Annotated in this window: 47 protein-coding genes and 1 rRNA gene (1 of these 48 only partly in view); 28 read left to right on the forward strand and 20 right to left on the reverse strand. The window is 72.4% G+C overall.

Going from position 1 to position 57,324, the window contains the following annotated elements:
• Nucleotides 1-143: 143 nt before the first annotated feature.
• The 9 genes from rrf to ACFYZS_RS15335 all read left to right on the forward strand — a co-directional run bounded on the left by rrf (nt 144) and on the right by ACFYZS_RS15335 (nt 7,088).
• A 5S ribosomal RNA gene (gene rrf, locus ACFYZS_RS15295) occupies nt 144-260 on the forward strand.
• Nucleotides 261-369: 109 nt separating this feature from the next.
• A complete protein-coding gene (locus ACFYZS_RS15300; protein ID WP_389011696.1) occupies nt 370-1,023 on the forward strand; it encodes an HAD family hydrolase in 654 nt (217 codons plus the stop codon).
• A 43-nt stretch (nt 1,024-1,066) separates the two neighbouring features.
• Nucleotides 1,067-2,296: an MFS transporter gene (locus ACFYZS_RS15305; RefSeq protein WP_389011699.1), complete on the forward strand. Its 1,230-nt coding sequence runs from the start codon at nt 1,067-1,069 to the stop codon at nt 2,294-2,296.
• Nucleotides 2,268-3,416 (forward strand): acetoin utilization protein AcuC, encoded by a 1,149-nt coding sequence (locus tag ACFYZS_RS15310; RefSeq protein ID WP_389012658.1) that lies wholly within the window; start codon nt 2,268-2,270, stop codon nt 3,414-3,416. Before ACFYZS_RS15305 ends, ACFYZS_RS15310 begins: the two co-directional genes overlap by 29 nt.
• A gap of 112 nt (nt 3,417-3,528) precedes the next feature.
• Nucleotides 3,529-4,359, forward strand: coding sequence for a phosphatase (locus ACFYZS_RS15315; RefSeq protein ID WP_389011702.1), 831 nt, complete (start codon nt 3,529-3,531; stop codon nt 4,357-4,359).
• A gap of 114 nt (nt 4,360-4,473) precedes the next feature.
• Complete coding sequence (locus ACFYZS_RS15320) at nt 4,474-4,683, forward strand: helix-turn-helix domain-containing protein (protein WP_158708561.1); 210 nt, start codon at nt 4,474-4,476, stop codon at nt 4,681-4,683.
• A 140-nt stretch (nt 4,684-4,823) separates the two neighbouring features.
• Nucleotides 4,824-4,922, forward strand: a complete 99-nt coding sequence (locus ACFYZS_RS15325; protein WP_003948845.1) for a 30S ribosomal protein bS22 — start codon at nt 4,824-4,826, stop codon at nt 4,920-4,922.
• Nucleotides 4,923-5,016: 94 nt separating this feature from the next.
• Nucleotides 5,017-6,096, forward strand: coding sequence for an NAD-dependent epimerase/dehydratase family protein (locus ACFYZS_RS15330; RefSeq protein ID WP_389011705.1), 1,080 nt, complete (start codon nt 5,017-5,019; stop codon nt 6,094-6,096).
• The gene (locus ACFYZS_RS15335; protein ID WP_389011708.1) at nt 6,096-7,088 is read left to right on the forward strand and encodes a lysophospholipid acyltransferase family protein; all 993 of its coding nucleotides are present in this window, start codon (nt 6,096-6,098) and stop codon (nt 7,086-7,088) included. Before ACFYZS_RS15330 ends, ACFYZS_RS15335 begins: the two co-directional genes overlap by 1 nt.
• Before the next feature lie 84 nt (nt 7,089-7,172).
• Here ACFYZS_RS15335 and ACFYZS_RS15340 read toward each other — a convergent pair whose 3' ends face one another.
• From ACFYZS_RS15340 to ACFYZS_RS15350, 3 genes are all read right to left on the reverse strand, one after another.
• Entirely contained in the window at nt 7,173-8,369 is a 1,197-nt protein-coding gene (locus ACFYZS_RS15340) for a DUF5667 domain-containing protein (protein ID WP_389011710.1), read from the reverse strand.
• A gap of 289 nt (nt 8,370-8,658) precedes the next feature.
• Nucleotides 8,659-9,474, reverse strand: coding sequence for an ECF subfamily RNA polymerase sigma factor, BldN family (locus ACFYZS_RS15345; protein ID WP_053691854.1), 816 nt, complete (start codon nt 9,472-9,474; stop codon nt 8,659-8,661).
• A gap of 408 nt (nt 9,475-9,882) precedes the next feature.
• Nucleotides 9,883-10,869 (reverse strand): HAD family hydrolase, encoded by a 987-nt coding sequence (locus tag ACFYZS_RS15350; protein WP_389011713.1) that lies wholly within the window; start codon nt 10,867-10,869, stop codon nt 9,883-9,885.
• A gap of 107 nt (nt 10,870-10,976) precedes the next feature.
• On the opposite strand from ACFYZS_RS15350, the gene ACFYZS_RS15355 reads away from it, so the two are divergent.
• The 6 genes from ACFYZS_RS15355 to hemB all read left to right on the forward strand — a co-directional run bounded on the left by ACFYZS_RS15355 (nt 10,977) and on the right by hemB (nt 17,881).
• Entirely contained in the window at nt 10,977-11,255 is a 279-nt protein-coding gene (locus ACFYZS_RS15355) for a glutaredoxin family protein (RefSeq protein ID WP_389011716.1), read from the forward strand.
• A gap of 273 nt (nt 11,256-11,528) precedes the next feature.
• Complete coding sequence (locus ACFYZS_RS15360) at nt 11,529-12,389, forward strand: redox-sensing transcriptional repressor Rex (protein ID WP_389011718.1); 861 nt, start codon at nt 11,529-11,531, stop codon at nt 12,387-12,389.
• Nucleotides 12,386-14,068 carry a glutamyl-tRNA reductase gene (locus ACFYZS_RS15365; RefSeq protein WP_389011721.1) on the forward strand — a complete coding sequence of 561 codons (1,683 nt, stop codon included), beginning with the start codon at nt 12,386-12,388 and terminating at the stop codon, nt 14,066-14,068. The genes ACFYZS_RS15360 and ACFYZS_RS15365 overlap by 4 nt, the downstream gene beginning before the upstream one ends.
• Nucleotides 14,065-15,033, forward strand: coding sequence for a hydroxymethylbilane synthase (gene hemC, locus ACFYZS_RS15370; protein WP_389011724.1), 969 nt, complete (start codon nt 14,065-14,067; stop codon nt 15,031-15,033). Before ACFYZS_RS15365 ends, hemC begins: the two co-directional genes overlap by 4 nt.
• Nucleotides 15,030-16,697 (forward strand): uroporphyrinogen-III synthase, encoded by a 1,668-nt coding sequence (locus tag ACFYZS_RS15375; protein ID WP_389011727.1) that lies wholly within the window; start codon nt 15,030-15,032, stop codon nt 16,695-16,697. The genes hemC and ACFYZS_RS15375 overlap by 4 nt, the downstream gene beginning before the upstream one ends.
• 182 nt (nt 16,698-16,879) lie before the next feature.
• Nucleotides 16,880-17,881 carry a porphobilinogen synthase gene (hemB, locus tag ACFYZS_RS15380; protein ID WP_389011730.1) on the forward strand — a complete coding sequence of 334 codons (1,002 nt, stop codon included), beginning with the start codon at nt 16,880-16,882 and terminating at the stop codon, nt 17,879-17,881.
• 240 nt (nt 17,882-18,121) lie between these two features.
• Here the strand turns inward: hemB and ACFYZS_RS15385 are convergent, their stop codons facing one another.
• From ACFYZS_RS15385 to ACFYZS_RS15420, 8 genes are read right to left on the reverse strand one after another with little or no spacing between them, the layout of a single operon-like run.
• On the reverse strand, nt 18,122-18,436 hold the full coding sequence (locus ACFYZS_RS15385) for a hypothetical protein (RefSeq protein WP_389011733.1): 315 nt from the start codon (nt 18,434-18,436) through the stop codon (nt 18,122-18,124).
• Nucleotides 18,433-19,017, reverse strand: coding sequence for a serine O-acetyltransferase (locus ACFYZS_RS15390; protein ID WP_389011736.1), 585 nt, complete (start codon nt 19,015-19,017; stop codon nt 18,433-18,435). The genes ACFYZS_RS15385 and ACFYZS_RS15390 overlap by 4 nt, the downstream gene beginning before the upstream one ends.
• Nucleotides 19,014-20,012: an isopenicillin N synthase family dioxygenase gene (locus ACFYZS_RS15395; protein WP_389011739.1), complete on the reverse strand. Its 999-nt coding sequence runs from the start codon at nt 20,010-20,012 to the stop codon at nt 19,014-19,016. The genes ACFYZS_RS15390 and ACFYZS_RS15395 overlap by 4 nt, the downstream gene beginning before the upstream one ends.
• 33 nt (nt 20,013-20,045) lie before the next feature.
• Nucleotides 20,046-20,783: a class I SAM-dependent methyltransferase gene (locus ACFYZS_RS15400; RefSeq protein ID WP_389011741.1), complete on the reverse strand. Its 738-nt coding sequence runs from the start codon at nt 20,781-20,783 to the stop codon at nt 20,046-20,048.
• Nucleotides 20,767-21,888, reverse strand: a complete 1,122-nt coding sequence (locus ACFYZS_RS15405) for a pyridoxal-phosphate dependent enzyme (protein ID WP_389011744.1) — start codon at nt 21,886-21,888, stop codon at nt 20,767-20,769. Before ACFYZS_RS15405 ends, ACFYZS_RS15400 begins: the two co-directional genes overlap by 17 nt.
• Nucleotides 21,885-22,862: a formylglycine-generating enzyme family protein gene (locus tag ACFYZS_RS15410; RefSeq protein ID WP_389011747.1), complete on the reverse strand. Its 978-nt coding sequence runs from the start codon at nt 22,860-22,862 to the stop codon at nt 21,885-21,887. The genes ACFYZS_RS15405 and ACFYZS_RS15410 overlap by 4 nt, the downstream gene beginning before the upstream one ends.
• The gene (ribA, locus tag ACFYZS_RS15415; RefSeq protein WP_389011750.1) at nt 22,859-23,542 is read right to left on the reverse strand and encodes a GTP cyclohydrolase II RibA; all 684 of its coding nucleotides are present in this window, start codon (nt 23,540-23,542) and stop codon (nt 22,859-22,861) included. The genes ACFYZS_RS15410 and ribA overlap by 4 nt, the downstream gene beginning before the upstream one ends.
• Entirely contained in the window at nt 23,539-25,404 is a 1,866-nt protein-coding gene (locus ACFYZS_RS15420) for a WD40 repeat domain-containing protein (RefSeq protein WP_389011753.1), read from the reverse strand. Before ACFYZS_RS15420 ends, ribA begins: the two co-directional genes overlap by 4 nt.
• Nucleotides 25,405-25,742: 338 nt before the next feature.
• Here ACFYZS_RS15420 and ACFYZS_RS15425 point away from each other — a divergent pair, with 338 nt between their 5' ends.
• From ACFYZS_RS15425 to ACFYZS_RS15440, 4 genes are all read left to right on the forward strand, one after another.
• Nucleotides 25,743-29,186 carry an ATP-grasp domain-containing protein gene (locus ACFYZS_RS15425; protein WP_389011755.1) on the forward strand — a complete coding sequence of 1,148 codons (3,444 nt, stop codon included), beginning with the start codon at nt 25,743-25,745 and terminating at the stop codon, nt 29,184-29,186.
• A complete protein-coding gene (locus tag ACFYZS_RS15430) occupies nt 29,183-29,734 on the forward strand; it encodes an NADPH-dependent FMN reductase (RefSeq protein WP_389011758.1) in 552 nt (183 codons plus the stop codon). Before ACFYZS_RS15425 ends, ACFYZS_RS15430 begins: the two co-directional genes overlap by 4 nt.
• Before the next feature lie 148 nt (nt 29,735-29,882).
• Nucleotides 29,883-31,220, forward strand: a complete 1,338-nt coding sequence (locus ACFYZS_RS15435) for an acetyl-CoA carboxylase biotin carboxylase subunit family protein (protein ID WP_389011761.1) — start codon at nt 29,883-29,885, stop codon at nt 31,218-31,220.
• A 70-nt stretch (nt 31,221-31,290) separates the two neighbouring features.
• On the forward strand, nt 31,291-32,490 hold the full coding sequence (locus ACFYZS_RS15440) for an MFS transporter (protein ID WP_389011763.1): 1,200 nt from the start codon (nt 31,291-31,293) through the stop codon (nt 32,488-32,490).
• Nucleotides 32,491-32,568: 78 nt separating this feature from the next.
• On the opposite strand, the gene ACFYZS_RS15445 is transcribed toward ACFYZS_RS15440, so the two are convergent.
• Entirely contained in the window at nt 32,569-33,750 is a 1,182-nt protein-coding gene (locus ACFYZS_RS15445; protein ID WP_389011766.1) for an IS701 family transposase, read from the reverse strand.
• A 509-nt stretch (nt 33,751-34,259) separates the two neighbouring features.
• Between ACFYZS_RS15445 and ACFYZS_RS15450 the strand changes: the two genes are divergently transcribed.
• The gene (locus tag ACFYZS_RS15450) at nt 34,260-37,196 is read left to right on the forward strand and encodes a BTAD domain-containing putative transcriptional regulator (RefSeq protein WP_389011769.1); all 2,937 of its coding nucleotides are present in this window, start codon (nt 34,260-34,262) and stop codon (nt 37,194-37,196) included.
• Between the two features lie 85 nt (nt 37,197-37,281).
• Here the strand turns inward: ACFYZS_RS15450 and ACFYZS_RS15455 are convergent, their stop codons facing one another.
• The 8 genes from ACFYZS_RS15455 to ACFYZS_RS15490 form a co-directional block, all read right to left on the reverse strand.
• Nucleotides 37,282-37,473, reverse strand: a complete 192-nt coding sequence (locus ACFYZS_RS15455) for a hypothetical protein (RefSeq protein WP_389011772.1) — start codon at nt 37,471-37,473, stop codon at nt 37,282-37,284.
• Nucleotides 37,474-37,685: 212 nt separating this feature from the next.
• On the reverse strand, nt 37,686-39,299 hold the full coding sequence (locus tag ACFYZS_RS15460) for an FAD-dependent monooxygenase (RefSeq protein WP_389011775.1): 1,614 nt from the start codon (nt 39,297-39,299) through the stop codon (nt 37,686-37,688).
• A gap of 16 nt (nt 39,300-39,315) precedes the next feature.
• Nucleotides 39,316-40,140: an arylamine N-acetyltransferase gene (locus ACFYZS_RS15465; RefSeq protein WP_389011778.1), complete on the reverse strand. Its 825-nt coding sequence runs from the start codon at nt 40,138-40,140 to the stop codon at nt 39,316-39,318.
• A gap of 72 nt (nt 40,141-40,212) precedes the next feature.
• Nucleotides 40,213-41,235, reverse strand: coding sequence for a 3-oxoacyl-ACP synthase III family protein (locus ACFYZS_RS15470; RefSeq protein WP_389011781.1), 1,023 nt, complete (start codon nt 41,233-41,235; stop codon nt 40,213-40,215).
• A 132-nt stretch (nt 41,236-41,367) separates the two neighbouring features.
• Nucleotides 41,368-43,272 (reverse strand): anthranilate synthase family protein, encoded by a 1,905-nt coding sequence (locus tag ACFYZS_RS15475; protein WP_389011783.1) that lies wholly within the window; start codon nt 43,270-43,272, stop codon nt 41,368-41,370.
• Nucleotides 43,269-43,892, reverse strand: a complete 624-nt coding sequence (locus ACFYZS_RS15480; protein WP_389011786.1) for an isochorismatase family protein — start codon at nt 43,890-43,892, stop codon at nt 43,269-43,271. Before ACFYZS_RS15480 ends, ACFYZS_RS15475 begins: the two co-directional genes overlap by 4 nt.
• Nucleotides 43,893-43,990: 98 nt before the next feature.
• A complete protein-coding gene (locus ACFYZS_RS15485; protein WP_389011788.1) occupies nt 43,991-44,761 on the reverse strand; it encodes a 2,3-dihydro-2,3-dihydroxybenzoate dehydrogenase in 771 nt (256 codons plus the stop codon).
• 19 nt (nt 44,762-44,780) lie between these two features.
• On the reverse strand, nt 44,781-45,953 hold the full coding sequence (locus ACFYZS_RS15490) for a 3-deoxy-7-phosphoheptulonate synthase (protein WP_389011791.1): 1,173 nt from the start codon (nt 45,951-45,953) through the stop codon (nt 44,781-44,783).
• A gap of 225 nt (nt 45,954-46,178) precedes the next feature.
• Here ACFYZS_RS15490 and ACFYZS_RS15495 point away from each other — a divergent pair, with 225 nt between their 5' ends.
• The 8 genes from ACFYZS_RS15495 to ACFYZS_RS15530 form a co-directional block, all read left to right on the forward strand.
• On the forward strand, nt 46,179-47,159 hold the full coding sequence (locus ACFYZS_RS15495) for an NADPH:quinone reductase (protein WP_389011794.1): 981 nt from the start codon (nt 46,179-46,181) through the stop codon (nt 47,157-47,159).
• A 164-nt stretch (nt 47,160-47,323) separates the two neighbouring features.
• On the forward strand, nt 47,324-47,866 hold the full coding sequence (locus ACFYZS_RS15500) for an SRPBCC family protein (RefSeq protein WP_030869773.1): 543 nt from the start codon (nt 47,324-47,326) through the stop codon (nt 47,864-47,866).
• Nucleotides 47,867-47,963: 97 nt separating this feature from the next.
• Nucleotides 47,964-49,580, forward strand: a complete 1,617-nt coding sequence (locus tag ACFYZS_RS15505; RefSeq protein ID WP_389011797.1) for a class I adenylate-forming enzyme family protein — start codon at nt 47,964-47,966, stop codon at nt 49,578-49,580.
• A 94-nt stretch (nt 49,581-49,674) separates the two neighbouring features.
• Nucleotides 49,675-51,663 carry an FAD/NAD(P)-binding protein gene (locus tag ACFYZS_RS15510; RefSeq protein ID WP_389011800.1) on the forward strand — a complete coding sequence of 663 codons (1,989 nt, stop codon included), beginning with the start codon at nt 49,675-49,677 and terminating at the stop codon, nt 51,661-51,663.
• Entirely contained in the window at nt 51,660-53,096 is a 1,437-nt protein-coding gene (gene pcaB, locus ACFYZS_RS15515) for a 3-carboxy-cis,cis-muconate cycloisomerase (RefSeq protein WP_389011803.1), read from the forward strand. The genes ACFYZS_RS15510 and pcaB overlap by 4 nt, the downstream gene beginning before the upstream one ends.
• Nucleotides 53,097-53,118: 22 nt before the next feature.
• A complete protein-coding gene (locus ACFYZS_RS15520) occupies nt 53,119-54,540 on the forward strand; it encodes an MFS transporter (protein WP_389011806.1) in 1,422 nt (473 codons plus the stop codon).
• Nucleotides 54,533-56,785, forward strand: coding sequence for a molybdopterin oxidoreductase family protein (locus ACFYZS_RS15525; RefSeq protein ID WP_389011808.1), 2,253 nt, complete (start codon nt 54,533-54,535; stop codon nt 56,783-56,785). The genes ACFYZS_RS15520 and ACFYZS_RS15525 overlap by 8 nt, the downstream gene beginning before the upstream one ends.
• A protein-coding gene (locus tag ACFYZS_RS15530) for an FAD-dependent oxidoreductase (protein WP_389011811.1) crosses the window boundary here: on the forward strand, nt 56,782-57,324 show its beginning. 906 nt of this gene lie beyond the right edge of the window; only the first 543 of its 1,449 coding nucleotides appear in the window; its start codon is at nt 56,782-56,784; the stop codon falls past the right edge of the window. Before ACFYZS_RS15525 ends, ACFYZS_RS15530 begins: the two co-directional genes overlap by 4 nt.

Below are 57,324 nucleotides of genomic sequence, written 5' to 3' on the forward strand. Positions count from 1 at the left end.
CCAGATGTGGAAGCCCGGTAACGGGTGGAGCTGACTGGTACTAATAGGCCGAGGGCTTGTCCTCAGTTGCTCGCGTCCACTGTGTTAGTTCTGAAATAACGAACAGCTGTGTCAACACCAGCATGTTCTAAATTTCATAGTGTTTCGGTGGTCATAGCGTTAGGGAAACGCCCGGTTACATTCCGAACCCGGAAGCTAAGCCTTTCAGCGCCGATGGTACTGCAGGGGGGACCCTGTGGGAGAGTAGGACGCCGCCGAACAATCATTGTGGGAAAGCCCCGCACCAGCCCTTCACGGGTTCGGTGCGGGGCTTTTCTGCGTTTAGGGGCCTTGTTTTGCAAGGGGCGTGGCTTGCGTAGGGTCGGGTCCATGGGCTACGACCTCGTCATCTTCGACAACGACGGCGTGCTGGTGGACAGTGAGCCGGTCGCCAATACGATCCTCGCCGGGTACCTCACCGAGTTGGGGTATCCCACTTCGTACGAGGACTCGATCCGCGACTACATGGGTGCCGCCGTGCACCGGGTGCACGACCTCGTGTTCGAGCGGACCGGGGACCGGCTGCCGGCGGAGTTCGACGCGACCCTGCACGCGCGGACCTTCGCCGCGTTCGAGCGGGAGCTGTCGCCGGTCGCCGGCGCGGTGGACGTGCTCGAGACGCTGACCGCCCACGCAGTCCCGTACTGCCTGGCCTCCTCCGGCAGCCACGAGCGGATCCGTGTCGGACACCGGGCGGCCGGGCTCGACGGGTGGTTCGAGGAGGAGCGGATCTTCAGTTCCCAGGACGTCGGGAAGGGGAAGCCCGCTCCCGATCTGTTCCTGCACGCGGCCCGGTCCATGGGCGTCGAGCCCGCGCGGTGCGTGGTGATCGAGGACAGCCCGCTCGGGGTGCGGGCCGCGGTCGCCGCCGGGATGGACGTGTACGGGTTCACCGCGATGACCCCCGCCGAGCGGCTGGCCGGGGCCACCGGGCTCTTCGGGGAGATGAAGGAGCTGACGGGGCTTCTGGAACTCCCTGCGTGATCTCTCTACCCACGGGTAGCCCGCGGGCCTACGCTGTGCCGCCATGACAGCTGATGTGCGGCTCCGCCGTGGGCGCGGGTCCCTGGGGTTCAGTTTCTTCGTGCAGGGCGTGACCTTCGCCCTCCTCGTGACGCGGATCCCCGCCATCCAGGACCGGTACGGGATATCCGACGGGCTGCTGCCCGCCTTCCTGGCCGCCGTGCCGATCCTCGCCGGGGTCTCCAGCGTCGCCACCGAACACCTCGTGAAGCGGGTCGGGGCCGCCACCGTACTGCGGTGGGCGCAGCCGCTCGTCCTGCTCGCCCTGCTGGGCGTCGGGGCCGGCACGCAGATGTGGCACGCGGCGCTGGCGCTGGGGGCGTTCGGGCTGTCCGTCGGTGCGCTCGACGCCTCGATGAACATGCTCGGGGTGAGCCTCCAGCGGGCGTACGGGCGCAGCATCATGCTCGGCTTCCACGCCGCGTACAGCCTGGGCGGGATCGTCGGGGCGTCCGCGGCCTGGGCCGGGGCGCACTGGCACCTGTCGCTGTTCTCCTCGTACCTGCCGGCCGTGGTCGTACTGCTGCCGCTCGCGTTCCACGGGAGCCGGTTCTACGTCGACCAGCAGGAGGGCGAGGACCGGGCCGCCGCCGAGAAGGGGCTCGGGGCCGGTGGATTCCGGCTGCTGCTGCCGCTGTGCATGGTGATGGCGTGTGCGTACATCGGGGATTCGACCGTCTCGAACTGGAGCGCCAAGTACCTCCAGGACGTGCTGGGGAGTTCGGAGCAGCTGGCGACGGTCCCGTACAACGTCTACATGGTCACCACGCTGATCGGGCGGGCCGTCGGGGACCTGGGCGTGCGGCGCTTCGGGGCGGTGGCCGTCGTGCGGATCGGGACGGTCGTCGCGGCGGGCGGGTTCGCGGTGGTGGCGGCCGCTCCGGGGGCGTGGACGGGGATGCTCGGGTTCACGTTGCTGGGGATCGGGCTGTGCGTGATCGTGCCGCAGACCTTCGCGGCCGCGGGGCGGCTCTTCCCGGGGGCTTCCGACACGGCCATCGCGCGGCTGAACATCTTCAACTACGTGGGTTTCCTGATCGGGTCTCCGCTCGTCGGGGGGATCGGGGACGCCTGGAGCTACCGGGGCGCGATGCTCGTGCCGATGGCCCTGGTCCTCGTGACACTCCTCCACGCCCGCTCGTTCGGCGCGGAGGGCGCCCGATACGGTGTCGGGCATGAGCGGCGATCCGGTGACCGGGCTGTTGATGTGGGACGAGGCGGTAACGAGGTATGACTTCGGACCGAGCCATCCGATGGACCCGGTGCGCCTGGCGCTGACCATGGGCCTGGTGCGCGCCTTCGGGCTGGACCGGGAGATGGAGGTACGGGCGGCCCGCGCGGCCGGTGATTCGACGCTGCGGCTGGTCCACCGGGAGGACTACGTGGCCGCGGTGCGCGAGGTGTCGGCGGATCCCGGGGTGGCCGACGGGTCGTACGGGCTGGGGACGGTGGACGATCCGGCCTTCCGCGGGATGCACGAGGCGTCGGCGCTGATCGCGGGGCAGTCGGTGGCTGCGGCGGAGGCGGTGTGGCGCGGGGAGGCCGAGCACGCGGTGAACTTCGCGGGCGGGCTGCACCATGCGATGCCGGGCGGGGCGGCCGGGTTCTGCGTGTACAACGACGCGGCGCTGGCGATCGCGCGGCTGCTGGAGCTGGGGGCCGAGCGGGTCGCGTACGTGGATGTGGACGTGCACCACGGGGACGGGGTCCAGACGGTGTTCTGGGACGACCCGAGGGTGCTGACGATCTCGGTGCACGAGCATCCGCGGACGCTGTTCCCGCAGACCGGCTGGCCGGAGGAGACGGGCGGACCGGCCGCCGAGGGTTCCGCGGTGAACGTGGCGCTGCCGGCCGGGACCGGGGACGAGGGGTGGCTGCGGGCCTTCCACGCGACGGTGCCGGAGCTGTTGGAGGAGTTCCGGCCACAGGTGCTGGTGACCCAGCACGGGGCGGACACGCACTTCGAGGATCCGCTGGCGCATCTGGCGGTGTCGCTGGACGCGCAGCGGGCGGTTCAGGAGGCCTGTCACCGGCTCGCGCACGAGTACGCGGGCGGCAGGTGGCTGGCGTTGGGCGGCGGCGGGTACGCGGTCGTGGACGTCGTACCGCGGTCGTGGACGCATCTGGTGGGGATCGCGGCGCACCGGCCGGTCGATCCGGGGGCGGCGGTGCCGGACGCGTGGCGGGACGAGGTGTACGCGCGGACGCGGCAGCCGGCGCCGGCCCGGATGACGGACGGGCGGACGGTGGCGTGGCGGGACTGGGAGGCGGGCTACGATCCGGCCGACCGGATCGATCAGGCCGTTCTGGCGACGCGGCGTGCGGTGTTCCCGTTGCGCGGCCTGCTCACGTAGGGGCCGGGGCCGCGCCGGGGCGGCGGGCGTCGTCGTGCCGGGTGTTACGCCAACGGTGGGTCCCTTCCCGGGAATTGATGATCCGTCCGGTGCTGTGCGGCAGCATCGGAGGGTGTTGAGCACCGGCGCGCTGCGTGCGCATCTGCTGGCCGCCCGGTTGGCCGGGCCCGTCGCCACGTCGCGGGAGGAGAGCCTGCGCAGCTACCGGTTGTTCGCTGCGCGGGATCCGCGGGTGCTGCTGGGGCTGGATCCGGACTGGGGCTGGGGCGAGGGTGACCTGCTGGGGCTGATGGCGGACAAGTGCGGGGTCTCGGCGGATCCGGCGCACGTCAGAGGGCCGGACGTGATCGATCCCGAGCTGACGCTGGCGGGCCTGGAGGCGTTCGCGGAGCGGCTGCGCGAGGCGGCCGGGGCGCGGTCGCCCGTGTTGTTCGGGACGGGTCACCCGCACCGTCTCCTGGAGTTCTACGCCAGTTTGGCCCGCGCCCTGTCGGCGGTGGGATGTGTTGTGCTCACTCCGGCGCAGGGGGCCGGTGTCGACATGGCGACCCGGTTCGGCGTACGCAGGCACAGCATCGATTACGTACGGGGAGTCGCGTTGGTGCGGGAGCCCGGCGCGCGGCCGCCGGGGAGTGCCACCGGCGTGCACACCCATTCACCCCTGCCGGTTCGGATCGCGTTGGAGGCCCTCGCGGAGGCCGGCGGGCCGTTGCCGGAATTGGTGGTGGGGGACCACGGGTGGGTCTGCGGCGCAGGTCAGCTCGGTGTGGAGGCCATCGGGCTGGCGGATACGGACGACCCGGCGCTGTTCGTCGGCGAGGCGGAGGGGCGGGTGGCGGTGGCCGTTCCGCTTGATGACGGGGTGCGCGCGGACTACTACAGACCACTGATTCGCCATGTACTCGATCGGGCGAGCCTGCCGGGTGCGCAGGAGTGGCCGTAGCTCCTCTTCCCCACTCGTATCACACGCCCCTACTCTGGGGAGTGAGCGTGCGACGACGAGGAGTAACCGGAGGGGAAGCCGGTGCCCGTCATGCGCGGAAGGTCAAGGTGTGTCATGGCTGCTGGCGAGAGGCCTCTCAGCGAGGTCGTGTTCCTGACCGTGGCAGAGGTTGCCTCGGTGATGCGAGTGTCGAAGATGACCGTGTACCGCCTGGTGCATAACGGTCATCTGCCCGCAATCCGGGTGGGCCGGTCCTTCCGGGTCCCCGAAAACGCGGTTCACGAGTACCTCCGAGAGTCCTATGTGGGGGTGGAGTCGGCCTGAGATTGACCTGCGGTGTCCCTCGGATTACGGGCTCGGAGCTCGGGCGGGTAGGCTAGGCCGACGTAGGTCGTGTGGGCCCAGACGCCCCGCACCGATCTCCGCTAGCGCGGAGATGTTCCGAGAAGTGAGCGAGGGTAGTCGTGGGCTCTGTTATCAAGAAGCGGCGCAAGCGGATGGCTAAGAAGAAGCACCGCAAGCTGCTCAAGCGCACCCGCGTCCAGCGCCGTAACAAGAAGTAAACGGCAGCTGTACGTGTTCTCCGCAGCCCCTCCACCAGACTTTGGTGGAGGGGCTGCGGTGTAGCCGGGGGACGACGAGGAAGGCGCGGAGCTCGTGGGGAAGGTCGTGCTCGTTACCGGGGCTGCCCGGCAGCTGGGGGGCCGCTTCGTGCGGCGCATCCAGCGTGATCCCGAGGTGGATCGGGTCATCGCGGTCGACGCGGTGGAGCCGCCGCACCGGCTCGGGTCGGCGGAGTTCATCCGTACGGACATCAGGCAGTCGTCCATCGCCCGGGTGCTCGCCGAGCACGCCGTGGACACGGTGGTCCATCTCGCCGTGACCGGCGGCGGCGCGGGCGCGGGCGGCACGGGCAGTGCCGTCAAGGAAACCAACGTCATCGGCACGATGCAGCTGCTCGGGGCCTGCCAGAAGTCGCCGACGGTACGGCGGCTCGTGGTGAAGTCCAGTACCGGCGTGTACGGGGGCGCCTCGCGGGATCCGGCCGTTTTCACGGAGACCACGCAGCCCAAGGCGCTGCCGGCGGGAGGCTTCGCGAAGGACGCCGTCGAGGTCGAGTCGTACGTACGGGGCTTCGCGCGCAGGCGGCCGGACGTGGCGGTGTGCGTGCTGCGCTTCGCGAACATCCTGGGGCCGTACGCGGACTCCGCGCTCGCCGAGTACTTCTCGATGCCGGTGATGCCGACGGTGCTGGGGTACGACCCGCGGCTCCAGTTCGTCCACGAGGACGACGTCCTGGACGTGCTGCGGCTGGCGGCGGGAGAGCCCCAGCGCGGCACGCTGAACAGCGGGACCTTCAACATCGCGGGCGACGGGGTGCTGCTGCTGTCGCAGTGCGCGCGCCGGCTGGGGCGGCCCACGGTGCCGCTGCTGCTCCCCGCGGTGACGTGGGTGGGGTCGGCGCTGCGGGCGGTGGGGGTCACCGATTTCTCGCCGGAGCAGATCAGACTGCTGACGCACGGGCGGGTCGTGGAGACTTCTCAGATGCGGGAGGTGCTGGGATTCAAGCCCATGTACACGACCGTGGAGACGTTCGCCGACTTCGCGCGCAGCCGCGGGAAGGGGCTGCTGCCGCCGGAGCAGGCGGGGCAGGTCGTGGACCGGGTCGCCGCCGCCCTGAAGGTGGACGGCGTGAACGTCGGGGTTGCCGGAGCCGAAGAGGGAGCGCAGCGATAGTGGCGGACGCCAAGGTCATTCCGTTCGACGAGGACCGGCCGCGCCGGCGGATCGCCGGGACCCGGAGAGTGCGGGCGGTGCCCGCTCCGGATCCGGCGGAGCAGGCCCCGGAGCCGGCCGGGGCGGAGCCCGCCGCGGTGGAGCCCGGCGGGGCGGCCTGGGACCGGCGGATCGCCGGCGGGCTGGCGTTCCTGCGCCGCCGGGTCACCGGGGACTACGAGGTCGACGAGTTCGGCTACGACAAGGAGCTGACGGACCAGGTCCTGATGTCCTTGATGCGGCCGCTGTTCGACAAGTACTTCCGGGTCGAGGTCAAGGGCATCGAGAACATCCCGGCCGAGGGCGGTGCGCTGATCGTGGCGAACCACTCCGGGACGCTGCCGCTGGACGGGCTGATGATGCAGGTGGCGGTCCACGACCACCACCCGGCGCAGCGGCACCTGAGGCTGCTGGCGGCGGACCTGGTGTTCATGCTGCCGGTGGTGAACGAGCTGGCGCGCAAGGCCGGGCACACGCTGGCGTGCTCGGAGGACGCGCAGCGGCTGCTGGAGGCCGGGGAGCTGGTCGGGGTGATGCCCGAGGGCTTCAAGGGGATAGGGAAGCCGTTCGGAGACCGGTACAAGCTCCAGCGGTTCGGGCGGGGCGGGTTCGTGTCCACGGCGCTGCGGGCGGGCACGCCGATCGTGCCCTGCTCGATCGTGGGGGCGGAGGAGATCTACCCGATGGTCGGCAACGCGAAGACGGTGGCGCGGCTGCTGGGGATCCCGTACTTCCCGATCACGCCGACGTTCCCGTGGCTCGGGCCGTTGGGGGCGGTGCCGCTGCCGACGAAGTGGACGATCCAGTTCGGTGAGCCGATCGCCACGGACGGGTACCCGCCGGAGGCGGCGGAGGACCCGATGCTGATGTTCAACCTCACGGACGAGGTCCGCGAGCAGATCCAGCACACCCTCTACAAGCTCTTGGTGCAGCGGCGGTCCGTGTTCTTCTGACGGGCGGGCTCCCGGGTTCGTTTCGGGGCGTACGACGAGCAGGCCCTCACCCCGTCGGGGTGAGGGCCTGCTCGTCGTGCCGTGTTACTCGGTGTCCTCCGCCTGGATGCCCAGGCCCGGGAGGAGGCCCGGGAGCAGGGGCGGGAGGGTGATCTCCGGTGCCACGCGCTCCGGGGAGGACGAGGGCGCCGGGGTGTTCTGGCCCGTGGGCGGGTGGAGGAGGTCCCCCGTGCCGCCCAGGAGTCCGCCGGGGGCGGGTGAGGGCTTGCCGCCGGTGGGCGCGGGCGGGGTGGGGCTGGCCGAGGGCGCGCCCGCCGCCGGTGCGCTCTGGTGCTGCCCGGCCGGTGCGCTCGGCTTGGCCGGGGCGCCGGTGCCGCGGGTCTGCTCCGGGGGCTTCGGGAGCAGGCTCTGCAGGGGCGCCACGTCATCGTCTATGGCCTGGAAGACCGACTCCACTTCTCCGCCCACGTCGTTGAGCTGCGCCGGGAGCTTCTCCCGGAGCCGGCCCCACGCGTCGCGGTGGGAGCGGGAGAAGGACGACAGGGCCTGGATCGGGCCGAGCGAGCCGTCCCGTTCGTAGGCCGCCTGGAGCAGCCGGTGGCCCTCGGACGCGTCGTGCTTCATGCCGGCGAGGGCCCGGCGGATCGCGCCGAGCGACTCGTGGTCCAGTACGCCCGACCGGCCGCGCTCCATCAGCCTGCGGGCTTCCGACAGGCGGTTGGAGGCCTGGTCGAGGTAGAGCTCGCCCCGGTCCGCGTCCTCGTCGGCCATCCCCAGCTTCAGGTCCTCCATGCCCCGCTTGACGGGGTAGAGGGAGTCACCGGGCAGGGCGTCCGTGCTGGCAGCGGCCACGCCGCTGAAGGCCCCCGCGGCCACACCCACGGTGAGGCCTCCCGCTGCGATGCCCTTGGACCAGCGGGAGCGGGGCTTCAATTTCCGGAGCGAGGTCGCCCGGTGGGCGCCGCGGCCGGCCCGCTGCTCGGGCACCTGAGGGTCCGAGGCGGCAGCGCCCCCGGCCCTCTCTTCCATCACCATGGCCTCCATGGCGGCCACGAGCTGGGCTCGTTGCACCACTTTGACCTCGGGGTCCAGCACCGGGCGCGGCATTCTTTCGCCGAGCGCGCTCGCCAGGGCCAACAACCGGTCGTGGTCGGCAGGTTCGGCAGGTGCCTCGGACTGCTCGGCCGCCGGGTCCGGTTCCGAAAGGTCGGATGGGGTCCGATCCTCCAGGGCCTGGGCGAAGGCGTTCGCCCGCCGGTGCGGAGTCACGTTCGCGATCACTGGCGGCACCTCCTCTCGTCATGACGATCGACTCCCCAAGGTGTCCGGAAGGTTGCCTTCCTTGAGCGCATCCACACTTTCGAGTGAGCGGCTTCGGGCAGGGCGTGTCCACAGGGAGCCTGCATTCCGCACAACGAGCGGCGCGGCACTTGGGTTACGGACGAAGGATGATCGGACCACAGCGTCATCGAGGGGTCACCGGTTGTGTGGATTGTCAGGAGGGTCGGAAGGTGTGGGGGGTGCGGGGGGTCCGGGTGGTGCGCGGGTGTGGCGGTGCGCGGCGCGGAGGTCAGCGGGCGTCGTCCGGCAGCAGGCGGGCCAGGGTGCGGACCGCCCGGTACTGGAGCGTCTTGATGGCGCCCTCGTTCTTCCCCATCACCCGGGCGGTCTCGGCGACCGACAGGCCTTGGAGGAACCGCAGGGTCACGCATTCCTGCTGCTGGGGATTGAGCTTGCGCACGGCTTCCAGCAGGGCGGCGTTGGAGAGCGACTCCAGGACGGAGTCCTCGGGGGATCGTTCCACCTCGTTCGCGTCCAGCATCTCGCCCGTGGTCACTTCCAGGCGGAAGCGACTGGACTTGAAGTGGTCCGCGACCAGGTTGCGGGCGATCGTCACGAGCCAGGCGCCGAAGTCGCGGCCCTGCCAGGTGAAGGTGGAGATGCGGCGCAGCGCGCGCAGGAAGGTCTCACTGGTGAGGTCCTCCGCGGTCGCCTTGCCGCCGACGCGGTAGTAGATGTAGCGGTACACCGTGTCGCTGTACTGGTCGTACAGCCGGCCGAAGGCCTCGGCCTCGCCGGCCTGGGCGCGTTCGACCAGGTCCATCATGCGGGCCTGGTCGCTGTCCGCGGTGGGGCGGCGGGCGGCGGGCGCGCTCGTTCCGGTTGCGGCGGTGCCGGCGCCTCCTCCCGCGCGACCGCGTCTGCCCACCGTCGCTCCGCCGTCGGTCAGGGCATAGCAAGGACCGGCCGGGCCGAGGCCGGCAGGGACCGCGGCGGCGAAGGCGGGGACGGCGTACGCGGTGGGGACGAAGCCGCGCAGGTGGTCGAGGACCGTTGCGCGCAGCGTAGCCAGGCCCGAGGCGTCAACCCCGACAGGTGGGTACACGGGACTCCCAGAGGCAGAGCTTCCATCACGTGCAGTGCGGGACCGTTCACCCGTCGTGGCGACAGATGGGCGGTGGCATGCGTTTGAGGAGAATAACGCTTCGTACAGGCAGCGCTACACCCAGTTGCTCAAATCACCGATTCCGACACTTCTGTTGCGTGTCGAAGGCATATTCGGTCGCAATTGGTGATCGCTTCTTGATCGGTTGGGCGCGCGGAATGGACGCTTCCAAGCTGGCTCGCGACCGAGTCGGGCAGCCGGGAGTGGTGCGCCGGGCGCGCGGGTAGAGGTCGGGGAATGCCCGTCGCGCAGCGGGCCGCAGGCATGCGAAAAGCCGCCCGGCGGGCGGCCGGACGGCTTCGGTGCAGGCGGTGGCGGGGTGGCGGGCCTGCGGCGGGGCCCCGCGGGCTACTTGCGCCGGCGGTGCAGGGCGATGGCGGCGGCCGCACCGCCGGCGATCGCGCCGACCCCGGCGGCCGCCGGGACGCCCACCTTCACGGCCTTGCGGCCGGTCCGATAGTCGCGCAGCCGCCAGTCGTGTGCCCGGGCATGCTTGCGCAGTTTTGTGTCGGGATTGATCGCGTACGGATGTCCGACCAGCGACAGCATCGGAATGTCGTTGTGCGAATCGGAGTACGCGGCGCAGCGTTCGAGGTCGAGTCCCTCGGCGGCGGCCAGGGCGCGGACCGCCTCGGCCTTCGCGGGCCCGTGCAGCGGCTCGCCGACGAGCCGGCCGGTGTAGATGCCGTCGACGGACTCGGCGACGGTGCCGAGGGCCCCGGTCAGGCCGAGGCGGCGGGCGATGATGGTGGCGGTCTCCACGGGCGCGGCCGTGACGAGCCAGACCTTCTGGCCGGCGTCGAGGTGGGCCTGGGCCAGGGCGCGGGTGCCCGGCCAGATCCGCTCGGCCATGTACTCGTCGTAGATCTCCTCGCCGATCGCCATGAGTTCGGAGACCTTGTGGCCCTTGACGATGGACAGGGCGCTGTCGCGGGCGTCCTGCATGTGGTCGGGGTCCTCGACCCCGGCGAGCCGGAACCAGGCCTGCTGCCAGGCGAAGCGGGCGAGTTCGCGGCGGTGGAAGAACTCCCGCTTGTAGAGGCCGCGGCCGAAGTGGAAGATCGCGGCGCCCTGCATGACGGTGTTGTCGAGGTCGAAGAAGGCGGCGGCGAGGTCGTCGCCGGCGACGGGGAACTCGGGCTCGGCCGGTTCCGCCTCCTCGGCGGCCTCCGCCGCCGCGGCCTCGGAGGCTTCCTCGGAGTCGGCCGGTGGTCCGGCGTCCGCATCGAGGGCCTGTGCGGTCTTGCGGGCGGCCTCGGCCGAGGCCTCGCCTGCCAGCACGCTCCGCGCGGTTGCGGAGCGCCTACGGGGGGTGAGCCATCCCAGAGCGGCCATGACGCGAGCATAGCCATTGTGTTCGGGAGTTCCCGAACCCGCGGGATGCCGGGGGCGTGAACTCTTCGGTGCCGTGGTGTTACGCGGCGGCGCGGGAGAATGGGGGCATGAGCCCTTTGCTGCGTCGTAAGGAAAAGAAGCGTCCCGGTGAGCGGTTGGTCACGCTCATCGGGAAGCCGGGGTGCCATCTGTGCGACGACGCCCAGGAGGTGATCGAGAAGGTCTGCGGGGAAGTCGGAGCACAGTGGGAGAAGAAGGACATCTCGCAGGACGAGGAGCTCTACCGGCTGTACTGGGAGCAGATCCCGGTGGTGCTCGTGGACGGCGAACAGCACACCTTCTGGAGGGTGAACCCGGACCGGCTGCGCCGGGCATTGGAGGGCTGAGCCTCCCGGCGGTTACCATCATGGGCGATTTGTGGGGTCTCGGGGGCGTATCGATGAGGAGTGTGTACCGTTTTGCCCCCCTCGGGATTTGAACGGGTTCGGCGTGTTGTGGGTTCCCGCCCCGTACGCCCAGGTCGCGTGACCCCGGTCACTTTGCGCGGACAAAGCGGACACAATCTTTGTGCACGCGTTCACAAAGACATAGCCTGCATTCGACGGGGCGGTCTTGGGACAAGTGACCGCCTGCAGCCCCGCTCATCCCGCAGGAGCATCGTGGCAACTGGCCGAACTCACCGACCGGCGACCCGCAGCCGAGGTATTCCCGAGGCCACTGTCGCCCGGCTTCCGCTGTACTTGCGCGCACTCACCGCGCTCTCCGAGCGATCGGTGCCCACGGTGTCCTCCGAGGAGCTCGCGGCGGCGGCCGGAGTCAACTCCGCCAAGCTCCGCAAGGACTTCTCCTACCTGGGCTCGTACGGGACCCGCGGCGTCGGCTACGACGTCGAGTACCTCGTCTACCAGATCTCCCGCGAACTGGGTCTGACCCAGGACTGGCCCGTCGTGATCGTCGGCATCGGCAACCTCGGCGCCGCCCTGGCCAACTACGGCGGCTTCTCCGCGCGCGGGTTCCGCGTCGCGGCCCTGATCGACGCCGACCCGGCGATGGCCGGAAAGCAGGTCGCGGGCATGCCGGTGCAGCACACCGACGACCTCGAGAAGATCATCGAGGACAACGGCGTCTCCATCGGCGTCATCGCGACCCCGGCGGGCGCGGCCCAGCAGGTGAGCGAGCGGCTGATCGCCGCCGGCGTCACCTCCATCCTGAACTTCGCGCCGACCGTGCTGTCGGTGCCGGACGGCGTGGACGTGCGCAAGGTCGACCTGTCGATCGAGCTGCAGATCCTGGCCTTCCACGAGCAGCGCAAGGCGGGCGAGGAGGCGGCGGCCGGCGCCGGTGCCTCCGCCGGCCCGTCCCTCGCCCCCGCTTCCGGTGACGAGGGCGTCGCCGAGGTCCCCGGCGCCGGTTCCGGTGCGGCCCCCGCCGCGGCCGTCGAGCCGCCGGCCGGGCGGGCCGCCGCCGTCGCACGCAAGAACGGCCCCGAGGGCGACGTCCCGGCGGTGATGCCGGCATGAGTCTGCTCGTCGTAGGGCTGAGCCACCGCAGCGCGCCGGTGAGCGTGCTGGAGCGTGCCTCGCTGTCCGCCGATGCCAAGGTCAAGCTGCTGCACGACACGCTCGCCGCGGAGCCGGCGACGGAGGCGGCGGTGCTCGCCACGTGCAACCGGATCGAGCTGTACGCGGACGTGGACAAGTTCCACGCCGGTGTCGCCGAGCTGTCGACACTGCTCGCGCAGCACAGCGGGGTGGCGCTGGAGGAACTCACCCCGTACCTGTACGTGCACTACGAGGACCGGGCGGTGCACCACCTGTTCTCCGTGGCGTGCGGGCTGGACTCGATGGTGGTCGGCGAGGGGCAGATCCTCGGACAGATCAAGGACGCGCTGGCGCTGGGGCAGGAGCTGCACACCGCCGGGCGCCTGATCAACGACCTCTTCCAGCAGGCGCTGCGCGTCGGCAAGCGGGCGCACTCCGAGACCGGGATCGACCGGGCCGGGCAGTCGCTGGTGACGTTCGGGCTGGAGCAGCTGGCCGTGCACCTGCCCGTGGACGTCTGGGCCAAGGACAAGCGGGCCCTGGTGATCGGTGCCGGGTCGATGTCCTCGCTGGCGGCGGCGACGCTGGCGCGGGTCGGGATCGGCGAGGTCGTGGTGGCGAACCGGACCGCCGAGCGGGCGGAGCGCTTGGTCGAGATTCTGGTTGCCTCAGGCACTGGGGTGCGGGCGCGGTCCGTTCCGATGGCCTCGGTGGTCGACGAGCTGACACGTGTTGACGTGGTCGTCTCCTGTACGGGGGCCACCGGGCTCGTGCTGACCGGCGAGGACGTCGCGGCTGCCGTGGTGGGCCCTGCCGGGCTCGTCCCCTCCCCGGCCGCCGCGCCGGGGCGACCCCCGGCGCCTCAGACGCCGGCGGGGCTGGATTCCGACGTCGTGGCCCGGCTCAGGGCCGCGTCCGAGGCCGGGGTGCGGCTCGCCGACGGCGGCGTCGCCCGGACCATCGTGCCCGGCACCGGCGAGCGGGACGGGTGTCCCGTCGAGGCGCCGGCCGGGGACGGGCGGGCCGCCCTCACCGGGGTGGACGCCAACTCCCTCGAACTGCACGGCACATGGGCCGACCAGGGCGAGGCCGCCGCGCAGCGGCAGCCCCGCAAGGGCGCCCGCAGCCAGGTGGACGTGGCGCCCGTACGGCTCGCCCTGCTGGACCTGGCCATGCCGCGCGACATCGACGCCGCCGTGCACCGGATCCCGGGCGTGCGGCTCGTCGACATCGAGTCGCTCGCCGAGGCTTCGGCCGACGCGCCGATGGCGGCCGACGTGGACGCCGTACGCGGCATAGTCGCCGAAGAGGTGGCCGCCTTCGGCGCCGCGCAGCGGGCCGCGCACATCACGCCGACCGTCGTCGCCCTGCGGGCGATGGCCGCCGAGGTCGTGGCCATGGAAGTGGCGCGGCTCGACGGACGGCTCCCGGACTTGGACGAACGGCAGCGGGCCGAGGTCACCCAGACCGTGCGCCGCGTCGTCGACAAGCTCCTCCACGCGCCGACGGTGCGCGTGAAGCAGCTCGCCAGCGAGCCCGGGGGCGCCGGGTACGCGGAGGCGCTGCGCGAACTCTTCGATCTCGACCCGCAGACGGTGGCCTCCGTCAGCCGGGCGGACGCGGCAGACAAGAACGACGACTCAGGACGGGCATCATGAATCCACGTCTCGACCAGCCCCTGCGGCTGGGCACGCGGCGCAGCAAGCTGGCCATGTCCCAGTCCGGCCATGTCGCCGACGCGGTACGGGCGATCACCGGCCGGCCCGTCGAGCTCGTGGAGATCACGACGTACGGTGACGTGTCCCGTGAGCACCTCGCGCAGATCGGCGGCACCGGCGTGTTCGTCACGGCGCTGCGCGACGCGCTGCTGCGCGGCGAGGTCGACTTCGCCGTCCACTCGCTGAAGGACCTGCCGACGGCGCAGCCCGAGGAGCTCGTGGTCGCGGCGATGCCGCTGCGCGAGGACCCGCGCGACGCGCTGGTCGCCCGGGACGGTCTGACCTTCGAGCAGCTGCCCGACGGCGCCCGCATCGGCACCGGTTCGCCGCGCCGCACCGCGCAGCTGAACCACTACGCGCGCGCCCTCGGCAAGCGCATCGAGACGGTCGCCATCCGCGGCAACGTCGACACCCGGATCGGGTTCGTGCGCGACGGGGAGCTGGACGCCGTCGTCCTTGCCGCCGCCGGGCTGAACCGGATCGGCCGCGGTGACGAGGCGACCGACCTGCTGTCCGTGGACAGCGTGCTGCCGGCTCCGGGCCAGGGCGCCCTGGCCGTGGAGTGCCTCGCTTCGAACACGGAGCTCATCGCTTCGCTCGCCGAGCTCGACGACCCGCACACCCGGGCCGCCGTGACCGCCGAGCGTTCCCTGCTCGCCGCCCTGGAGGCCGGCTGCAGCGCGCCCGTGGGCGCGCTCGCCGATCTTCTGGCCGACGGCCAGGCTGTCAATGAAATGCGCCTGCGCGGCGTCGTCGGAACCCTCGACGGCTCGACGCTCGTGCAGCTGTCCACCACCGGTCCCGTGCCCCAGTCGTACGACGAGGCCATGGCGCTCGGCCGCGAACTCGCGGACGAGATGCTGGCCAAGGGCGCGGCCGGTCTGATGGGGGAGCGATCGCTTTGAACCCCTCACGTCCGACCACCTCCGCTTTTCCGGTCGCCGCCGCGCACGGGCACGTCACCTTCCTCGGTGCCGGCCCCGGTGACCCGGGTCTGCTGACGCTCCGCGCCGTCGAGGCGCTCGCGGCCGCGGACGTACTGATCGCGGAGCCCGAGGTGCTCGAGGTCGTGCGCACGCATGCGCGCGCGGGAGTGGACACGCCGCAGCTGACGATTGCTGACGAAGTGTCAGCAGCCGCCGGTGTCCCGGTGATCCGAGATGCCGCCAATCTTGTCATGGAGGCCGCGCGCTCCGGCAGGCGGGTCGTCCGTGCCGTCACCGGCGACCCCGGGCTCGACGGCAACGCGGCCGAGGAGATGCTCGCCTGCGCGACCGAGGGCATCCCCTTCGAGGTGGTGCCCGGTGTGGCGACCGCCGTGGGCGTGCCCGCGTACGCGGGTGTTCCGCTGCGCGGTGGCCAGGGTGCCGACGTGCGCTTCGTGGACGCGCGCAACGCCTCCGCGCGCTGCTGGAGCGAGGTGGGCGCCAGCGACGGCACCCTCGTCGTCTCGGCGACGCTGGAGACCGTTTCGAGCGCGGCCGCCGAGCTGGTGTCCGCCGGCCGGGGCCCCGAGACCCCGCTCACGGTGACCGTCGCCGGTACGACGACGCGCCAGCGGACCTGGAACGCCACCCTGGGGACCATCGCCCAGGTGTTCAAGCAGGGCAAGGTGCTCCCGTCGCCCGAGGGCGCCCGGCCGGTCATAGCCGTGGTCGGTGAGCGGGGCGCCGCCGCGCGGCGCGAGGAGCTGGCCTGGTTCGAGTCGAAGCCGCTGTTCGGCTGGCGGGTGCTCGTACCGCGTACGAAGGAGCAGGCCGCTTCGCTCTCCGACCAGCTGCGTTCGTACGGTGCGGTGCCGCACGAGGTGCCGACCATCGCCGTGGAGCCGCCGCGCACCCCGCAGCAGATGGAGCGGGCCGTCAAGGGGCTCGTCACCGGACGCTACGAGTGGATCGCCTTCACCAGCGTGAACGCGGTGAAGGCCGTGCGGGAGAAGTTCGAGGAGTACGGGCTCGACGCCCGGGCCTTCGCGGGCATCAAGGTCGCCGCCGTGGGCGAGCAGACCGCCGCCGCGCTGGTCGAGTTCGGCGTCAAGCCGGACCTGGTGCCGAGCGGCGAGCAGTCCGCGGCCGGGCTGCTGGAGGACTGGCCGCCGTACGACCCGGTCTTCGACCCGATCGACCGCGTCTTCCTGCCGCGGGCCGACATCGCGACCGAGACGCTGGTCGCCGGCCTGATAGAGCTCGGGTGGGAGGTCGACGACGTCACCGCGTACCGGACGGTGCGCGCGTCGCCGCCGCCGGCGGACACCCGCGAGGCGATCAAGGGCGGCGGCTTCGACGCCGTTCTCTTCACGTCGTCGAGCACGGTGCGCAACCTGGTGGGCATCGCCGGGAAGCCGCACAACGTCACCGTCATCGCCTGCATCGGGCCGGCCACGGCCAAGACGGCGGAGGAGCACGGCCTGCGGGTCGACGTCCTGTCGCCGGAGCCGAGCGTGGGCAAGCTGGCGGAGGCGCTGGCCGAGTACGGGGCCGCGCGCCGCGAGGCGGCGAAGGAGGCCGGCGAGTCGGTGTCCCGGCCGAGCGAGCGCCGGCCGGGGGCGCGGAGGCGTCGTACGACGTGAGGTGTGCCTGAATACGGGTCGGGGCCCGGACGCAACGCGTCCGGGCCCCGACCCGTAAGCGGGTGGGCCCGCCGGGCCCGCGCCACGAGCACGACCACCGCCGCGGCGGCCGGGGGTGGGACATGTGGGACACCCCCTAGGCTGGAAGCGACTGCTGTCCAGGCTCGAAGAGGCGACTGAGTATGAGCGCGTACGGATCCTTCCCCGGCTCGCGGCCCCGCCGGCTGCGCACCACCCCGGCGATGCGGCGGATGGTCGCGGAGAACCGGCTCCACCCCTCGGACCTGATCCTCCCGGCCTTCGTGCGGGAGGGCATCAGCGAGCCCCTGGCCATCTCGGCGATGCCGGGCGTGGTCCAGCACACCCGCGACACGCTGCGCAAGGCCGCGGTGGAGGCGGTGGAGGCGGGGGTCGCGGGGATCATGCTCTTCGGTGTCCCGGCGGACGAGAACAAGGACGCGCTGGGCACGGCGGGCACCGAGCCGGACGGGATCCTGCAGTTGGCGATCCGCGACGTGAAGGCGGAGGTCGGCGACGACCTGGTCATCATGTCCGACCTGTGCCTGGACGAGTACACCGACCACGGGCACTGCGGGGTCCTGGACGAGCACGGGCGCGTCGACAACGACGCCACGCTGGAGCGGTACGCCGAGATGGCGCAGGTCCAGGCCGACGCGGGCGTCCACGTGGTGGGCCCGAGCGGCATGATGGACGGCCAGGTCGGCGTCATCCGCGACGCGCTCGACGAGACGGGGCACGAGGACGTCTCGATCCTCGCGTACACGGCGAAGTACTCCTCCGCCTTCTACGGGCCGTTCCGCGAGGCCGTCGGCTCCTCGCTGCAGGGCGACCGCAAGACGTACCAGCAGGACCCGGCGAACGCGCGGGAGTCGCTGCGGGAGCTGGCGCTGGACCTGGAGGAGGGCGCCGACATGGTCATGGTCAAGCCGGGTGGCCCCTACCTCGACATCCTCTACCGGGTCGCCCAGGCCGTGGACGTCCCGGTGGCCGCCTACCAGATCAGCGGCGAGTTCGCGATGATCGAGGCGGCGGCGGAGAAGGGCTGGATCGAGCGCGACCGCGCCATCCTGGAGTCCCTGCTCGGATTCAAGCGGGCGGGCGCGGACACGGTCCTCACCTACTGGGCGACCGAGGTCGCGGGCTGGCTGCGCGAGGCGCGCTGAGGTCCGGGAACGGGAACGGGGCACGACCCCGTTCCCGTTCCCGGCCTGATCGACGAGACACCCCCTAGGGGGTGTCCGCAAAGCCCCGCCTGCCCCGCGGCGCCCGGCACGCGCTCTCGGCGCACCGGGCGAAAACCCGAGTACGTCCAGTACACGGGCTTCCGCCCGGCACACCGAGAGCACGCACCGGACGCCGCGGGAGCGCCCTGCGGGCGCACGGCGCTACTTTGCGGACACCCCCTAGCCGCGGCGGTTCACCGACGCGAGCAGGGCCTGGGCCGAGGCGAGGCCGGCGGCGTCGCGCCCGTTTCCGGTGAGGCTGTACGTGATCTCGGCGAGCAGGAGCGAGAGCCGGCCGTCGTTCACCCGGGCCAGCGGCTCGGAGCCCTCCCACACGGCGTCCCGTACGGCGTGCTCGGTGATGCAGCCGACCGGGTGGGCGGCGGTCAGCAGCCGGTTGGCGATGGTGCGTTCCAGGTCGGTGGGGACCCAGTCGCCCGTGTCGAGGTCCTTGGCGAGTTCGAGGGTGCGCTCACGGAGGGTGGCCGGCGTCATGAGGTGCTCCTTGAGGGGTGGGCGGCTGCTCGGACGGGGTCGATGCGGATCGCCCTGCCGGGGGCGGGGAGGTCCCTGAGGATCAGCGAGTGGGCCCGGATCCGGTTGCCGGAGGCGATGGTGACCGGGCCGAGTACGGAGGCGCCGACGCCGATGAGGACGTCGTCGCCGATGACGGGGTGGCGGCGCGCGCCGGGCTCCGCGGTGCGGGACCAGCCGCGCGATCCGAGGGTCACCCCGTGGTAGAGCGTCACGTCGTCGCCGACGCGGGCCGTTTCGCCGATGACCACGCCGAAGCCGTGGTCGATGAAGGCCCGCCGGCCGATCCGCGCACCGGCGTGGAGCTCCATGCCGGAGAGCAGGCGGCCCGCGAGCGTGAGCAGTCCGGCGGCGAGGCGGTGGTCGCGCAGGTGGAGGCGGTGCGCGATCCGGTGCAGGGCCAGCCCGTGCCAGGGCGAGTGGAGCAGTGCGTCGCGGCGGCGCGGGCGGGAGGGGTCGCGGGCGACGACCGTGTCGAGGTCTTCGCGGATCTGCCGCAGGACGGAGATCCGCTGCGGGTTCCCGCGCCCGGCGCCGATCACGGCCGGGCCGCCGCAGCGTGCTGGGTGTGCTTGGTGTGCTTGCTGTGCCGCGAGGGCCGGGCGTGCCGGGTGTGTTGGGAGTCGAGCCGGTTGATCCGGTACATGGTGCGCTGGAACAGGTCCTGCGCGGTCAGGGCCGGGTACCGGTCGGGCTCGCCTTCGGCCGCGCAGCCGCGGAGCGTGGAGAGCACCGTCCACGGGGTGGGGTGGCAGAACTGCACGATGGAGAGCCGGCCGCCGCTCTGCCCGGGTGCGGCGACGACCCGGTGGACGGCGGCCCGGGCCCGGCCGCCGGTGAGCCGTTCCAGGACCATGCCGACGTTGAGCACGGTGTGGCCCTCGGGCGCCTCGACCTGGGTCCACTCCCCGTCGATGAGCACTTCGAGGCCGCCCGCGGTGGCCCGGGGCAGCGCGGTGATCAGGTCGAAGTCTTGGTGCTCCACCATCCACACGTGGTCCGCGGACGGGGCCTGCTCCATCGGCGGGTACCAGGTGGCCCGGTTGACGACGGGGCCGTCCTCCAGCATCTCCTCGAAGTAGCCGGGGGTCGCGCCGAGCGCCCCTGCCAGGCGGCGGACCACGTCGAGCTGGAACCGGGCCATCCGCAGGTGGAGTTCGCCCAGTGCGGCGCCGATCCCGGGGACCAGGTGGTCGGGGAAGTACGGCTGCGGGTAGCGCGCGGGGTAGCGCTCGCGCAGCGGGTGCGCCTCGGGCAGCGGGGCACCCCAGTGGAACAGCTCCTTCCAGTCGGGGGTGCGGCCCTTCTCACCCTGCTCGACCAGGGGTGGGAGGTACCCGGACTGCCCGTTGGAGCCGGGTACCCGGCAGTCCGCCTTGACTTCGGCGGGCAGCTCGAAGAACGCGCCGAGCATGGCGTACGCCTCGTCCAGCAGGCTCTCCGGCACCGTGTTGCGCACCAGGAAGAATCCGTCGCGCAGGGCGCTTCGGATGTGCTGGTCGTCGCCGCGGCCGTCGAGTGCGATCTCCTTGAGCATCGCGGGTCCCTCCTCTCTCTCCTCCCGCGCCGCTCAGACCGCGACGAAGGACAGGGTCAGGTACTTGAGCTGGTGGCCCTCGTACTCGAAGTGGCGGTCGATCTCCAGGCTGCCGGTGAAGCGGAAGCCGTTCGCCTCGTAGAGCTCGGTGACGAGCTGCTCGGTGAGCCACCAGTTCAGCCGGCCGTCCGCGAGGGGGTGCGGGGTGATCTCCCCGTCGGGGCTGAGGAACACGCTGACCACCCAGACGCCGCCCGGGCGCAGCATCTTGCGGCCGTGCTCCACCCAGGGGGCCCAGTCCTCGCGGCGCTGGTGGTGCAGGCAGCCGTTGTCGACGAGCAGGTCGAGGCCCTCGGCGCGGAAGGCGAGGAAGTCGCCCTGGTGGAAGCGGATCGAGCCGTGCGCGACCTCGGGGGTGTCCCATACGTCGAGCAGGTCGAGGCCGGTGACCTCGGCCTCCAGCCATTCGGCGAGGGAGGCCGTCTGCAGGCCGCGGCCGCAGCCGATGTCCAGGACCCGGGCCGGGCCGGAGCCCGGCTGGTGTTCGTCGGTGGGGGCGGCCGCGATCGCGAAGTGCGTGACGCGGTCGTTGGTGGTCGTACCGGACCAGGAGTCGCGGTTGTCCTTGTACCACTGCTTGAAGGAGTTGCGGACGACCTCGCGGTAGCCGCAGTAGTTCCGTTCCGCGTGCTCGGCGTCCGCGGCGCTGTGGCCGGGGGCGGTCAGGACCGCGGATGTCCGGCGTTCCTGGGTGTCACGATCCTGCGGCATGCTCCCACTCCTCGATTGTTCCGCGGCTTGCGACGACCGCGACTGCGTTGCGCCCTCGCGGGCCTTGGTCGACTTCCGCGGAGGCGCCGAGCCAGGCGCCCGCGCCGCTGCCCGAGACGGCGATGCCGTGTTCGCGGCGCAGGTGGCGCATGGCCTGGAGGGCTTGCGGATAGGCGATGGCGGTGAAACTGAAGAAGTCCTGCGGGAAGGCGGCGATCAGGGGCTGGCGCAGGCCGTGGCCCAGCCCGCCCGTGCCGCTCATCCGGCGGACGCCGTCGGGGGCGCGCTCGTCGCCGTAGACGGCCTCGGTGGGGAAGACCGCGAGGGGGCGGCAGTCGGGCCAGGCGCTGCCGAGGGCCATGGCGGCGCCGGCCAGGCTGCCGCCGGTGCCGACGGCCGCGGCCACGGCCACCGGTTCGACTCCGTAGCCGGAGAGCTGGCCGATGATCTCCGCGCCGGTGTGTTCGCGGTGCAGGGCGGCGCCCTCGGCCGCGCAGTGCTGGAGCAGCAGGTGCCGGTCCTCGCGTTCGGCCACGCGGACGGCCTCGTCCATCGAGCCGAGGAAGCCGGTGCCCTCGCGGGCGGTGGTGGTCTGCGCGCCTTGGCGACGCAGTTGGCCCACCAGCCGTTCGGAGGCCCCGTACGGGAGGACCAGGTGCAGGTCCAGGCCCAGTTGTCCGCACAGCTCGGCCAGGGCGACGGCGAGGCTGCCGCCCGAGTACTCGGCGAGCCGTACCCGGGGGGAGCCGGCCTGGGCCACGGCCGCGCACAACAGGGCGTACGCGGTACGGGACTTCACGGACCCGGAGGTGTTGGCGGCCTCCGTCTTGAGCCAGACCGTGCCCCGCCCGGCGAGGCTGGGCACGGGGACCAGCGGGGTGTCCCCGATGCCGGGGCGCAGTGCGGCGAGCCGGGGCAGCAGCCGGTGCGCCTCGGCCTCCAGCGGGGCGAAGGCCCGGGTGAGGTCGGCCAGGGCGGGGGCCCGGTCGGCCAGGACGCGGCGGATGTCGGCGAAGGCGGTGCCCGGGGCGGCGGGTTCGGGGCCCGCGGATTCGGGGCCCGCGGCGAGCGCGGGCTCCGGACCGGGGCGGACGGCGGTCGTCATGAGGGCCGCTCGCCGGTGGCGAGGCGGAACCCGACGGGGTAGAGCGGCCCGGGGAAGGCGCCGTGGCGGCGGCGGGTGCGGGTCAGGTCGCCGAAGCGGGAGAAGGAGCCGCCGCGGGCGACGCGGTAGCTGCCCATCGACTGCACCAGGTGGTCGGCGACGTAGGGGCCGTCCGGGTAGGGGGCGTACTCGTCGGCGGTGAACTCCTCGACGTTGCCGCCCATGTCGTGGACGCCGTACGGGGAGCGGCCGGCCGGGAACGCGCCGACGGGCGTGGTGGTGTGCACGCCGGACTCGCGGGTGTTGGCCGCTTCCGGGTCGAAGCCGCCGGGCCAGGGGTAGGGCAGGCCCTCGGGGCCCTTGGCGGCGTGCTCCCACTCGGCTTCGGTGGGCAGCCGCCAGGGGTGTCCGGTGCGCTCGGTGAGCCAGGCGGCGTAGGCGTCCGCGTGCTCGGGGCGGATCCCGGCCACCGGGTGGTTGGAGCGGTCCCACGGGTAGGCGCCCAGGTACCAGGTGGTGGGGCGCTCCTCCAGGCCGGTGTCGGCCAGGAAGGCGCGGTACTCGCCGTTGGTCACGGGGTACGTGGCGATCCAGAAGTCGGCGATGTCCACGGTGTGCTCGGGGCACTCCTTGAGGATCCAGGACTCCTCCACGCCCACGTGCGCCCAGGCGTTGGTGACGTATCCGGCCTCGTTCTCGGGGAGGCCGATACGGATCCGGCCGCCGGGCACGTGGCGGGTGCCGGGGCCGGCCCCGGTGGTGGGCGAGGGGATGCGGGGGTCGCCGAGCAGGCCGAGGACGTGGCCGGCGGCCAGGCGTTCGGCGGTCGGCAGGTCCGGGTCCTCGACGGCGGCGGCCAGCTCCTCGGGGGTGGTGCCGGGCAGCCGGGTGGCGTGCAGCCTGCCGGGGTCGGCGAGGCCGGCGTACTCCTTGAAGTGCGGGGAGTCCGCGAGGTCTTCGATGGAAAGCGTCATGCCGCGGCCTCCTGGAGCAGCGCGAGGGTGTGGCCGGCGAGTTCGGCCTTGGCGGACAGGTAGCGGGAGTTCTCCGCGGTGACGTACACGCCGGTCGGGATCACCTCGGTGATCTCGATGCCGTGCGCGCGCAGCTCCCGCACCTTGTCGGGGTTGTTCGTGAGCAGGCGGATCCGGGTCAGGCCGAGGGCGTGGAGCATCGCGGCGGCCGCCGCGTAGTCGCGCTCGTCGTCCCCGCGGCCGATCATGCGGTTCGCGGTGAAGGTGTCGTGGTCCCGGGACTGCAGGACGTAGGTGTCGAGCTTGTTGTAGAGCCCGATGCCGCGGCCTTCCTGGCGCAGGTAGAGCACGGCTCCGCCGTGGTCGGCGATGCGCCGCAGGGCCTCGTCGAGCTGGGGGCCGCAGTCGCAGCGGGCCGAGCCGAGGACGTCGCCGGTCAGGCATTCGCTGTGCAGGCGGACCAGCGGCGGCGCGGTGTCGCCGGGGGCGGCGGGGACGAGGACCGCGAAGTGCTCGCCCGGGTCGGGCAGGTGGTGGAAGGTGATGAGGTCGGCGCTGCGGTCGCGGACGCGTGCGAGCGTGACGGGCACGCGGGCCCGGACCACCGCGGGGATCGCCCCGGGGGCCGCCGTGGGGGCGGTTTCCGTGGCGGCTTCCGGCGTCTCGGCCGAGGTCGTCATGCGGCCACCTGCTTCCGGTCGGCGCTCTGCGCGATGTCGTCGATGTGCAGGGTGTGCTGGATGTGGGCGCCGTATTCGTCGACGGCGACGAAGACGATCCGCCCGTCCCAGCCGGCCACGGCGACGCGCCCGTCGGCGAGCTGGAACATGCAGGACAGGCCCTGGCTGAAGCCGGCGAGGACGCGGCCGGAGGCGAGGGTGCCCGCCGAGTCGGCCCAGTCGACCTGCCAGCAGTAGAGGTTGAAGTCGTAGGAGCCGGCGAGGACGGTGGGCCTGGCGCCGTCGCCCAGCAGCGAGACGCACTTCACCGACTCGTCGGAGCCGAGCAGCGTCTGCGCGGTGCCCGCACTCCAGCCGCCGTCCCCGGTACGGGTGACCCGGCCGACCTTGACGGTGTGGTCGCGGGAGGCGCTGGCGACGACGGAGCCGCCGGGGCCGTGGAGGCCGGCGACCGCGTTGACGAGGTTGCCGTGCTCCCACAGCTTGGTGCGCCCGTGCACGGCGCCCGCCTCGATGGTGCGGTCGGTGGCGGCGGACAGGAAGCCGCCGTCCGGGATCGGGGCCAGGGACTTCACCGATCCGCCGTGCGCGTCGACGCGCTCTTCGAGCCGGAGCGTGGCCGGGTCCAGGACGAGGAACTCGCCGTTGTAGGTGCCCGCGATCAGCCGGCCGCCGTCGAGGGTGAGGGAGGGGATCGGCGCGCCGAGGCGCTCGCTGGAGGTGCGGGTGCCGTCGTGGCGGATGACGTGGCCGGAGTAGGTGCCCGCGTAGATCGTGTCGCCGTCGGTGGCGAGGGACAGGATCGGGCCGTCGGTGAGCTCGATCGGGGTGGCCCGGCTCTGGGCGCCGTTCTCGACGCGGACGGCGAACACGGTGCCGGAGTCCCCGCCGATGAGCAGCTCGTCGCCGCGCGCGGCCAGGGCGTTGGGGCCGTGGGTGGCGCGGTCGGGGCCGGACAGCTCGGCGGCGGTGGCCATGTCGTACAGGTGCGGGGCGTTGCGGAAGGATCCCGCGGCGACCAGGCCCTGGGCGGCGGCGACGGAGCGCGGCCACACGCGGAGGTCGGCGACGGTGTGCCGGCGCTCGCCGGACCGGTCGAACCAGTGCAGGGAGCCGTCGTAGGCGCCGACGACGAAGGCGGAGTCGTCCTCGGCCCAGTCGACGGCGCGGGCGGCGGAACTGGAGACCTCGACGGTCAGCACGTGCTCCAGCTCGCGGGTCAGCAGGTCGACGCGGCCGTCGTCGCGGGCCACGGCGAGGAGGTCGCCGGCCCGGGACCAGGCGCAGCCCTCGATGGAGGAGTCGTAGTGGCGCTTGAGCGCCGCGCCGGAGCCGGAGGCGGGGTCGCTGACGGCGACCAGGCCGTCCTCGCCGACGGTGGCGGCCAGGCCCTCGACGCTGACGGAGACCATCATGCAGTGCGCCTCGTGCGAGCCGACCTCGGTGAGGAAGGTGCCGTCGAGTACGGACCACAGGGTGGCGCGGCCGTCCTCGGAGACGCAGATCAGGCGCTCGCCGTCGGGCAGCCAGGCGACCGAGTTGATGTCGTCGGTGTGCCGGGCCAGGACGTTGACCAGCGTGGCCGGCCCCTCCCGGGGGACGCGCCAGATGCCGACCGTCTTGTCGGCGGAGGCCGTCGCGAGGAGGGTCGGGTCGGCGGGGTTCCAGGCCGAGGAGTTGACGAGGCGGCGGTGGCGCAGCGTCGCGGTCTCGGTGGGGCGGGCGGGGTCGGCGGTGCTCCAGACGATCACGGTTCCGTCGTAGGACGAGGTCGCGAGGCGGGAACCGTCCGGGCTGAAGGCCACGTGGGTGATCGGGGCCGAATGTCCGGTCCCCGATTTCGGGATGGAGATGGTGCGCACGCTGTCTCTGTCCTTTTCTTCGGTGTCCGGGAAAGGCCGATTTACGAGGTGGGTGTCCAGTTTCCTGTATGCACGCTAATGGCTGCCGAAAAGAGCCGCGAAGCACTGTCCGGCAATGTGGGAAGTCATCCGACCTGATGGATTCGAATTCTTTTGTTTGACATGTAGTGGCAGGTCAGAGTGTGTGTCGGCGGGATCGGGAGGGGAGCGAAACAGGAACCGGACGGGAATGGAACGGGAAGAGGTGATGGAGTGAGCGCGATTATCGGGTTGCCGCTTGCCCTCCAGTCCCCGCCCCTCGATGCTTCGATGAGAAGAGGACTCAAGGGGCTGAGCTCATGCATGTTGTTCTGTTGGAGACGGCATACGTCAGAGGCTTTGACGTCGTGGCGGAGATGGCCGACGACGGGATCGAGGTCACCTTCGTCACCGAGCGACTGGACGCCTACCGGGCCAATGCCGGGTTCGATCTGCTCGAACGCGCGGCGCGGGTGGTGGAGGTGCCGGACCTGTCCGGCGGCCACGACCTGGCCGCCCTGCTGCGGGGACGGCTCGGCCCCCACCCGGTCGACGGCGTGATCTGCCGCGACGAGAACCTCCTGCACGGCGCGGCGCGGTTCGCCCGCGACCTGGGCCTGCCCCACGAGTCACTGGAGGCGGCGCGGCTGCTCGGCGACAAGTCGGCCGTACGCGAACGGCTCGGGAAGGCCGGGATCGGCAGCCTGCGCTGGCGCCGGGCGGTCACCGAGGAGGAGGGGCTGGCGGCGGTCGACGAGATCGGGCTGCCGTGCGTCGTCAAGCCGACGTCCGGCCGGTACTCGGTCGGGGTCACCGTGGCGTGGACCCGGGAGCAGGCCGCCGCCGGGCTGGCCGAGGTGCTGCGGGTCGCGGACGGGAAGGGGAGCGGGGAAGACGGCGGGGAAGACGGCGGGCGGCCCGTCGCGCTCGTCGAGGAGTACGCCGTCGGACGCCACGTCAGCGCCGAAATGCTCGTCCAGGACGGGCGCGTGGTCCTGTACGGATTCGCCGAGCGCATCCCGGCGGCGCCCGGGACCACGGCCGAGCTGGGCGGCCACTTCCCGGCCCGGTTCCAGGGCATGGGCGCCGCACGGCGGTTCGTCCTGGACGCGGTCGAGGCGCTGGGGATCCGGGCGAGCGCGCTCCACGTGGAGCTGCTCGTCACGCCGACCGGCCCGGAGCTGATCGAGGTGAACGGCCGGATCGCCGGGCACGTGGTGACCCGGCAGATGTCGCTCGCCCTGGACCGGTCGGTCGCCCGCGACCTGGTCGCGCTCGCCACCGGCACGCCGGTCGAGGACGCGGCCCCGCCGGTGGCCACCGTGGCCCTGCACGCCCTGTGGAGCCCGGCCGAGGGGATCGTGCGCGGCCCGGTTCCCGCGCTGCGCGAGCTGCCCGCCGGCGTGGTCGACTGCGAGGTGACCGTCGGGCCCGGTGACCGGGTGCCGGCGCTGGGCACCAACCACGACCGGTTCGGGTACCTGATGGTGCGCGGCGCCGATGCCGCGACGGCCACGCGGGTCGCCGCGGACGCGGCGGCCCTGGTGCAGGAGTCGCTGGGCATCGAGCCGGTCGCCGCCGGGCGGGCGGAGGCCGGGCCAGAGCGGCCGCGGTCCGCGCCCGCGGGCGGCGAGCACGTGGTGCTGCTGATGGACGCGGGTGATCCGGTCGAGCGGATCGTGGCCGCGGCCGGCGCGGTGACCTCGCGGCTGACCGTGCTGCGGCGTGACGAGCTCACCTTCGACGCGGTGCGCGAGCGGTTCCTCGCGGCGCACGCGAGCGTGCCGGTGGCCGCGGTCCTGTCCTGGTCGGGGGCGTACGAGCGCGAGGCGCGGGAACTGCGCGCGCTGGCCGCCGGAGCCGCCCGCCCCGGCGGGGCGGGGAGCGAGGAGCTCGGCGAGCTCGACGGACTGCTGGAGGAGCTGGCCTTCGTCAGCGACCCCGCGCACACCGTCCTCGCCGTCGCGGCCCCCGGAGGGCGGGTCGACGTGCTCGCCGCCATTGACGAGAGCGGCGACCAGGCCGCCGAGGACGGCAGCACCGAGCGCCGCCTGGTCGCGGGCCCGGTGCCCGCGCGGCTCGTGGCACGTACCGAGGAGGCCGTGCGCGAGGCCGGGATCGAGGGGCCCGCCCGGGTCGTGTTCGGGGCGCGCAACACGCGTCCGCTGGTCCTGCCCGGCTTCGACCGGCAGGTCCTCGACCTCTACGACGCCGCCCACCGGCGGAGCCTGGTGACGGCCGCCGCCGAGAGCGCCCTGGGCCGCCCGGTGCGCGCCGCCCTGCCGGACGCCGGGCGGGTGGCCGTCCAGCGCCACGTCCTGTCGGGGCCGGGCCGCTTCCGCGTGGTGGCCGCGACCGACGCGCAGGAGCTGTACGACTGGCCCGAGCTGGCGTTCGTACGGACCCCGCTCGATCGCGCGGGAGTCCACGGCGGGCCGGTCGTCCGCCTGGAGTACACCGTGGCCGCGCCGGACACCGTCCGCGCCGAGCAGGCGGTGGCCCGGATCGAGCGCTCGCTGCTGTGGAAGACCGAGCCTGCCGACCGTACGCACGTCCTGCTGCTGGACCGGATCGGCCCCCGGGTGTGGACCCGCGACGACGGCTCGCCGCTGCTGGACCCGGACCGCTTCCGGCTCAGCGTGCTGAGCTCGGCCGCGGGCAACACCACCGGCAGCGCGGCCGACTTCGCCGCCCGGACCGACGTGTTCGACCCGGACGGGGTGCGGACCCTGGCCGGGGCGGTGCACGCGCTGTACCCGGTGGACCGGATCGCCACCGTCTCCGAGCGGCTGCTGGAGCCGGCCGCCGAGCTGCGCGCCAGGCTGGGCACGCCGGGCAGCGATCCGGCCACCGCGCGCAAGTTCGTGGACAAGGCGGTGATGAAGCGCATCGCCCGCCGGGCGGGCATCCGTACCGCCGAGGGGCACCTGATCCACACCCCGGAGGACGTCACCGACCTGTTCGCCCGGCACGGCCGGGTCGTGGTCAAGCCGCGGGACGGTTCGGGCTCGTACGGGGTGTCGGTGCTCACCGACGCCCGGCAGGTCGAGCGGTGGGTGCGCGAGGAGTTCGCCCCCGGCACCCACCTGTGCGAGGGGTTCGTGCCGGGCGACATGTGCCACATCGACGCCGTCGTCTACGAGGGCGACGTGATCTGGGACGTGTCCCGGTACGTGAGCGACACCCTGGCCGTCTCCCGGGTGGAGCCGCTGTCCTCGATCACGGTCGCCGACCCGGCCGTGCGCGCGGCCGCCCGCGAGCTGCTCGGCCAGGTCGTCGACGCCTGGCAGGTCCGTGCCGGGGTGCTCCACCTGGAGGCCTTCTTGGACGAGTCCGGGACCTTCACCTTCTGCGAGGTGGCGGGACGCCCGGGCGGCGCGGGCATCCGCGAGGCCTTCATCGCCACCACCGGCGTCGACCTCTTCCACGCCAAGATCCTCACCGACGTGGGGCTGGACCCGAGGGCCGGCCGGGTCGCGCCGGTGGGCGCGTACGCGGGCTGGACCGTGCACTTCACGGTCGGCGGGATGCTGCTGGACTTCGACGACTCGGCGGTGGCGCAGGACGCGTACTACCGCAACACCCCGTACCGGATCGGCGACGTGGTCCCCGTGCAGCCGTTCTCGGGGACGGGCGCCTGTACGTACGTCTTCACCCACGATGCGCACGAGGAGGTCCGCCGGCTGGTCTCGCTCGCCGAGCGCGAGGTGCGCCTGGTGATCGGGCTGGAGCCGAACCCGGGGTCTGCGGGGGCCGGGCGGTGATACTCGGCATCCTCGGCAGTGCCTCCGCGGACTCGGTCTCGCGCCGGGTCCTGGAGGTGGCCGCGCAGCGGATCAGGGAGGCCGGGGCGGCGTACGAACTCCTGGACCTGAGCGTGGAGTTCCCCGGCCGCCACCGGATCGAGGACTACGACGACCCGCCCCCGTACAGCCAGACGGCGGCGATCCGTGCCCGCGTCGCCGGGGCGAGCGGCGTCGTCCTCGCGACGCCGGTCTACCACGGCTCGTACAGCGGGCTGCTCAAGAACGCCCTGGACCACCTCGCCGGCGACGCCCTGGCCGACCGGCCCGCGGGGCTGATCGCCGCCGGCGGCGGTCCGCGCGGCGCGGGCACCGCCTGCGACCAGATGCGGGCGGTGGTCAGGGCGCTGAGCGGCTGGGCCGTGCCCACCCACGTGGCCTCCGCCCGCGGGGACTTCACGCCGGGGATCCCGCTGGAGGAGCTGCACATACGGATGGACCGGATGGTGGGCGAGCTGCTCTCCTTCCGCTCCGCGCGCCGGCTCCCGGCACCCCTCGCCAGCCGCTGACCCGGTCGGCCCCCCGACTCCCGAACCCGCCCGACCCCGGATCCCCGACTCCCGAACCCGCCCGACCCCGGATCCCCGGCTGCCGGATCCCCGACCCCCGAACCCCCGACCCCAGCGAAGCGAAGCCCGTCACCTGAAAGGACGCGCCATGACCCCCCGCTCCGCCCGCCCGCCCGCCGGCCCCGAGGACCAGCCGCACCTGCTGCTGGTCTCGGGCATCGGCGGCCACCCGCCCGCCGCGGCGCTCGACTCCCTCTCCCGGATCGGCCCGGCGGTCTCCGTCGTCCACATCGCGGCCTGGGGCGACCCGGAACCGGTGCGCGCCGACTGGGCCGCGCGCGGACTGCGGGGAGAGTTCCTGACCGCGGCCGACCTCGACGACGCGGTGGCCGTCGGTCTCGCCCTCCACGAGCGGTACCCGCTGTCGGGGGTCGTCACCTACTCGGAGCTGCTGCTGCGCCCGCAGGCCGAGCTCGCCGAACGCCTCGGGCTGCCGGGCAACTCCCCCGGAGCGGTGGAGATCGCCCAGTCGAAGGCCCGCCAGCGGCAGGTCTTCGCCGAACACGGCGTGCCCTCACCGCGGTTCGCCCGGATCCGCGAGGAGGCGGACCTGGCGGGGGCGGCCCGGGACATCGGCCTGCCGGCCGTCCTCAAACCCTCGCTCGGCGCCGGCAGCCAGAGCGTGCGGCTGGTCCGCACGTACGAGGAGCTCCTGGACGCCTACCGCGACGGCCGGGCCACCGTCTCGGCCTTCCTGCAGAGCGAGGACGTCTTCCTGCTGGAGGAGCGCCTCGAACTGGAGGCGGACGGAGACAGCGGCTGGGCGGCGTACTGCAGCGTCGAATCGCTGCTCGCGGCGGGCGAACGGCACCACCTGGCCGTCTCCGACCGCATCGAGCTGCGCCACGGCTACGCCGAGGAGGGCGCGTCGATGCCCTCGCGGCTCGACCCCGCCGTCCAGGCCGCCGCCGTCGACTGCGCGGACCGGGCGATCCGGGCCATCGGGCTGACCACCGGGGCCGTGCACACGGAGATCGCGCTGACCCCGCGGGGGCCGCGCGTCATCGAGGTCAACGCCCGGGCGGGCGGCCCGATGCCGGTCATGTTCGAGGTCGGCGCCGGATACGACTACGCCGAGCAGATCGGCCGCAGCGCGCTCGGCCTCGCGCCGGACACCGTCCCGGAGTTCACGCAGACGGCACTGATGAGGATGGTGCCGATCCCGGCGGGGGAATGGCTCGTCACCGCGCAGACCCCGGTGGCCGAGGTGATGGCGGACTTCCCCGAACTGGCTTACGTCAGGCCGCGGTTCGGGCCGGGCCAGTCGGTGAGCCGGGCCCGGACCCTGCACCTGGCGACGTTCATGCTCGGCGCGCCCTCGCCCGGCGCGGCCCTGGAACTCGCCGGCCGCGTCGAGCGGGCCCTCGGCATCGAACTCGCGGAGGCCGGAGCGCGGGCCGAGCCCGCCCCGGCCCGGGCCACGTAGCCGTGGACACACACCCCCGACCCCGCCCGACTCCGCAATCCCGCCTACTCATGACGTGGGGATCGCTCCGATGAAGAAACGCATCTACGCCGCCGGACTGTCCGACGCCGTCGGACTGGGGATGTACCTGTCCCTGTCCGTCCTCTTCTTCCACAAGGCCGTGGACCTGCCCAACGCCGAGATCGGGCTGGTCCTCGGCATCGCCGGCATCACCTCCCTGCTGGGCGCCATGCCCATCGCGCGGGCCGCCGAGCGCTTCGGCAGCCGTACCGTGCTGACCGTCCTGTTCCTGGTCCGCGCCGCCGCCTTCCTGGCGCTGGCCGTGTCCTCCTCCTTCATCGCCGCCCTGCTCGCCTCGGCGGTCGCAGGGGTGCTCAGCCGGGGGATCAGCCCGCTGATCGAATCGGGCCTGATCGCCCGGGCGAGCAACGAGGAGGCGGTCGGGGCGCTCGCCCGGCTCCGGTCGCTGCGCAACGCCGGCATGGCGGCGGGTGCGCTGCCCTCCGGGGCGGCCATCGCCATCGACGAGGCCTGGGCCTACCGGGCGGTGATGGTGCTCTCCGCCGTCCTGTTCATCGGCTGCGCCGCCGTCTGCCGGACCTTCGGTGAGGGCGGGAGCCCGGCCGGGGCCGCGCCGGGCGGGGCCTCACGCGGCAGCGCCCTGCGCGACCGGGCCTTCCTCCGCATCACCGTCCTGTACGGGGCCCTGACCATGTCGGCGCTCGTCCTGGGACTCGGCGTCCCGCTGTGGGTGGTCCAGCAGACGCAGGCCCCCTCCTGGACCGTGACCCTGGTCCAGGTCCTCAACACCGCCGTCGTCGTCGTGCTCCAGGTCCGGATCAGCAAGGGGTCGGAGGACTTCCGCACCGCCCGCAGGATGATGCGGCGCGGCGGGCTGCTGTCGGCTCTGGCAGCGGGGATCGTACCGCTGACGACGTTCGGCGGGGCGGGCACCAACCTGGCTCTGGTGGTCGCAGCCGCGCTGCTCTTCTCCCTCGGGGAGCTGTACATCGTGTCCGGCACCACCGGCGCCGCCCTCCTGCACATCCCCGAGGGCCGCAAGACCGGCTACCTCGCCGCCTTCAACCTCGGGTTCGCCGTCACCACCGTCGTCGGTCCCCCTCTCATCACCACTTCCGTCGGTCTGGGCGGCTGGGCCTGGCTGGGCTGGGCCGTCTACTTCACCACCGTCGGCCTGGTGGCAATGCGTCTCCCGCAGCCGTCCCCGGCCGCCGGGAAGGCGCCGCAGCCCGCGGGAACCGCCGCGTGACGCGGGCCGAGGGAGCATGGGAGCGGGCCCCGAACATCCCTCTTTGCGCGGCGTACCGTCATCCTCGGACGACACGCCTCAGCCCGTCTGCCGCGGCGGCCGGTTCGCCGAGGGAGTGCCGGACGAACTCTCCGCCCGAGTGCGGCCAGCGGCGTGGTCGGCGCCGATCGCGACGCTGTGGGCGGCCGAGGCGAGCGTGAGGTGGCGGTGCCAGCCCTTGAAGGAGCGGCCGGCGAAATCGCGCAGCCCGGCCCGCTCGCCGGTGGTGGCGCTGTCGAACGACGTCCGCCGGCTGAGCTTGGCCATGCGCATCAGCCCGTCGAGCGAGGTGGTGGTGAGGTCCGTGAGCCACAACTCGCTCGGCGGGCCGTTGCGGTTGGTCCACTCGCCCATCAGGAGCCACTGCTGCGGACCGGAGGGCGAGCGGCGCGGCTGCGGCAGCTCGACGCGTATGCCGGCGACCAGGGTGCTGCGGACGACGGGCGTCCCCGAGGAGGGGTCCAGCCACTCCACGGGCCGGCGCAGTCCGCGTACGTGCTGGAGCATGTCGGACACCGGTATGGGACCGGCGCCGTACCCGGGCATGGCCGTGTCGGCCACCCGCAGCTGGTCCATGGCCCGCATCCGGGCCATGACGGGAACTCCCGCGGCGTGGAAGCGACTCAGCACGGCGCTGCTGACGAAGTCGCGGGAGGGCAGCACCACCGGGCGGCGCTCCACCCCGCCCCAGGCGAGGACTTCGAGGGCGGACGCCGTGGCGCACTCGCCCGGCGACTCCTCGTCGACCCAGTCGGGGATGTCGGCCCGGCGGCGCTTCTCCTCGTCCTGCAGCCAGGAAGGGGAGAGGTACAGGCGCCAGTTGACCGGGGCGCTCATCGCCTCCGAGGCCATCCACAGGCCGAAGGAGTGCTGGCCGTGGACGGAGTGCCCCAGTTCCGGGACGAACCGGCGGTCTATGCCCGCCGACTGCTCGCCGGCCTTCTGGATCGGCATGGACTGGATGACCCAGGCCTTGGGCTGGACCGTCTGCTCCGCGTACCGGGCGAGCGCCGCGCGCATCGGGGCCCAGTTCCAGGTGGATTCGCTGATGAAGTGGTGCAACGACTGCTCGGTGCCCGCTCCGCCGACGACTCCTGCCATGTTGCGGATCGACTTGCGCCCTTCCGCGTAGAGCAGTCCCCGCAGGTACTGCTCGCCGCGGGCGCGCTGGTCGCTGCGGCGCAGCGACCTGAACAACTGGGGTGCGAGCTCCGAGACCATCGCTTCGACGATCTGGGCTCTGTGGTCCGCCGTCGTGGTCGGCGGTATCGAGGGTGGGGAGTGGGGGGCCTGTGCCGGAGGGGTGGCTACAGGTGCTTGGTAGGCGCTGTGCGCGGCGGCAGGCCGGGTGCCGGAATGGTTCGCCGCGCGCCGCACGGTCCGCCGGCTGGCGCCGAGGCCGAAAGTCTTCATCGCTGCTCCTGAGTCCGAGTCAGGACGCAACTGTCGGAGGTGCCGTTCCCGCTTCGTTCCCGCTTCGCTACCGCTTCCCCCCGTAAGCTCTTAGGATCCTGGTGAAGGCTCTTCAGCAGGGGGCATTGAGGGGGATGGGCAAGGAGGCCATGGCTAATTCGGTGGAAAGCCAGGTGCGTTTCAATATTCTCGGACCGCTTGAAGGGTGGACGGCAGGGCACCGGTTAAAGCTCGGCGGTCAAATTCACGAACGAGTTCTTGCCACGCTGCTGCTCGAACCGGGAAATATTGTCCCGGTTGTCCGCCTTGTGGAGGCGGTGTGGGATGAGGAACCGCCGGTAACCGCTTCCCACCAGGTGCGCAAGGCCGTCGCCGACCTGCGGCGCCGGATCCCGGGGGGCGGGAAGCTGATCGTCACGGACGGTCCGGGCTACCGGGTCCAGGTCGCGCGCGATCAGCTGGACCTCCTCGTGTTCAACGGGCACATCCGGGAGGCGCGGCACGCCGCCTCCGGGGACCGCCCCGAGGCCGCGGCCGACGAACTGCGCGCCGCCCTGGCCCTGTGGCGCGGCCCGGTGATGTCGGGCGCCGGCGGCTCGGTGGTCGAGGCCGCGGGCGCCGTACTGGAGGAACGCCGGCTGGGGGCGGCCGAGCAGCTCTTCGAACTGCGCCTGTCGCTCGGGGAGTCCGGGGAACTCATCGGCGACCTGCGCACCCTCATCGCCCAGCACCCGCTGCGGGAGTCGCTGCGCGGCCACCTGATCCTGGCGCTGTACCGCTCCGGACGGCAGGCCGAGGCGCTCGCCGAGTACGCGAAGGTCCGCGAACTGCTCGTCGAGGAACTCGGCATAGACCCCAGCGCGCAGCTCACCAAGATGTACGAGGACATCCTGCGCGCCTCCCCCGACCTCGCCGGACCGGCGCCGCGACCGGTCCCCGTGGCCGGTCCGCCCGCGTCCCGGTCCCCGGCGGCGGAAGACGGCGCCGGCGCGCCGTCCGGACTCGGGAGCAGCCGCTTCCCGACCCTCGCCTCGCTGCACGGAGCTCCCTGCACCCTGCCGCCAGGCATCCCCGACTTCACCGGCCGCGAGCGCGAGCTGGCCGAGGTCCTGGATGCGTGCCGGCAGGACGCGGGGGAAGGACCCCGGGTCGTCGCGATCGACGGCATGGGCGGCTGCGGCAAGACCTCGCTGGCGGTGCGCACCGCGTACCAGCTGGCCGAGGAGTACCCGGACGGCCAGCTCTACGCCGACCTGCGCGGCTTCACCCCCGGTGAGAAGCCGCAGCGGCCGGCCGCCACCCTCTCCGGCCTGCTGCGCACCCTCGGCGTGGCCGCGGACAGCATCCCCGACGACGAGGCGGGTCTGATCGGGCTGTGGCGGGCCACCCTGGCCGGCCGCCGCCTGCTGTTCCTGTTCGACAACGCCCTGGACGCCGGCCAGGTGCTGCCCCTGCTCCCGTCCTCGACCGAATGCCTGGTGCTGGTCACCAGCCGGGCCCGGCTGGTCGATCTGGACGGCGCGGACTGGATCTCGCTGGGGGTGATGGAGCGGGAGGAGAGCCGGGTGATGCTCACCGAGCTCCTCGGCGACGACCGGGTGGCCAGGGAACCGGAGGCCGCCGCCGAACTCGCCGATCTCTGCGGCCACCTGCCGCTGGCCCTGCGGCTCGCGGTGGCCCGGCTGCGCAACCGTCCGCGCTGGACGGTGCGCTACCTGGTCGAGCGGCTGGAGGACGAGACCCGCCGGCTGGACGAGCTGAGCGCGGGCGAGCGCAGCGTGGCCGCCACGCTGAGCCTGTCGTACAAGGCGCTGGAGGAGGAGCTCCAGGCCGCCTTCTGCCTGCTGGGCCTGCATCCGGGCGCGGAGGTCGACGTCTACTCGGCCGCCGCCCTGCTGGAGACCGGGGTCCGGGACGCGGAGGACATGCTGGAGGACCTCCTCGACATGCACCTGCTGGTGCAGAACGACCCGGGGATGTACGCCTTCCACGACCTGGTGCGCACGTACGCGCTCTCGCTCGGCCAGGGCAGGAGCGGGCGCGAGGCCCGGGAGGCCGACGGCCGGCTGCTCGGTTACTACACGGCGGCGACGGAGGCCGCGTGCACGCTGCTGTTCCCCAGCCGCCGCAGCATGCACGTGGACGTGCCCGACACCGCCTACGCGCTGCCGCCGATGCGGCGCGAGGACCGCACCCTGGAGTGGTTCGACCGGGAGTCCGCGGGCATCCAAACCCTCCTGGCCCGGGGCGGCCACGAGGACAGCCCCCAGTTGGTGTTCGCCCTGGCCCGCAACGCGTCCTTCCACCTGAACCTCCGCGGGCGGTTCGCGGAGTTCGAGGCGGTGTGCCGGGCGGGACTCGTCGCGACGCGCAGCATGGCCGATCCCCTGCTGATCTGCCAGACCCTCAACAACCTCGGCGTGGCGTGCTGGAAGCTCGGCCGGCTCAACGAGGCCGTGGAGGCTGCGGAGGAAGCGCTGGACTGGGCCAGGAAGGCCGGGGGCCCGGACGACGAAACGGTTGCCCTCGGCCTGCTGGGGATCGCGCACTACGCGCTGGGGAACCTGGCGAGCTCGTACGACTACACGACGCAGGCCGTGGGGGAGCTCAAGGGAGGGGACCGCACCAAGCTTCCGCAGCAGCAGGCGGAGGACCTGAACAATGTCGGCACGGTCTGCCTGGCGCTCGGCCAGTACGAGCAGGCGCTCGACGCCGCGCGACAGGCGATCGAGCTGTGCCGTGCCTTCCGGTTCCCGGAGCAGGAGGCCCTGGCTTGGACGACTCTGGCCCTGGCGTACTGCGGCAACGGGGCGTTCGGGGAAGCGGAGTCCAGCCTCTCGCGGGCGCTGAACACCGGCTCTTCCTGCCCGGATGAGGTTCTCGTACTCATCTGCGCCGTCTCTTCGGACCTCTGCGACCGACGCGGTGACACGCGGCGGTCGCAGGAGCAGGAGGCCACGGCGCTGGAGCTGCTCAACTCGACGATCTCGCCGCAGCGGCGCTCCAGGGTGGACAACGTCCTGGCGCTCAAGCACAACCGAAACGGCCGGTACGAAGAAGCCCTGCGCCTGCACGAGCGCGCTTTCACGTGTGCCGAGGGCATGGGCTACCGGGTCGAGATGGCCCATGCGTTGGACGGGATGGCGGCAGCGGCCGGGCCGCTGGGCCTGCCGGACGCCGCACAGTACCGGGAACGGGCCGACATGCTCTTCGAGGCCATGGGGGTGCCGCCCGAGGGGCGGCGCACCCTCTGATCGGAGCGCGGTGCACGGCGGTACGACAAAAGCAGTGGGCCCCGTCCGGTTTCGGACGGGGCCCACTGCTTGCGCGGGGGGTGGATCAGGCGCCGGTGGGGGGCGTCGGCGGCGTGGTCGGGGGCGTGGCCGGGGCGACGCCCGGACCCTTGGTGTCAGCCAGGATGGAGTGCCCCTTCGTGCCGTTGGCCTGGTGGTCCTGCTCGACCGCCGCACCCAGGCCGAGGGTGAGGGCGAGGGCGACGATACCGACCAGACCAGCGAACTTGCCGCGCATTTCGTTCCCCTTGTTTGTTGTGAAATCCCGTGTCGCTTTCGACATGACAGAGATTCGCAACGGGGCTTCCTGCTCCAGTCCCTCTCCGTTCCCGCTTGAGCGGGTGGTGGTATGGGAACGGAACGGGAACGGGCAGTCTAACGAGAAAACCGGTGCGCTATCCGGTATTTGGTTGGCCGAATATCGTCGTTCGGATATCGGTGGATTGCCGCTCAAGAAAAGGAGAGTCGGAGTTCCGCTTCGAGCAGTCCCAGATCCCGCGCATGGCCGTGAGCCGCGATATGACCGTCCGGCCGGATCAGGTAGTACCCCGCGGAGCGACATCCGGCCTGTGCGGCGGCGTCGCGGCGCCGAAGCGTCACTTGTCGCAACAGTGGCCATTGCGCCACGATGTGGCCCAATTCTTCCTCCCAGGCCCTGTTCCCGTCCGGGACGACCGCCAAGTTCCAGCCGTGCGGATCCGCGTCCGGTCCCGAGATCCCGTACGCGAGTGCCAGACGGCGGGGGAAGACCGCCCCGACCTCCAGCGCGCCGGGCAGCGAGCGGCGCACGCGGCAGCCCGTCCAGCCCGAGGGCTGCTGGGTGTCGCGGACCGGCGGGTACGAGAGCCGGCGGCCGGCCATCACCGGGGCGTAGAACTCCGAGACGATCCCGGTCCGGTCGAGGAGCCGGAACGCCGCGTCGCGCGCCGCCACCGAGGCCTTGGACTTGAACAGCCAGGCCCTGGTCTGGAAGTCGGTGTCGCGCACGAGCTGGCGGGTGACCTCCGCCCGCTCCTCGCCGTAGGAGGCGAGCAGGGAGGAGGGGGACTCGCCCCTGATCACCGAGGCCAGCTTCCAGGCGAGGTTGTGCGCGTCCTGGAGGCCGTTGTTCATGCCCTGCCCGCCGGCCGGGCTGTGCACGTGGGCGGCGTCGCCGGCAAGGAAGACCCGGCCGCGCTGGAACTCGCTCGCCCGCCGGGCGTGAACCCGGAACACGGCCTTCCAAACCGCCTCCTTGATCCGTACGCCGCGGGGCCCGCGCTCGTCGATGACGGCCTGCATCATCGGGACGTCGACCTCGCCGCCGCCCTGGGGCATCACCGACAGGAACCGGAAGATCCCGCCCGGGATGGGCACGATCACCAGCGCGCCGTTGGCGGACTGGTAGAAGTGGCACTCGTCGGGAGGTAGGTACCCATCGATGCGCGCATCGATGAGTGCGAAGGCCATCTCGTACGTCGATCCCTCGAATCCGACGCCGAGTTGGCCGCGCACGGCGCTGCCGGCGCCGTCCGCGCCGACGATGAACGGCACCTTCAGCCGCTGCAGCCCCTCGGGGGTCTCCAGCACCGCCGTCACTCCGTCGGTGGCCTCGATCCGGCCGGAGTAGTCCAGACCGTCCAGGGCCAGGAGCCGCACCCCGCGCTCGATCTTGCCGCCGAGCGCCTCCAGCCGCTCGGTGAGCAGCCGCTCGGTGACGTGCTGGGGCAGGGTGCGGCACGCCAGGTCGTCCGAGAACCCGAAGGAGGCCAGCGGGCGCCTTTCGGAGAAGTAGCTCAGCGTGTTGATCCGTACGGACTCCTCGTCGACCACGCCGCCCAGACCGGTGTCCTCGAGGATGTCGAGGGCGCGCGGCCAGACGGACAGGGCCTTGGGGGTCAGCATGGGTTCGACGGCACGGTCGATCACGCGGACCCGGATGCCGCGCCGCAGCAGTTCGACGGCGGTCAGCAGGCCGGTGGGGCCGGCCCCGACCACCAGGACGTCCAGGTCGGACGCCCCGGCGGCGGGTACCGCTGCGCCCTCTCTCGTGGGCCGGCTCTCGCCGGCTATCAGGTCAGCCATGGCCTCTGGGACTCTCTCAGTCGGTGCGGACGCCGGTGGTGGTGGAGTTCTCCGGCTCGGTGGGCAGTCGGTCGAGGCTGATGCCGAAGTGGGTCTTGTAGGCGGCGATGACCTCGGCGTCGTCCTGGAGGACGGTCTTGGTGCGCTGTTCGCCGTCGACGACGTTCAGGTGGCGGCCCTTGAGGGTCACCAGGCCGTTCTCGGTGCGGATGGAGCAGAACAGGGCCTGCATGAAGGAGGAGTCGGGCGCGGTGCGGTACCACCACAGCGACGGGCCGTAGTCCTCGATGCGGACCGGGGTCTCGACCACCTGGTACAGCGGGCGGCCGCCGAGCCACAGGTCGACGGTGCCGGGCTTGCCCTCGACGTCCTTGAGCTGGTACTCGCCGTGCGGGTCGCTCTGGACCTCGCGGCTGGTGAAGTCGAGCGGGAAGCGGCTGTTGCGGCCGAAGCCGGTGTCGACGAGGTACACCTTGTCGCCGATGGTGACCTTCAGCGCGAGGTGGCCGAGGAAGGGGCCGAGGCCCTCCGGCCGGTGCACGCGGCCCGGCAGGATGTCCACCTCGTAGCCCAGGGCCTCCAGCACGAAGCCGAGCGCCGGGTTGACCTCGTAGCAGCCGCCGCCGCGGTTGTCGATCGCCACCTTGTCGACGGAGCGCTGATCCATGTGGATCTCGCGGCCTTCGAGGTGGTAGTCGAGGTTCTCGAACGGGACGGACAGCACGGCGCGTTCGGCCAGGTGCCGCAGTCCGGCGAGGTCGGGCTGCGCGGGGCGGCTCGCGCCGATCCGGGTGAGGTAGGCGTCGACCCGGGCGTCGTCGATCGGGGTTGCGTCCAGCATGGAATCTCCTTGAAGGGTGTCGCCCCCCGCGGGCAGGGGAGGGCAGGGAGGGAGGGGGCCGCGGGAGGTGGGTTACCAGCGGATGAGCGACAGACCCAGGGCCATGCCGCCGCCGAAGCCCGCGAGCAGGACCAGGTCGCCTTCGGCCAGCCGGCCGGAGCGGGCCGCGCGGTCGAGGGTGATCGGGACGGAGGCGGAGCCGGTGTTTCCGTACCTCTCGTACGTCGTCCAGGTGCGTTCGGTGCCCACGCCGATTTCCTCGGAGAGGTTTTCCAGCATGCGTCCGTTGGCCTGGTGCGGAACGAAATGCGCGATGTCCGCCGGGGTGAGGTCGCGTTCCGAAAGGAATGCGTCGATGGCGGGCGGGACGTTCTCGGCGACGAAATCGCGCACGCCCCGGCCGTTCATGGTGAAGTACTGAAGCCCCTCGGCGAGGGTTTCGGCGGTGGCCGGAATCCGGCTGCCGCCGCCGGGGACCTCGATGAGGTGGCGGTCGGCCGCATAACTGGCCAGCCGGTTCGCGAGGACGCCGCGTCCCTCGCCGGCGACCGGGCCGAGGACGACGGCACCCGCGCCGTCGCCGAACAGGATCGTGGTGCGCCGGTCCTCGCGATTGAGGATCCGGGAGTACACGTCGGCGCCGATGACCAGGGCGTAGCCCTCGCCGGTGGCGGCCGCGAGCATGCCCTGCGCCGTGGCCAGGGCGAACAGGAAGCCCGTGCAGACACCGTTGACGTCGAAGGCGGCGGTGCCCTGGTCGGCGCCGAGCTCGGCGGCGACCACGGCCGCCGTCGGCGGCTGGGGCTGGTCGGGGGTGGAGGTCGCCACCACGATGAACGACAGCTGACGGGCGCGGATTCCGGCACTCTCCAGTGCCGCCCGCCCCGCGATCACCGCGAGATCGGATGTTGCTTCATCGGGCTTCGCCCAACGCCGCTCGCGTATTCCCGTCTTGCCGAGTATCCATTCGTGATCGACTCCGGCCGGCGCTCCGACTTCTTCGTTGGAAACGACATGAGCCGGTACGTACGACCCCGTACCGAGCACGCCCACCGAAAAAGCATTGCGCGCACCGTGATTTCCCGTCGTGATCATTTCTACGACTCCTCAACACTGCGTGAAACTCATGGTTCCGTCCCGGGAAAATGCCGACAACGGCGTCCGTGGGACCTTGTCAGGTACGGGGTCGCGGGGCGGTCCGGACCGGCCGGACCGCCCCGCGCCGCGTCAGGCGGCGAGCATCCGCGCGGTCAGCGAGGCCAGCAGGTCCCCGGTGATGCGCGGTCCGTTCTGTGTCAGCACCGACTCGGCGTGGAACTGCATCGACGCGAAGTGCGGGCCGCGCAGCGCGTGCACCTCCCCGGTCTCCGGATCGCGGCTGATGTCCAGGAGCCCGACACCGGGCACGACGGCCGAGTCGACCAGGGAGCGGGCGGCGAAGGTGTTGTAGAAACCGACCCGTTCGGGCCTGCCGAAGAAGTCGATCTCCTTCTGCACGCCCTGGTTGGGTTCGCCGCGGCGGACCAGATCGAAGCCGAGCGCGGTCGACAGCACCTGGTGGCTGAGGCAGACGGCCAGGAAGGGCCGCCGCTCGTCCAGCAGGGTCCGTATCGCCGTGCGCAGGTGGTCGATCTTGGGGTGGGAGCCGTCCCGGGGGTCGCCCGGGCCGGGGCCCATCACCACGAGGTCGTGCCCGTCGAAGGAGTACGCCTCGTCGTACCGGCGGACCGTCACCTCCAGTCCGATGGAGTCCAGTTGGCGGGCGATCATCGCCGTGAACGTGTCCTCGGCGTCCACCACCAGCACCTTGCGGCCCGCCAGCTCCGGATCCACGGCCGCCCGCTCCCGGTCCTCCTTCAACCAGTAGCCGGCGATCGTGCGGTTGCGGTCCTCCAGGGCCGCGCGGACGTGCGGATGGGTGGCGAACCGGGCCTGGCCGCCGCCCGATTCGAGGGCCGCGAGCAGCCCGGCCGCCTTGGCCGCGGTCTCGGCCACCTCCGACCAGGGGTCGGAGTGGCGTACGAGGGTGGCGCCGACCCCGATGCGGACCTCGCCGCCGGCGCCGATGTCGGCCGTACGGATCAGGATCGAGGAGTCCAGCGCGTCCCCGCCCTGCTCGTCGCGGCCGATCAGCGCCAGCACGCCGCTGTAGTAGCCGCGGCCCCGGGGCTCGTACTTGGCGATCACCTGGGCCGCGCTCTCCAGCGGGCTGCCGGTGACGGTCGGGGCGAACAGGGTCTCGCGCAGGATCTCCTCCGGGGGCCGCGTGCTGCGGCCCTCGATGAAGTACTCGGTGTGGGCGAGGCGGGCCATCTCCTTGAGGTACGGCCCGTCGACGCGGGCACCGCCCTCGCAGATCCGGGCCATCATCTTCAGTTCCTCGTCGACCACCATGTAGAGCTCGTCGACCTCCTTGGTGTCGGCGAGGAAGTCCATCACCTCCGGCAGCGAGGGCCCGGCCGCCGGATAGCGGTACGTGCCGCTGATCGGGTTCATGACGGCGGTGCCCGCGCGCAGGCTCACGTGCCGCTCGGGACTGGCTCCGACGAGGGTGCGCTCGCCGGTGTGCACGACGAAGGTCCAGTACGCGCCCGACTCCCGCTGCAGCAGCCGGCGGAAGAGGGTCAGCGCGTGCCCGGTGGAGTACGAGCGGATGCCGGTGGTCCAGGACCGTTTGAGGACGAAGTTGGCTCCCGCGCCCTCGCCGATCTCGTCCGAGATCACCCGGCGCACGGTGTCCGCGTACTCCTCGTCGGAGACGTCGAACTCCCCTCCTTCGAGTTCGATCGGCAGGTCGGGGATCCGGGCGAGCGCCTCGACGAGCGAGATCTGCTCCTGCCCGGTGACGGTCATCGCGACCAGCGGGGTGTCCTCCTCGGGGGCGGCGAAGCCCCGCTCGGAGATCTGCCGGTACGGGACCAGCGCGAGCACCTCGTGCCGGGGGCCGCCGCCGGCCGGCGCGGCCGCGGCGCCCGCGGCACCTGACGCACGCAGCTGCGCCAGCGAGTCCACGGTGGCGCTCTCGCCGATGATCACGTCGAGGATCCCGGGGCCCGTGGCCTCGGGGCGGTAGAGGAGGGCGAAGGGGGGCGGATTGGGGCCCAGGACGCGGGCCAGCAGTGGGGAGGTCATCCGGCGATCTCCTTGGCGGTGGTGACGACCGCGCAGCGCTTGGCCGCGTAGTCGATGGCCAGCCGGTGCTCCGACTCGCTGAAGTCGCCGATCGCGTCCGCGACCAGGAAGGTCTGGATGTCGTGGCTGAAGGACTCGATGGCCGTGGTCAGCACGCCGACGTGCGCGTAGACACCGCAGATGACGAGCTGGTCCCGGCCGGCCGCGCGCATGCGCTCCAGCAGGTCGGTGTTGAAGAAGGCGCTGTAGCGCCACTTGGTGCAGACCCAGTCCTCGGGATCGGGCGCGAGCGCCGGGACGACCTCGCGGTCCTCGGGCGTCGTCCGCATCCCGGGGCCCCAGATGTCCGCGAGCAGCCCGCGCTGCTCGGGGGTCATGCCGCCCGGCTGCGCGGTGTAGGCGACGGGGGCGCCGTGGGCCTTGAAGTGCTCGCGCAGCAGTACGGCGTTGTCGGTCAGCTCGGCGCGCAGCGCCTGGGGGAAGGGCGCGAGGAAGTAGCGCTGCATGTCGTGGACGAGCAGTACGGCCCGGTCAGGGTCGAAGGACCACTGGGGTATGGACGGGGGAATGTCTCCCGCGGTCGGGAGGGGATAGGGCTCGATGGTCGGTATGCCGGCCATGAATGTCCTCTCGGATGTCTGTTCCTCGAAGGGGTGCGCTGGGCGGATGGGAGGGGACGGGCGGGTCGTACGGGTGGAGCGGCGCGGGCGGGGTCGGCTCAGCCGCCGAGCGTCGCTCCGCCGTCCACGGTGAGGACGTGCAGGGTGATGTGTGCCGCGCGGTCGGAGAGCAGGAAGAGCACGGATTCGGCGATGTCGTTGGTGCGGGCGAGCTTGCCCAGCGGGATGCCGACCTTGTAGGACTCGGGGCTGCCCGCGATGGTCCGCGCGGGGCCCTGCTCGTCCTCCCACATGGAGGCGAGCATCGCCGTGTCGGTGGACCCGGGGGCCACGATGTTGCAGCGGATGTTGTGCTTGGCCACCTCCAGGCCGAGCGTCTTGGTGAGCATGGTCGCGGCGGCCTTGGACGCGCCGTAGGCGCCCATGGCCGTGCGCGGGGTGCCGGAGGCGTTCGAGGCGACGGTGACGATGGCCCCGCGGTTGCGGGGGATCATCCGGTTGACGGCGGCGCGGGACAGCCGGAAGACGCCGCTGACGTTGACCTCGAAGGTCTGCAGCCAGTCCTCGTCGCTGAAGTCCCGTACCTCGCCCAGCCGCAGGATCCCCGCGGTGTTGACGAGGAAGTCGAGCGGGCCGAGTTCGCTCTCGACCGCGTCGACGACGGCCTCGACCTGCCGGGTGACGGTGACGTCGGCCGGGTGGGCGTGGACGTCCAGTCCGTCGGCGGCCAGCTTCTCCACCGACTCGCGCAGCCTGTCGGCGTCGCGGTCGACGGCTGCCACGGTCGCGCCCTCCTCGGCGAGCAGGCGGGTTACGGCAAGACCGATGCCTCCCGCGGCTCCTGTGACGAGGGCGACCTTGTTCTCCATGTCCAATCTCCCTGCTGGTTCAGGCTCGCCACTGCGTCACCACGGCGTATGCCTGGTTCGGGTTGAGGCGGGGGTCGCACAGGCTCGTGTACTTGTCTCCGACCGTGTCCAGCTGGTCCTCACCGCTCGCGCACTCGGTGACGTCGTCCGGGGTGGTCTCCAGGTGCAGACCGCCGGCGATCCCGCCGCCCTGGGCCACGGCGGCCTGGAAGCCCTGGATCTCCTTGACGACGGTGGCGACCAGACGGGTCTTGTGACCGCCGGGGGCGGAGAAGGTGTTGCCGTGCATGGGGTCGGTCAGCCAGATGACCGGGTGTCCGGCCTGCCGGACCGCGTCCACGAGCGCGGGCAGGCGCTCGGCGACCAGGTCGGCGCCCATGCGGGCGATCAGGGTGAGGCGGCCGGGCTCGCGCCAGGGGTCGAGGCGCCGGCAGAGCTCGATGAGCTCCTCCGGCTCCATCGACGGGCCCACCTTGCAGGCGACCGGGTTGACGACCCCGGCCAGCATGTCCACGTGGGGTCCGTCGATCTGGCGGGTGCGCTCGCCGATCCACGGGAAGTGGGTCGAGGTCAGCAGCGGGCTGCCCTCCTCGTCCCAGCGCATCATGGGCAGTTCGTAGTCCAGCAGCAGTGCCTCGTGGCTGGTCCACACCGGCGGGCAGATGCCGGAGCGGCGGGCCGGGTCGGTCCAGCCGAGGTGGGCCATGGCCTGCGCGGCGGAGCGGTATCCGGAGAGCAGGCGGAACGGGTCGGGAAGGCGGTCGGCCAGCCCGACTCCGGGGCCGTTGACCATGTGCCCGCGGTAGACGGGGAGTTCGACCCCGTCCACGACCTCGGTCGGGCGCGAGCGCGGCTTGGCGAACTGGCCGGCGAGCCGGCCGATCCGGACCACCGGCTTGTGCGTGATCATCTTCAGCGTGCCGGCGAGCATGTCGAGGAGGGCGGACTTGCGCGCGATGTAGCCGGCGTCGCACTCCGACGGGTCCTCCGCGCAGTCGCCCGCCTGGACCACGAAGGCATCGCCCGCCGCCACCCGTGCGAGGTGGGAGCGCAGGCGGCGGACGTCTCCGGCATTGACCAGCGCAGGACGCTGGGAAAGGTCGTCCTTTACTTTGGCCAGTTCGGGGAAATCGGCCCAGTCGGGCTGTTGTAGGGCGGACGCTTTTCTGACGGTGAGTGAAGCTGTAACCACAGGAAACTCCCAGGAAATGGGCCCAAGTCTGGCGTATGGGCAGAACTGAGGGGTGGCGGATTATCGATGCTGCTGGGTAATTGGGGTGGCACCCACCCGCCGACGGGAACTCCGTCAGGTGCCGCGCCCGCACCTGACAAAGCCGTCGGTGATCGGTTAAGTCACACCTGACTGAAAAGCGGCAGGGACTTTCCTGCGGCGGCGGTTGCGAACAGAATCCGGACCATGCATGCCGCCTATATCGAACAGTTGGGTCCCGCGGAGCTCATCCGCTTCGGTGAGCTGCCCGCTCCGCAGCCGGGGCCGTCCGACGTGCTCGTCGAGGTCGACGTCGTCTCCGTCAACCACGTCGACACCTTCGTCCGCTCGGGTGCCTGGCGCACCCCGCTGGAGTTCCCCTTCGTGATCGGCCGGGACCTCGTGGGGACCGTGCGCTCCGCCGGTCCCGCGGTCGCCCACCGGTTCGCGCCGGGGGACCGGGTCTGGTGCAACAGCCTCGGGCACGACGGCCGCCAGGGCGCCGCCGCTGAGCTGGCCGTCGTCCCGGCCGAGCGGCTCTACCCGCTGCCCGAGGGGGTGGACCCGGTCGACGCGGTCGCCCTCGCGCACCCGGCCGTCACGGCCTACCTCGCCCTCTTCGACCAGGGCCGGATCACCGCCGGCGACACCGTCCTGGTGCTCGGGGCCGCGGGCAACGTGGGCAGTGCGCTGGTCACGATGGCCGCGCAGGCCGGAGCCCGGGTCATCGCGACGTCCTCGCCGCGCGACTTCGACTACGTACGGGAGCTCGGCGCGGCCGAGGTCGTCGACTACAACGACTCCGACGTGCCGGGCCGGATCCGCGAGCTCGCCCCGGGCGGAGTGGACATCCACGTCGACACCTCGGCCCGCAACGACCTGGAGACCGCGGTGGACCTGCTCGCGAGCCGCGGCCGGATCGTGCTGCTCTCGGGCATGCGCACCCGTCCCGTGCTGCCCGTGGGGCCGCTCTACCTCAAGGACTGTTCGGTGCGCGGTTTCGCGATCTCGCACGCCACCGCGGGCCGGCTCGCCGAGGCGGCGGCCCACGTCAACCGGCTGACGGCCGCCGGGCTGCTGCGGCCGCGCGGCACGGAGGTGCTGCCGCTGTCGGAAGCGGCCACGGCGCACCGCCTGCTGGACGAGGGCAAGGTGACGGGAAAGCTGGTGCTGCGCGCCCGTTCCTGACGGGCAAAGCTGCGGAAAAACCTGCCGGCGGCGCCGTGGAACCATTTATCGCGGCGCCGCTCCCGCATGTCTCGAATTTCCTTGTGCAATACACGGGTAAAAGACCTGATGGACCTGGGATAAGACCCTTGAGCGGCGAATGGGCGAGCAGCAGTATTTCGGCCATGACGAACTCCATCATCGACTCGACCCCGCTTTTCGAGGTCCGCGCGGACATTCCCGTCGCGGCCACCGCGCAGGAGATCTACGACGTCGTCAGCGACCTGACCCGGAGCGCCGAGTGGAGCCCGGAATGCCAGGGCGGCGAGTGGATTTCCGGTGAACCCTCCAGCGTCGGCGCGATTTTCCGCGGCGAGAACCTGCGCGCCGAGGACGTCGTCGGCTGGGCCCCGCTGGTCCGCGGCACCTGGTACACCGAGGCCCGCATCACGGCGGCCGAGCCCGGCCGCACCTTCCGCTGGGTGATGCTGACCCACGCCCAGGAGGACCAGGAGTCCATCTGGGGCTTCGACATCGAGCCGGCCCAGGAGGGCTCGGTCCTCGTCCACCACTTCCGCATGGGCAAGGCGACGGCCGGCATCCACAAGATCGTGGCCGACCTCGACGAGGTCCAGCGCAAGCAGTTCATCACCGACTGGACCGAGAAGCTCGAAGGGGACCTCGACGCCACCCTCGCCCGCATCCGCGACGTCGTCGAAGGCCGCTGAGCCTGCGTTGTCGCACCCGGACGCCGGCACCGGCCTCCCTCCCGGTGCCGGCCCGATCCCCGTACGCCATCGAAGACACTCTTGAGAGAACGAGGCCATGCTTCTCCAGCGCATAGGAAACAAGGGCATCCGGCTGGGTACGCTCTTCGACCGAGCGGCCGCCCGCACCCCCGCGGGCCTCGTGGTCATGGACCACGACCTGGACATCGCCCCGCAGCTCGGGCGCCGCCCCACCTTCACCGAACTCGCGGACCTGATCGACGACTTCGCCTCCCGCCTGTGGTCGGTCGGCGTACGGCCCAACCACCACGTCGTCGTGCACAAGTCCGACGGCTTCGACATCTCCCTGCTGGCCTGCGCGATCGCCCGCATCGGCGCGATCCCGGCCCTGCTGTCCCCGAAGCTGGACGGCGAGACGGTCGCGACGCTGGTCCGCCGCATCGACCGGCCCTTCCTGATCACCGACCAGGAAAAGCTCGACGACAACCTGCCGGCCGAGATCTTCGACATCACGGCCGAGGTGCTGCTGACCAAGGGATCCTTCGGCAAGGCCATCGAGCTGGCCTCGCTCGCCGGTGCCCCCCGCGTCCCGGCCATCCCGATGCCGCCGGACCACCCCACCCTGATCACGCACACCTCCGGCACCACCGGCACCCCGAAGCTCGCCGTCCACACCGGCCACACGTTCCAGGCCCGCTACCGCCCGCAGGCGACGGTCTTCTCGGCCGTCCCCAAGCGCGAACCGGTCGCGGTCCACGTGTCGTTCGTCCACTCCCGGATGTTCACGGCGATGCCGATCTCGATCCTCCAGGGCCACACCCTGATCGTCCTGAAGGAGGACGACCCGGAGACCGTCGGCGACATCTTCGCCCAGGTCCCGCCCGGGTTCATCGAGGCGCACCCCAACACGTTCCTGCGCTGGGAGGCACTGGCCGAGGACCCCCGAGGCCCCCTCGCCAACGTCAAGTACTTCAGCTCGACCTTCGACGCGATCCACCCGCGCACGGTCAGCATCCTGCTCAAGGCGAGCAAGCGGAAGAACGCGCTCTTCGCCCAGGCCTACGGCCAGAGCGAGGTCGGCCCGATCGCGGCCCGCACCTACACCCGCAAGGGCGGCGCGGACTTCGACGGCCGCTGCGTCGGATCCCCGTTCCCCGGCATGACCGGCGTCCGCGTCGTCAGCCGTGACGGCAACCCCGTCACCAAGGAGAACCCGGGCTTCATCGAGATCAAGTCCGACGGTCGCATCATCACCTACCTCTCCGAGCACGAGCGCTGGGAGAAGCAGGTCCACGACGGCTGGTGGCGCATGGGCGACCTCGGCTACCGCACCAAGTGGGGCTGCCTGCACCTGCTCGACCGCGAGGTCGACGAGATCCCGGGCATCGGCTCGACCCTGGAGATCGAGGACAAGCTCTTCACCCGGCTGCACGAGCTCATCGAGGTCATCATCATCCCCGGCGCCGACGGCGTCCCGGTCCCCGTGGTCTGCACGCGCGACGACAAGCCCCTCGACCTGATCGCGTGGAAGTCCGCGGTCATCGGCCTGCCGAAGCTCGCCGCCCCGGTGCAGTGGCGCCTCGAGGACGTCCCGCAGACCTCCACCACCAAGATCAAGCGCCTCGAGCTCGCGCGACTGGTCGCGGGCGGGGCGGAGGCCGGCGCCGAAGCCGAAGCCGCAACCGGAACCGAGGTCAAAGCCGACGCCGCCTGAGCGCCCCGGTGAGGCCCGACGCGCCACCGCACCCGGCCCGCCACCGCACAGGCCCGGCTCCCACCCTGCATACCCACAGCATCGGAGATATCGCATGAGCAGCTCGTCCGTAGAGATAGCCGTCGTCGGCGCAGGCCCCCGCGGCCTGTCCGTCGTCGAGCGCCTGGTCGCCAACGAGCGGGAGAACCCCGTTCACGACTCGGTCGCCATCCACGTCGTGGACCCGGCCGCGCCCGGCGCCGGCCAGGTCTGGCGCTCCGGCCAGTCCCGCCACCTGCTGATGAACACCGTCGCCTGCCAGATCACCGTCTACACCGACGACAGCTGCAAGATCGACGGCCCGATCGAGCCCGGTCCGACCCTGTTCGAGTGGGCCAAGTCCCTCTCCGTGCTGGGCCAGTTCGGCGACTACGACGAGGGCACCCTCGCCGAGGCCGCGGCCATGGGCCCGGACACCTACCCCACCCGCGCCTTCTACGGGAACTACCTCAGCGAGTGCTTCCAGCGCGTCATCGTCGGCGCCCCCAAGCACGTCACCGTCCACGTCCACCGCTCGCGCGCCGTGGCCATCGCCGACACCCTCGGCATCTCGGGCGGCCCGCAGGGCGTCCGGCTCCAGGACGGCACCCGCCTCAACGACCTCGACGCCATCATCCTGGCCCAGGGCCACGTCCCGGCCCGGCTGACCCCGCGCGAGGCGCGCACCGCGTCCCTGGCGCGCATCCACTACCTGACCTACCTGACGCCGGGCAACCCCGCCGACAAGGACCTCGCGGCGATCAAGCCCGGCCAGACGGTGCTCGTCCGCGGCCTGGGGCTGAACTTCTTCGACTACATGGCGCTGTTCAGCCACGGCCGCGGCGGCTCCTTCGTCCGCAACGAGGACGGCAAGCTCACCTACCAGCCGTCCGGGCAGGAGCCCCGGCTGTACGCCTTCTCCCGGCGCGGCATCCCGTACCACGCCCGCGGCGACAACGAGAAGGGCGCGTACGGCCGCTACTTCCCCAAGCTGCTGACCCCGGACTACGTGCGGGCCCTGCGCGAGCGGGCCGCCTCCGGCGGCCGGGTCACCTTCAAGGAAGACCTGTGGCCCTTCATCTCCCTGGAGGTCGAGAGCGTCTACTACGGCGCGCTGCTCGCCGCCAACGGCCAGCCGGAGGAGCGCGAGGCGTTCACCGAGCGCTACCTGGAGACCGAGGACAACGAGGCCCGCGCCTGGCTGCTCGCCGAGTACGGCATCCCGGAGGAGCAGCACTGGAGCTGGGAGAAGCTCTCCGTCCCCTACGGCGACCGGCAGTTCGCCGACCGTGACGACTTCCAGGGCTGGCTGGTGGAGTACCTCGCGGCCGACGTCGCCGCCGCCCGCCAGGGCAACCTCAGCGGCCCGATCAAGTCGGCCCTGGACGTCCTGCGCGACCTGCGCAACGAGGTCCGGCTCGCCGTCGACCACGGCGGCCTCGACGGGGACTCGCACCGCGACGACCTCGAGGGCTGGTACACCCCGCTCAACGGCTTCCTCTCCATCGGCCCGCCGGCCACCCGCATCGAGGAGATGATCGCCCTCATCGAGGCGGGCATCCTCACGGTCACCGGGCCCGGCACCCAGGTCCGCATCGACACCGACGCCCAGACGTACGTGGCCGCGTCCACGTCGGTGCCCGGCCCGCAGATCAAGGCGCAGGTGCTCATCGAGTCCCGGCTGCCCGAGCCCGACCTGCGGCGCACCTCCGACCCGCTGCTCCAGCACCTGCTGGACACCGACCAGGCCAAGCCGTACGTCATCTCGGGCGAGCAGGGCGGCTACCAGACCGGCGGCCTCGCGGTCACCGAGCGCCCGTACCGGCTCATCGACGCCCGCGGCACCGCCCACGCGCGCCGCTTCGCCTACGGGGTGCCGACCGAGTCCGTCCACTGGGTCACGGCGGCCGGCATCCGGCCCGGCGTGGACTCGGTGACGCTCGGCGACTCCGACGCCATCGCCCGCGCCGTCCTGGCCCTGCCGCCGGTCGCGAGCCTGCCGGCCGGGATCCGCGCCGTGGCCGACCAGCCGGCCGACGACACGCTGCCCGGCGTGATCGTATGACCGACGAGGGTCTTCTCGTGGACGCCGGCCTGCTCTCTCCGGTGCGGGCCGGCACCGCGGCCGAGGCGGCCGTCGGCGACCGGGCATGGCTGCAGGCCATGCTCGACGCCGAGGCCGCCCTGGCCCGGGCCCAGGCCGGCCTCGGCACCCTCCCGGAGGAAGCCGCGGCCGTCATCACCGAAGCCGCCCAGGCCGAGCGGTTCGACCTGAGGGCCCTCGCGCTCGCCTCGCGGGAGACCGCGAACCCGGTGGTGGGCCTGGTCCAGGCCCTCACCGCGGTGGTCCGCGGCATCGATCCGAAAGCCGCCGACTTCGTCCACCGGGGCTCCACCAGCCAGGACATCTTCGACACCGGCGCCATGCTGGTGGCGGCCAGGGCCCTGCGCCTGGTCCGGGCGGACCTCGCCCGGACCGCGCAGGCCCTGGCGGGCCTCGCCCGCACCCACCGCGACACCCTGATGGCGGGGCGCACCCTGGCCCTGCACGCCGTCCCCACCACCTTCGGACTCAAGGCCGCGGGCTGGCGCTCCCTCGTCCTCGACGCCGACGCCCGCCTCGCCCGCGTCCTCGACGAAGGCCTGCCGGTCTCGCTCGGCGGGGCCGCCGGCACCCTCGCCGGCTACCTCGAATACGCCGACATCGACCGCCCCGACGTGGCGGCCGACACCGCCCACCCCTACCTCGACCGGCTCGTCGACGCCTTCGCCGCCGAGACCGGACTCGCCCGCCCGGTGCTGCCCTGGCACGCGCTGCGCACCCCGCTCGCCGACCTCGCCGCCGCGCTGGCCTTCACCGCCGGCGCCCTCGGCAAGATCGCGGTCGACGTGCAGGCGCTGACCCGGACCGAGGTGGGCGAGGTCGCCGAACCCACCGCCGCCGGCCGCGGCAGCTCCTCCGCCATGCCGCACAAGCGCAATCCGGTGCTCGCCACGCTGATCCGCGCGGCCGCCCTTCAGGTCCCGGTGATCGCCGCCGGGCTCACCCAGTGCCTGGTCACCGAGGACGAGCGCGCCGCCGGCGTCTGGCACGCCGAATGGCAACTGCTGCGCGAGTGCCTGCGCCTGACCGGCGGCGCCGCCCACACCGCGGTCGAACTCGCCGAAGGGCTGGAGGTCCGGGCCTCCCGCATGCGGGAGAACCTCGACCTCACCGGAGGCCAGGTGGTCTCCGAGCGCATCGCGGCCCGCCTCGCCCCGCGCCTGGGCAAGGCCGCCGCGAAGCAGCTGCTGACCGAGGCCTCGGCCGCCGCCGCCGAGAGCGGGCGGCCCCTGGGCGCCGTGCTCACCGGAATGTCCGGGGCCGGGCACGGACTCGACGCGCAGTACATCGCGCAGCTGTGCGACCCGGCCGGGTACAGCGGCGCCGCCGGCGCCCTCGTCGACCGCGCGCTGGCCGACGTACCCCAGTCGCCACCCCGCGGACCAACCGCCTGACAGACAAGGGAGAAACCAGGTCATGAGTGCCGAGAGAACAGCCGCGCGATCAGCCAAGGGGCGCTGGATCGAGGACTGGGACGCCGAGGACGAGCAGTACTGGGAGCAGGGCGGCAAGCGCATCGCCCTGCGCAACCTCTACCTGTCCGTCGTCTCCGAGCACATCGGCTTCTCCATCTGGAGCATGTGGTCGGTCCTGGTGCTGTTCATGGCGCCCGGGATCGGCCTCGGCTTCGCGCCCGACGAGAAGTTCCTCCTCGTCGTCACCCCCACGCTCGTCGGCGCCCTCCTGCGCCCCTCGTACAGCTACGCCGTCACCCGCTTCGGCGGCCGCAACTGGACCGTCTTCGCCTCGGCGATCCTGCTGGTGCCGGCCGCGCTCACCGTGGTCTTCATCCAGCGCCCCGGCACCCCGCTGTGGGTGTTCCTGCTGATCAGCGCCCTCGGCGGGGTCGGCGGCGGCAACTTCGCCTCCTCGATGACCAACATCACCGGCTTCTTCCCGCGCCGCCACCAGGGCTGGGCCCTCGGACTCAACGCGGGCGGCGGCAACCTCGGCGTCGCCGCCGTCCAGCTGCTGGGCCTGCTCGTCATCTCCACCGCGGGCGACACGCACCCGGCGTACATCGCCGCCTTCTACCTGCCGCTCATCGCGCTCGTCTCCCTCGTCTGCGCGTTCAAGATGGACAACATCGCGACCGTACGGACCGACCCGGGCGCCCAGCGCGAGGCCCTCGCCCAGCGCGACACCTGGCTCATCTCCCTCCTCTACATCGGCACCTTCGGCTCGTTCATCGGCTACGGATTCGCCTTCGGGCTGGTCCTGCAGACCCAGTTCGGCTCCACCCCGCTCGAGGCGGCCTCGTACACCTTCCTCGGCCCGCTGCTCGGCTCCTTCTCCCGCCCGCTCGGCGGCTGGCTCGCCGACCGGTTCGGCGGTGCCCGCATCACCCTCATCACCTTCGCCGGCATGGGCGCGGGCACCGGGGTGCTGCTCCTCGCCTCCGCACGCGACTCCCTGCCGATCTTCATCGCCGGATTCACCGCCCTGTTCGTCCTCAGCGGCATCGGAAACGGCTCCACCTACAAGCTGATCCCCGCCGCCTTCACCCGCCAGGCCGAGGCCCGCATCGTGGAGGGCCAGGACGCCACCCGGTCCTTCGCCACCGCCCGCCGCCTGGCAGGCGCCGCCATCGGCATCTCCGGCGCGATCGGCGCACTCGGCGGAGTCGCCATCAACCTCGCCTTCCGCGGCGCCTACAGCGGCGGCGCGAGCAACGGCGCCCCCGCCTTCCTGTCCTTCCTCGGCTACTACGCGATCTGCGCCGCCGTCGTCTGGACGGTGTACGTACGCCGCGAGCGGGCCGGCTCCCCGGCCGCGCAGCAGCAGAGGCGGCAGACGGCCCCCGCTGCCGCCACCCGCCCGGAGAACGTCCATGTCTGACCGGCCCGGGCCCGCCGGCGCCGCCGAGTCCGGGACCGTACGGACGCACTGCCCGTACTGCGCCCTGCAATGCGGCACCCTGCTGAGCCGCGGAGACCAGGCGGGCGGGGCCGAGGTCCGGCCCGACCCGGAGTTCCCCGTCAACAGCGGCGGCCTGTGCCAGAAGGGCTGGACCGCCCCCGCCCTGCTCACCACCCCCGACCGGATCCGGACCCCGATGGTCCGCGACGCCGCAGGGACGCTGCGCCCCACCGACTGGGACACCGCCCTCGACACGGTGGCCGCCGGCCTGACCCGGATCCGCGCCGAGCACGGCCCCGACGCCGTTGGCGTGTTCGGCGGCGGCGGGCTCACCAACGAGAAGGCCTACCTCCTCGGCAAGTTCGCCCGCCTCGCCCTCGGCACCAGCCAGATCGACTACAACGGCCGCTTCTGCATGTCCTCGGCCGCCGCCGCCGGGAACGCCGCCTTCGGCCTGGACCGCGGACTGCCCTTCCCCGTCACCGACCTCGCGGCCGCCGACGTGATCCTGCTCGCCGGGGCCAACCCCGGCGAGACGATGCCCCCGCTGATGCGCCACCTCAGCGCCGCCCGGCTGATCGTCATCGACCCGCGTCGCACCCCCACCGCCGCCCGCGCGGCCCTGCACCTCCAGCCGCGCCCCGGCACCGACCTGGCCCTCGCCCTCGGCCTGATGCACATCCTCGTCGTCGACGGCCACACCGACCGGGCGTACGTGGACGGCCGCACCCACGGCTTCGAAGCCGCCTGGAAGCGCGCCGCCTCCTGGTGGCCCGAGCGCGTCGAGAAGGTCACCGGCGTACCCGTCAGCGACCAGCGCGAGGCCGTGCGGATGCTCGCCGCCGCCGACCGGGCGTACGTCCTCACCGGACGCGGCGCCGAACAGCACAGCAAGGGCACCGACACCGTCGCCGCCTTCATCAACCTCGCGCTCGCCCTGGGCCTGCCCGGCCGTGAGGGCAGCGGATACGGCTGCCTCACCGGCCAGGGCAACGGCCAGGGCGGCCGCGAGCACGGCCAGAAGGCCGACCAGCTGCCCGGCTACCGGATGATCACCGACCCGGCGGCCCGCGCGCACGTGGCGGGCGTCTGGGGCGTCGACCCCGAGGTCATCCCGGGCCCCGGCCGCAGCGCCTACGAACTCCTCAGCGCCCTCGGCACCGACACCGGCCCGCGCGCCCTGCTCGTCTTCGGCGCCAACCCCGTGGTCTCCGCCCCGCGCGCCGACCGCGTCGCCGAACGCATGGCCTCCCTGGACCTGCTCGTCGTCGCCGACTTCGTGCCCTCCGAGACCGCCCGCATGGCCGACGTGGTGCTGCCCGTCACCCAGTGGGCCGAGGAGGAGGGCACCATGACCAACCTCGAAGGCCGCGTCCTGCGCCGGCGCCGGCTGCTCGACCCGCCGCCCGGCGCCCGCTCCGACCTCGCCGTCCTGCACGCCCTCGCCACCCGCCTGGGCGACCTCCCCGAGCGCTACCCGGCCGAACCCAGGGCCGTCTTCGAGGAGTTGGGCCGCGCCTCGCGCGGCGGCCCGGCCGACTACTCGGGGATCGACTACGACCGCCTCGACGCGGGCGAGACCCTGCACTGGCCCTGCCCGCGGACCCCCGACGGCGAAGCCGCCCACCCCGGCACCCCGCGGCTCTTCCTCGACCGCTTCGCCCACCCCGACGGCCGGGCCCGCTTCGCCGAGGTGGAACACCGCCCGCCCGCCGAGGAGGCGCACGCCGAGCACCCGCTGTACGCCACCACCGGCCGGGTCCTGGCCCAGTACCAGTCCGGGGCGCAGACCCGCCGGGTGCCGCAGCTGGCGGCCGCCGCCCCCGAGGCGCACGTCGAGGTGCATCCCGACACGGCCGCCCGGGCCGGCCTGACCGAGGGCGGCCACGCCCGGGTCAGCTCGGCGCGCGGCACCACGCTCGCCCGGGTCCGCCTGGACCCCACCCTGCGCGCCGACACCGTCTTCCTGCCGTTCCACTTCCCCGGCGCCGGGCGGGCCAACCTGCTCACCAACGACGCCCTCGACCCGCGCAGCCGCATGCCCGAGTTCAAGGTGTGCGCGGTCCGGATCGAACCGGCCGATCTCGAGTTCCCCGAGACCGACGCCGGGAACGAGGACGTCGAGGAGGACGGCTTCGAAGAGGGCGGCGCCGACACCGTGCACGCCACCGCATCCGGCCCCGGCTCCGGCCGCCCCGCACTCCTCCAGGACGCCCGCCCATGACCACGCACCCCACCGCGCCGCTCCTCGTCATAGGCAACGGACCGGCCGCCCACCAGATCCTCGACCGGCTGCGCCACTTCGGCTGCGAGGACCCCGTCACCGTCCTGGGCGCCGAGGACACCCCCGCCTACCACCGGGCCCTGCTCACTTCCGCCCTCGACGGCAGTCTGCCGATCGAGGCCATGGAACTGCCCCCGCCGCCCGGCGACACCACGATCCGCACCGGCGTCTGCGCCGTCCGCATCGACCGGCTCCGGCGCCGCGTGCACACCGCGGACGGGGACGTCTTCCCGTACGCCCGGCTGATCCTGGCCACCGGAGCCACCCCGCTCCTGCCCGACCTGCCCGGCCTGCGCACCCCCGACGGCAGCCCGGCCGCCGGGGTCGCCGTCCTGCGCACCCTCGCCGACTGCGCCCGGCTCACCGACCCGGCCGTCGTGGCCGCCCGGACGCCCGTGACCATCCTGGGCGCCGGATCCCTGGGCGTCGAAGCCGCGTTCGCGCTGGCCCTGAAGAACCGTCCCGTCACCCTCGTCCAC

The sequence above is a fragment of the Streptomyces sp. NPDC001903 genome (assembly GCF_042891345.1).
Classification (GTDB): domain Bacteria; phylum Actinomycetota; class Actinomycetes; order Streptomycetales; family Streptomycetaceae; genus Streptomyces.

What these genes read in the sequence shown, in the direction of transcription:
- ACFYZS_RS15300 (WP_389011696.1), top strand. Translation starts at nt 370, where the DNA reads ATGGGCTACGACCTCGTCATCTTCGACAACGACGGCGTGCTGGTGGAC.
- ACFYZS_RS15305 (WP_389011699.1), top strand. Translation starts at nt 1,067, where the DNA reads ATGACAGCTGATGTGCGGCTCCGCCGTGGGCGCGGGTCCCTGGGGTTC.
- ACFYZS_RS15310 (WP_389012658.1), top strand. Translation starts at nt 2,268, where the DNA reads ATGTGGGACGAGGCGGTAACGAGGTATGACTTCGGACCGAGCCATCCG.
- ACFYZS_RS15320 (WP_158708561.1), top strand. Translation starts at nt 4,474, where the DNA reads ATGGCTGCTGGCGAGAGGCCTCTCAGCGAGGTCGTGTTCCTGACCGTG.
- ACFYZS_RS15350 (WP_389011713.1), bottom strand. Translation starts at nt 10,869, where the DNA reads ATGGCCGCTCTGGGATGGCTCACCCCCCGTAGGCGCTCCGCAACCGCG.
- ACFYZS_RS15355 (WP_389011716.1), top strand. Translation starts at nt 10,977, where the DNA reads ATGAGCCCTTTGCTGCGTCGTAAGGAAAAGAAGCGTCCCGGTGAGCGG.
- ACFYZS_RS15365 (WP_389011721.1), top strand. Translation starts at nt 12,386, where the DNA reads ATGAGTCTGCTCGTCGTAGGGCTGAGCCACCGCAGCGCGCCGGTGAGC.
- hemC (WP_389011724.1), top strand. Translation starts at nt 14,065, where the DNA reads ATGAATCCACGTCTCGACCAGCCCCTGCGGCTGGGCACGCGGCGCAGC.
- hemB (WP_389011730.1), top strand. Translation starts at nt 16,880, where the DNA reads ATGAGCGCGTACGGATCCTTCCCCGGCTCGCGGCCCCGCCGGCTGCGC.
- ACFYZS_RS15385 (WP_389011733.1), bottom strand. Translation starts at nt 18,436, where the DNA reads ATGACGCCGGCCACCCTCCGTGAGCGCACCCTCGAACTCGCCAAGGAC.
- ACFYZS_RS15395 (WP_389011739.1), bottom strand. Translation starts at nt 20,012, where the DNA reads ATGCTCAAGGAGATCGCACTCGACGGCCGCGGCGACGACCAGCACATC.
- ACFYZS_RS15400 (WP_389011741.1), bottom strand. Translation starts at nt 20,783, where the DNA reads ATGCCGCAGGATCGTGACACCCAGGAACGCCGGACATCCGCGGTCCTG.
- ACFYZS_RS15405 (WP_389011744.1), bottom strand. Translation starts at nt 21,888, where the DNA reads ATGACGACCGCCGTCCGCCCCGGTCCGGAGCCCGCGCTCGCCGCGGGC.
- ACFYZS_RS15410 (WP_389011747.1), bottom strand. Translation starts at nt 22,862, where the DNA reads ATGACGCTTTCCATCGAAGACCTCGCGGACTCCCCGCACTTCAAGGAG.
- ribA (WP_389011750.1), bottom strand. Translation starts at nt 23,542, where the DNA reads ATGACGACCTCGGCCGAGACGCCGGAAGCCGCCACGGAAACCGCCCCC.
- ACFYZS_RS15425 (WP_389011755.1), top strand. Translation starts at nt 25,743, where the DNA reads ATGCATGTTGTTCTGTTGGAGACGGCATACGTCAGAGGCTTTGACGTC.
- ACFYZS_RS15435 (WP_389011761.1), top strand. Translation starts at nt 29,883, where the DNA reads ATGACCCCCCGCTCCGCCCGCCCGCCCGCCGGCCCCGAGGACCAGCCG.
- ACFYZS_RS15440 (WP_389011763.1), top strand. Translation starts at nt 31,291, where the DNA reads ATGAAGAAACGCATCTACGCCGCCGGACTGTCCGACGCCGTCGGACTG.
- ACFYZS_RS15445 (WP_389011766.1), bottom strand. Translation starts at nt 33,750, where the DNA reads ATGGTCTCGGAGCTCGCACCCCAGTTGTTCAGGTCGCTGCGCCGCAGC.
- ACFYZS_RS15455 (WP_389011772.1), bottom strand. Translation starts at nt 37,473, where the DNA reads ATGCGCGGCAAGTTCGCTGGTCTGGTCGGTATCGTCGCCCTCGCCCTC.
- ACFYZS_RS15460 (WP_389011775.1), bottom strand. Translation starts at nt 39,299, where the DNA reads ATGGCTGACCTGATAGCCGGCGAGAGCCGGCCCACGAGAGAGGGCGCA.
- ACFYZS_RS15465 (WP_389011778.1), bottom strand. Translation starts at nt 40,140, where the DNA reads ATGCTGGACGCAACCCCGATCGACGACGCCCGGGTCGACGCCTACCTC.
- ACFYZS_RS15470 (WP_389011781.1), bottom strand. Translation starts at nt 41,235, where the DNA reads ATGATCACGACGGGAAATCACGGTGCGCGCAATGCTTTTTCGGTGGGC.
- ACFYZS_RS15475 (WP_389011783.1), bottom strand. Translation starts at nt 43,272, where the DNA reads ATGACCTCCCCACTGCTGGCCCGCGTCCTGGGCCCCAATCCGCCCCCC.
- ACFYZS_RS15480 (WP_389011786.1), bottom strand. Translation starts at nt 43,892, where the DNA reads ATGGCCGGCATACCGACCATCGAGCCCTATCCCCTCCCGACCGCGGGA.
- ACFYZS_RS15485 (WP_389011788.1), bottom strand. Translation starts at nt 44,761, where the DNA reads ATGGAGAACAAGGTCGCCCTCGTCACAGGAGCCGCGGGAGGCATCGGT.
- ACFYZS_RS15495 (WP_389011794.1), top strand. Translation starts at nt 46,179, where the DNA reads ATGCATGCCGCCTATATCGAACAGTTGGGTCCCGCGGAGCTCATCCGC.
- ACFYZS_RS15500 (WP_030869773.1), top strand. Translation starts at nt 47,324, where the DNA reads ATGACGAACTCCATCATCGACTCGACCCCGCTTTTCGAGGTCCGCGCG.
- ACFYZS_RS15505 (WP_389011797.1), top strand. Translation starts at nt 47,964, where the DNA reads ATGCTTCTCCAGCGCATAGGAAACAAGGGCATCCGGCTGGGTACGCTC.
- ACFYZS_RS15510 (WP_389011800.1), top strand. Translation starts at nt 49,675, where the DNA reads ATGAGCAGCTCGTCCGTAGAGATAGCCGTCGTCGGCGCAGGCCCCCGC.
- pcaB (WP_389011803.1), top strand. Translation starts at nt 51,660, where the DNA reads ATGACCGACGAGGGTCTTCTCGTGGACGCCGGCCTGCTCTCTCCGGTG.
- ACFYZS_RS15520 (WP_389011806.1), top strand. Translation starts at nt 53,119, where the DNA reads ATGAGTGCCGAGAGAACAGCCGCGCGATCAGCCAAGGGGCGCTGGATC.
- ACFYZS_RS15525 (WP_389011808.1), top strand. Translation starts at nt 54,533, where the DNA reads ATGTCTGACCGGCCCGGGCCCGCCGGCGCCGCCGAGTCCGGGACCGTA.